General features: G+C 41.1%; 36 protein-coding genes (2 of these 36 only partly in view). 25 read left to right on the top strand and 11 right to left on the bottom strand.

Features of this window, described 5'->3' with window-relative positions; genetic code table 11:
* The 6 genes from GSQ84_RS16225 to GSQ84_RS16200 all read left to right on the top strand — a co-directional run.
* Positions 1–90: the 3' end of a hypothetical protein gene (locus GSQ84_RS16225; RefSeq protein ID WP_158798328.1), read on the top strand. The gene continues 156 nt to the left of window position 1, outside the view; 90 of the gene's 246 nt are visible here — the last part of the coding sequence; the start codon falls outside the window, past its left edge; it ends in the stop codon at positions 88–90.
* A gap of 92 nt (positions 91–182) precedes the next feature.
* On the top strand, positions 183–620 hold the full coding sequence (locus GSQ84_RS16220) for an Rrf2 family transcriptional regulator (protein WP_158798327.1): 438 nt from the start codon (positions 183–185) through the stop codon (positions 618–620).
* Positions 621–708: 88 nt separating this feature from the next.
* Positions 709–1,500: a uroporphyrinogen-III C-methyltransferase gene (gene cobA, locus GSQ84_RS16215; protein ID WP_158798326.1), complete on the top strand. Its 792-nt coding sequence runs from the start codon at positions 709–711 to the stop codon at positions 1,498–1,500.
* 140 nt (positions 1,501–1,640) lie between these two features.
* Complete coding sequence (locus GSQ84_RS16210; RefSeq protein ID WP_216848942.1) at positions 1,641–3,593, top strand: tetratricopeptide repeat-containing sensor histidine kinase; 1,953 nt, start codon at positions 1,641–1,643, stop codon at positions 3,591–3,593.
* Positions 3,594–3,649: 56 nt separating this feature from the next.
* Positions 3,650–5,254 carry a S8 family peptidase gene (locus GSQ84_RS16205; RefSeq protein WP_158798324.1) on the top strand — a complete coding sequence of 535 codons (1,605 nt, stop codon included), beginning with the start codon at positions 3,650–3,652 and terminating at the stop codon, positions 5,252–5,254.
* Positions 5,255–5,364: 110 nt separating this feature from the next.
* Positions 5,365–6,300, top strand: coding sequence for a PAS domain S-box protein (locus GSQ84_RS16200; protein WP_158798323.1), 936 nt, complete (start codon positions 5,365–5,367; stop codon positions 6,298–6,300).
* A 24-nt stretch (positions 6,301–6,324) separates the two neighbouring features.
* On the opposite strand, the gene GSQ84_RS16195 is transcribed toward GSQ84_RS16200, so the two are convergent.
* Positions 6,325–8,835, bottom strand: a complete 2,511-nt coding sequence (locus tag GSQ84_RS16195; RefSeq protein WP_158798322.1) for a hypothetical protein — start codon at positions 8,833–8,835, stop codon at positions 6,325–6,327.
* Positions 8,836–9,150: 315 nt separating this feature from the next.
* On the opposite strand from GSQ84_RS16195, the gene GSQ84_RS16190 reads away from it, so the two are divergent.
* Genes GSQ84_RS16190 through GSQ84_RS16180 form a run of 3 tightly spaced genes read left to right on the top strand, consistent with a single transcriptional unit; the run spans position 9,151 to position 24,193 of the window.
* Positions 9,151–21,159: a putative Ig domain-containing protein gene (locus tag GSQ84_RS16190; RefSeq protein ID WP_158798321.1), complete on the top strand. Its 12,009-nt coding sequence runs from the start codon at positions 9,151–9,153 to the stop codon at positions 21,157–21,159.
* A gap of 26 nt (positions 21,160–21,185) precedes the next feature.
* A complete protein-coding gene (locus tag GSQ84_RS16185; protein ID WP_158798320.1) occupies positions 21,186–22,181 on the top strand; it encodes a PorP/SprF family type IX secretion system membrane protein in 996 nt (331 codons plus the stop codon).
* A gap of 8 nt (positions 22,182–22,189) precedes the next feature.
* Positions 22,190–24,193, top strand: a complete 2,004-nt coding sequence (locus GSQ84_RS16180) for an OmpA family protein (RefSeq protein WP_158798319.1) — start codon at positions 22,190–22,192, stop codon at positions 24,191–24,193.
* Between the two features lie 5 nt (positions 24,194–24,198).
* Here the strand turns inward: GSQ84_RS16180 and GSQ84_RS16175 are convergent, their stop codons facing one another.
* Positions 24,199–24,555 carry a response regulator transcription factor gene (locus GSQ84_RS16175; RefSeq protein WP_158798318.1) on the bottom strand — a complete coding sequence of 119 codons (357 nt, stop codon included), beginning with the start codon at positions 24,553–24,555 and terminating at the stop codon, positions 24,199–24,201.
* Positions 24,556–24,643: 88 nt separating this feature from the next.
* Between GSQ84_RS16175 and GSQ84_RS16170 the strand changes: the two genes are divergently transcribed.
* Positions 24,644–24,832 (top strand): hypothetical protein, encoded by a 189-nt coding sequence (locus GSQ84_RS16170; protein WP_158798317.1) that lies wholly within the window; start codon positions 24,644–24,646, stop codon positions 24,830–24,832.
* 344 nt (positions 24,833–25,176) lie between these two features.
* Positions 25,177–25,689, top strand: coding sequence for a GAF domain-containing protein (locus GSQ84_RS16165; RefSeq protein ID WP_158798316.1), 513 nt, complete (start codon positions 25,177–25,179; stop codon positions 25,687–25,689).
* On the opposite strand, the gene GSQ84_RS16160 is transcribed toward GSQ84_RS16165, so the two are convergent.
* Positions 25,686–26,555, bottom strand: a complete 870-nt coding sequence (locus tag GSQ84_RS16160; protein WP_158798315.1) for an N-acetylglucosamine kinase — start codon at positions 26,553–26,555, stop codon at positions 25,686–25,688. The two genes, GSQ84_RS16165 and GSQ84_RS16160, sit on opposite strands and share 4 nt — an antisense overlap.
* A gap of 246 nt (positions 26,556–26,801) precedes the next feature.
* Here GSQ84_RS16160 and GSQ84_RS16155 point away from each other — a divergent pair, with 246 nt between their 5' ends.
* A complete protein-coding gene (locus GSQ84_RS16155; protein ID WP_254070886.1) occupies positions 26,802–28,574 on the top strand; it encodes a M61 family metallopeptidase in 1,773 nt (590 codons plus the stop codon).
* Positions 28,575–28,639: 65 nt separating this feature from the next.
* Here GSQ84_RS16155 and GSQ84_RS16150 read toward each other — a convergent pair whose 3' ends face one another.
* Positions 28,640–29,119 carry a hypothetical protein gene (locus tag GSQ84_RS16150; RefSeq protein WP_174238673.1) on the bottom strand — a complete coding sequence of 160 codons (480 nt, stop codon included), beginning with the start codon at positions 29,117–29,119 and terminating at the stop codon, positions 28,640–28,642.
* 338 nt (positions 29,120–29,457) lie between these two features.
* On the opposite strand from GSQ84_RS16150, the gene GSQ84_RS16145 reads away from it, so the two are divergent.
* The 8 genes from GSQ84_RS16145 to GSQ84_RS16110 all read left to right on the top strand — a co-directional run bounded on the left by GSQ84_RS16145 (position 29,458) and on the right by GSQ84_RS16110 (position 40,316).
* A complete protein-coding gene (locus GSQ84_RS16145; protein ID WP_158798313.1) occupies positions 29,458–31,230 on the top strand; it encodes a long-chain fatty acid--CoA ligase in 1,773 nt (590 codons plus the stop codon).
* A 192-nt stretch (positions 31,231–31,422) separates the two neighbouring features.
* A complete protein-coding gene (locus tag GSQ84_RS16140; protein WP_158798312.1) occupies positions 31,423–32,766 on the top strand; it encodes a DUF6089 family protein in 1,344 nt (447 codons plus the stop codon).
* A 120-nt stretch (positions 32,767–32,886) separates the two neighbouring features.
* Positions 32,887–33,345: a MarR family winged helix-turn-helix transcriptional regulator gene (locus tag GSQ84_RS16135; protein WP_158798311.1), complete on the top strand. Its 459-nt coding sequence runs from the start codon at positions 32,887–32,889 to the stop codon at positions 33,343–33,345.
* Positions 33,326–35,731, top strand: coding sequence for a 3-hydroxyacyl-CoA dehydrogenase/enoyl-CoA hydratase family protein (locus GSQ84_RS16130; RefSeq protein WP_158798310.1), 2,406 nt, complete (start codon positions 33,326–33,328; stop codon positions 35,729–35,731). Before GSQ84_RS16135 ends, GSQ84_RS16130 begins: the two co-directional genes overlap by 20 nt.
* Positions 35,732–35,784: 53 nt before the next feature.
* Complete coding sequence (locus tag GSQ84_RS16125; protein ID WP_158798309.1) at positions 35,785–36,963, top strand: acetyl-CoA C-acyltransferase; 1,179 nt, start codon at positions 35,785–35,787, stop codon at positions 36,961–36,963.
* Positions 36,964–36,975: 12 nt separating this feature from the next.
* Complete coding sequence (locus GSQ84_RS16120) at positions 36,976–38,766, top strand: acyl-CoA dehydrogenase family protein (RefSeq protein WP_158798308.1); 1,791 nt, start codon at positions 36,976–36,978, stop codon at positions 38,764–38,766.
* A 111-nt stretch (positions 38,767–38,877) separates the two neighbouring features.
* Positions 38,878–39,405 (top strand): FKBP-type peptidyl-prolyl cis-trans isomerase, encoded by a 528-nt coding sequence (locus tag GSQ84_RS16115; protein ID WP_158798307.1) that lies wholly within the window; start codon positions 38,878–38,880, stop codon positions 39,403–39,405.
* 2 nt (positions 39,406–39,407) lie between these two features.
* Complete coding sequence (locus GSQ84_RS16110; RefSeq protein ID WP_158798306.1) at positions 39,408–40,316, top strand: FKBP-type peptidyl-prolyl cis-trans isomerase; 909 nt, start codon at positions 39,408–39,410, stop codon at positions 40,314–40,316.
* Between the two features lie 151 nt (positions 40,317–40,467).
* Here the strand turns inward: GSQ84_RS16110 and GSQ84_RS16105 are convergent, their stop codons facing one another.
* Positions 40,468–41,772, bottom strand: coding sequence for a deoxyribodipyrimidine photo-lyase (locus GSQ84_RS16105; RefSeq protein WP_158798305.1), 1,305 nt, complete (start codon positions 41,770–41,772; stop codon positions 40,468–40,470).
* Positions 41,769–42,677, bottom strand: coding sequence for a TIGR01777 family oxidoreductase (locus tag GSQ84_RS16100; protein WP_158798304.1), 909 nt, complete (start codon positions 42,675–42,677; stop codon positions 41,769–41,771). The genes GSQ84_RS16105 and GSQ84_RS16100 overlap by 4 nt, the downstream gene beginning before the upstream one ends.
* A gap of 153 nt (positions 42,678–42,830) precedes the next feature.
* Between GSQ84_RS16100 and GSQ84_RS16095 the strand changes: the two genes are divergently transcribed.
* The 5 genes from GSQ84_RS16095 to GSQ84_RS16075 all read left to right on the top strand — a co-directional run bounded on the left by GSQ84_RS16095 (position 42,831) and on the right by GSQ84_RS16075 (position 50,206).
* On the top strand, positions 42,831–44,102 hold the full coding sequence (locus tag GSQ84_RS16095; protein ID WP_158798303.1) for a DASH family cryptochrome: 1,272 nt from the start codon (positions 42,831–42,833) through the stop codon (positions 44,100–44,102).
* A 91-nt stretch (positions 44,103–44,193) separates the two neighbouring features.
* The gene (locus tag GSQ84_RS16090; protein WP_158798302.1) at positions 44,194–45,072 is read left to right on the top strand and encodes a MerR family transcriptional regulator; all 879 of its coding nucleotides are present in this window, start codon (positions 44,194–44,196) and stop codon (positions 45,070–45,072) included.
* A gap of 54 nt (positions 45,073–45,126) precedes the next feature.
* On the top strand, positions 45,127–47,922 hold the full coding sequence (locus GSQ84_RS16085; RefSeq protein WP_158798301.1) for a 2-oxoglutarate dehydrogenase E1 component: 2,796 nt from the start codon (positions 45,127–45,129) through the stop codon (positions 47,920–47,922).
* A gap of 19 nt (positions 47,923–47,941) precedes the next feature.
* Entirely contained in the window at positions 47,942–49,174 is a 1,233-nt protein-coding gene (gene odhB, locus GSQ84_RS16080) for a 2-oxoglutarate dehydrogenase complex dihydrolipoyllysine-residue succinyltransferase (protein WP_158798300.1), read from the top strand.
* Positions 49,175–49,312: 138 nt separating this feature from the next.
* Positions 49,313–50,206: a hypothetical protein gene (locus GSQ84_RS16075; protein WP_174238672.1), complete on the top strand. Its 894-nt coding sequence runs from the start codon at positions 49,313–49,315 to the stop codon at positions 50,204–50,206.
* A gap of 85 nt (positions 50,207–50,291) precedes the next feature.
* Here GSQ84_RS16075 and GSQ84_RS16070 read toward each other — a convergent pair whose 3' ends face one another.
* The 5 genes from GSQ84_RS16070 to GSQ84_RS16050 form a co-directional block, all read right to left on the bottom strand.
* Complete coding sequence (locus tag GSQ84_RS16070; RefSeq protein WP_158798299.1) at positions 50,292–50,810, bottom strand: DUF1735 domain-containing protein; 519 nt, start codon at positions 50,808–50,810, stop codon at positions 50,292–50,294.
* Positions 50,811–50,828: 18 nt separating this feature from the next.
* On the bottom strand, positions 50,829–52,328 hold the full coding sequence (locus GSQ84_RS16065; protein ID WP_158798298.1) for a SusD/RagB family nutrient-binding outer membrane lipoprotein: 1,500 nt from the start codon (positions 52,326–52,328) through the stop codon (positions 50,829–50,831).
* 146 nt (positions 52,329–52,474) lie between these two features.
* The gene (locus tag GSQ84_RS16060; RefSeq protein WP_158798297.1) at positions 52,475–55,732 is read right to left on the bottom strand and encodes a SusC/RagA family TonB-linked outer membrane protein; all 3,258 of its coding nucleotides are present in this window, start codon (positions 55,730–55,732) and stop codon (positions 52,475–52,477) included.
* A 532-nt stretch (positions 55,733–56,264) separates the two neighbouring features.
* Complete coding sequence (locus GSQ84_RS16055; RefSeq protein ID WP_158798296.1) at positions 56,265–56,990, bottom strand: head GIN domain-containing protein; 726 nt, start codon at positions 56,988–56,990, stop codon at positions 56,265–56,267.
* A gap of 58 nt (positions 56,991–57,048) precedes the next feature.
* On the bottom strand, positions 57,049–57,671 hold the final stretch of the coding sequence (locus GSQ84_RS16050) for a M1 family metallopeptidase (RefSeq protein ID WP_158798295.1). Its footprint extends 1,036 nt past the window's final position; the window shows 623 of its 1,659 coding nt (coding positions 1,037–1,659); its start codon lies off the right edge, out of view; its stop codon occupies positions 57,049–57,051.

Raw genomic sequence — 57,671 nt, 5'->3', positions numbered from 1 at the left:
AAGCTGGTGGCATTGCTGGCTATTGTAAAGAATGATGATGCTATCCATGCAGAGGTACCTGATAATTTCTTAGCCGATTTTATCAAATAAGATCTTTTACAGGATCTAAAAGTTATAAGATTTGACCAGTAAATATTTAGGATTTATCAATACCTAAATCTTTTCTTAGCTTTGTGCTTAATATGTTGTCTAAGAAAACAAAATATGCCATTAAAGCACTGGTGGCTTTGGGCAAAAACGTAGAAAATCCTCCTATGCAAATCGTGCGATTAGCAGAACAGGAGATGATTCCCAGGAAATTTCTGGAACAGATTTTACTTGACCTGCGTAATGCGGGTTATCTGTACAGTAAAAAGGGGGCAGGCGGAGGTTATAGCCTGAATAAAAATGCGGCAGATATTTATCTGACCGATATTCTCAGGATCACTGACGGACCGATTGCCATGGTTCCTTGTGCGAGTATCAAATTTTATCGTAAATGTGATGAATGCCATGATGAAAAGACCTGTGGTATCAGAAAAACATTTATTGATGTAAGGGATGCCACGCTGGAAGTGCTTTCAAAGACTTCAGTGGCTGATGTAATCGCACGTGAAAACCTGGATGAGATTATCAATTAAAATTATTTTAAAATAAAGACTACTATTTCGATAGACTTTTATATATTTGTATTGTTATACAATTATATAAACCTTTAAATAGTCGGTTATGATTTTAAATAAAATAAAAAGCAGCATACAGGAGCCCCGTATTACCTTAGTTGGAGCTGGACCTGGTGATCCTGATTTAATTAGTTTAAAAGGTGTAAAGGCACTGAACACAGCCGATGTGGTACTTTATGATGCCCTGGTTAATGGAGCGCTGCTCAATCATGCCCCGGAGCATGCCATCAAAATATTTGTAGGAAAACAATCTGATGATGAATCATTCTCTCAGGATGCTGTAAATAAATTAATGATTGATTATGCGCTGAACTACGGACATGTGGTTCGTTTGAAAAGTGGTGATCCATTTGTCTTCGCCCGCGGCTTTGAAGAAATAAATTTTGCAGATTCTTATAATATCCAAACAGAGATTGTTCCGGGTATATCTAGTGCTACCGGAGTACCGGGATTACATAAAATACCAATGATCTATGGTGACCTGAGTGAAAGTTTCTGGGTTCTTTCAGGAACAAATGCAAAAGGTGAAATTTCTGCTGATCTTAGGGGTGCGGCGAAATCGAATGCAACGATAGTTGTATTAATGGGGATTGAAAAGATCTCGGAAATTGCAGCCATTTTTAAATCAGAAGGAAAAGAAAGATTGCCTGTTGCAGTGATAGAAAACGGTTCAACCCATGAGGAGAATATTATTGTAGGCATTGTAGATACCATAGCTGAATTGATTGAGGATCATGAAATTACGTCACCTGCCCTGCTTGTTTTTGGAAATGTGGTTTCTGTTCATCCTGCTTTTGACAGGATCAGGGATTTTTATGCGGTATTAGCTGAAGGGTAATTTTCGAAATAAAAAAAACAGGTTTATATCAGGATATGAATTAAAGCCAGGAGGAAATTCCTGGCTTTTTTAATTTATAGTTACGTTAAAACATTACCTTAGTGGGCCGCTCATGATGTAGCAAAGACCAAAGTATGCTCTTGTTCCGAACACTATTTTCTGTTATTCTGGTATTCAGTTTTTTGGCGCTGTACAGTTCGCCTGGTGTGCAGCATATTCAACCTCATTTCAGTATTCCCTATTACGAGAAACTGATCATTCATTACCGGTATGATAAGCCGGATTCTGCACTGTTTTTTGTTGGGTTAGGATTGAAACTCGCTAAAAAAAACAATGATCAGGAAGGATTAGCCAGAATGCTTAATCAGCTGGGAATGATGGAAGATAATGCTGCAAAATCTGAATTTTCAAGAATGAAATACCTGAAAGCGTTGGGCATCTATCAGTTATTGAACAACAAAAAAGGAATTATTGAGGAAAATATAAGATTGGGTTCTGTAGAGCATGCGGTTGGTAATTATGACAGGGCAATCGGCTACTTTTTATATGCGTTAAAGCTCAGTGAAAAAACCGGAGACCAGTTCGGTATTATGGAGTCATACGTTTACTTAGGTCGCGTGTATGCTACTCAGCATAATTTAAATAAAGCCCTTATTTATTATCACAAAGCTGAAGCCATTAGCGGGTCTTTACCTTTTTCAAGTGTAAAACTCAACCTGTATGCTGATCTGGGATTAGCTTATGATGAAAAAGGCGATCTGGCAAAAGCAACTTCCTATTATGAAAAAGGAATTGCGCAAAGTAACTTTCCTGAAATGATGGGTCTAAATATTTCGCTGACCAATGGCCTGGCGGCAGTTTATGCAAAATCTGGCGCTACCGGAAAGGCTATTGAGCTGGAACAAGGGGCCCTGCAAAAATCAAGGAAGATCAAGAACGTGATACGTGAATTTGTAAGTTTGAATGCGCTGGCAGAAAGCTACAAACCCATAAACCCTGGTATTTCTTTGACCTATTTTCAGGAGGCCCTGGCTTTGGCGAGAAGTAAAAAAGCTAATAAACAGTTGTTGGATATCTTGTCAAAGATAGCAACCCTACAGGCTGATCAGGGAAATTTCGAAGCGGCTTATCTGGCCAAATCACAGCAGTATAGTATCGCCGATAGTGTTTATTTTAAAGAGATGTCTTTGAAGATCGCTAATCTGCAGGCACAGTATGAACTCAATCAAACGCATGGTAAAATCCAGGAACTCAAATTTATCAATAGCAGGCAGGTGCTGGGGCAGAAAGTTATGCTGGGAATTACGGCCGGAAGTGTAGCCTTGTTATTGGGTTTGGGTTTTTATTTTTTTAAGATGAGAAACCTGAACCGGTTGCTGAATAAATCTAATGCAGACCTGGTGGAATCCAGTCAGGTAAAGGATAAGTTGTTTTCTGTTGTCGGCCACGATCTGAGAGGCCCTCTCGCCTCCGTAATCAATATGATCGATATGATCAACAGGGGCTGGCTTACCGAAGAAGAGCGAACGCTAATGATGGGGAAGCTGGCTGTTCAGTGTAATGCTTCGATGGAAACGCTTAATCTGTTGTTGAGCTGGGGACAAATGCAGCTGAAGGGAATAATGATTAACCAGGTGAATCTGTTGCCGAAAACTATTATTAACAGGAACATATCCCTGCTTGCAGATGCAGCTGCACAAAAATCAATAACCGTAGAAAAAAATATCGCAGCCAACCTGCGGGTGTTTTGTGATGCAGACCATTTAGACTTTCTGATCAGGAATATATTATCCAATGCGATTAAGTTTACCCCTTTGGAAGGACATATACTGATCTCCATCAGCCAATATGCTGATCAGGAGGTTCTTTTTTCGGTAAAGGATAATGGAGTAGGCATTGAGCCCGAAAGGCAAAGTTCTATTTTTAGTGCCAATGTGATAAGCACTGTAGGAACAAATAACGAAAAAGGAACAAGCCTGGGCCTGGTGATGTGTAAAGAGTTCATTGTGGCCAATGAAGGAAAGATCTGGATGGAAAGCAAAGCGGGGGAGGGGTCAGAATTCTTTTTTACACTGAAAGGAAAATATGAATAATCAACAACTATTTTTTAATAATAACGTTTGAAAACTAATAAATTAACTAACAAAATATGAATAGAGTAAAAAATAAAATTGCATTAAGGGGGATATTAAGTTTCATTTTTATCGCGTGCCTTGGGTTAAGTTCTTTTGCACAAAAGGCCAACTGGCAGAATCTTGATTTGAAAACGGATACGGTGTTTGGGATCAGCACTGAAAAAGCATATGCAGAATTGTTAAAGGGTAAAAAATCAACTCCTGTTCTGGTAGGCGTTTTAGACGGGGGTGTAGATGTTAATCATGAAGATCTGAAAAGTGTGATATGGTTGAACAAAAAAGAGAAACCTGGTAACGGTAAAGATGACGACAAAAATGGATATGTAGATGATATACATGGATGGAACTTCTTAGGCTCGGCCAAGGGTTCGGTAAATCATGAAGCATTAGAGCTAACCCGTATTTTGCGCAGGGATAAGGACAGGTTTGCCAATGTGACTGCTGCAACGGTAAAACCGGCAGATTCAGCTGATTATACACAATACCTGAGGGCACAGGCAGATTTCGATAAACAAACTGCAGAGGCTAAAAATGCTGTAGAAAATATTGGCGGTCTGAAAAATGTTTTAGATGCAATGGTTAAAAAAATGGGTAAGGAAAAACCAGAGTTGGTTGATTTTCAAAATTATAAAACCGAAACCGATCTGGAAGAACGCTTAAAGAAGATTATGGTTTCACAGTTGCAGCACAGCACTTATGAAAACTTCTATGAGTCTCAGATCGTGAAAGGTCTGGACCACTATAACGACCAGCTGAAATATAATTTGAATCTGGATTTTGATCCAAGACCAGAGCTGGTTGGAGATAATTATGCGGATGATCAGCAAAGGGATTATGGAAATAATGATGTAACTGGCCCGGATGCAAGTCATGGAACCCATGTATCGGGAATTATAGCTGCAGACCGTACCAATAATTTGGGTATCAAAGGTGTTGCCGATAATGTAATGATCATGAGCGTACGCAGCGTACCTGATGGTGATGAACGTGATAAGGATGTTGCAAATGCTATTCGTTATGCAGTAGCAAATGGCGCAAAAGTATTGAATATGAGTTTTGGAAAAGCTTATTCATGGGATAAAAAAGCAGTGGACGAAGCAGTTAAGTATGCGATGTCTAAAGATGTATTGCTGGTTCAGGCGGCGGGTAATGACAATCAAAATATTGATCAGTCGAAAAATTTCCCTAATCGTCAGTACCTTGACGGAGGTGTTGCATCTTCTTATATTGTAGTGGGTGCTTCCGGGCCCACAGACGACAAAACTTTGAAGGCAAGTTTTTCTAATTATGGCAAAACAGCGGTAGATGTATTTGCCCCTGGTGTACAAATTTATTCTACCGTACCGGGATCTAAATATGAAGCTTATGATGGTACCAGTATGGCCTCACCGGTAGTAGTGGGACTGGCGGCACTGATCAGATCATACTATCCAAAATTAACTGCTGTACAGGTCAAAGAGATCATTTTAAAGTCGGTTGTTAAAGTTAATCACAATGTAGATGTGGAACTTGACGAAGAAGGTACAAATTCTAAATCTGTACCTTTTGCTGACCTTTGCGTTACAGGTGGTATTGTAAATGCTTATAATGCATTGAAAATGGCTGCTGAATACAAATAAAAAAGCCTCATCGTAATTTTTATAAAAAAGCAAGCCTTTCCGTAAGAAAGGCTTGCTTTTTTATAAAAATTACTGATATTACCTACCTTAAAAATAACCTGCTGGTACGAATGACTGCTCTCGATGACCTTTTTCAATTCTCTCCTGTTCCCATGTGGGTTTACGATGCTAAAACCTTTAATTTTTTAGCCGTAAATCAAGAAGCTGTCAAGACTTATGGTTACTCCAGACATGAATTTTTAATCATGAGCGCACTGATGCTCCAGCCTGAAGCTGATTACAATAAAGAGCATGTTCAGCATATCAAAAAGAATGGGGAAGTTATCCTGGTAAGCATCAACAGCAATACTATTGAGTACGAAGGCACCTCTGCCGTACTGGTTGCTGCTGCGGATATTACCTCAAGGGTAAAAGCTGAACAGGAAGCTGAAGATCGTTACAATATTATCTCTAAGGCAACCAGCGATACGGTATGGGACTGGGACCTGAAAACTAATAAAATTGTATGGAATAAAGGTATAAAGGGCATATTTGGCTACAAAAATTTGTTAGATAATACCACAACAGACAGTTGGTGGGAGATGAGGGTTCATCCGGATGACAGGGAAAGGATAACCGGAAACATTAAAAAACATGTCCGTGATAAAGTAGAGCGATGGCAGGAAGAATACCGTTTCTGCTGTGCTGACGATTCTTATAAATACGTACAGGACAGAAGATTTATGGTTTTCGATGAAAACGGTATTTCTACACGTATCATTGGCAGTATACAGGATATCTCTAAACGTAAAGAAGAAGAGCAATTATCCAGGCTGCAGGCATCTTTACATTTACAAGAAATTGAAGCACAAAACAAAAAGTTCAAAGAAATTGCCTGGATACAATCACACCTGGTCCGCGCACCTTTAGCCAGGGTAATGGGACTGGTTGATCTGCTGAGAAATTTCGTTCCCGGCGACAATAAGGACGAAATTTTGCTTCACCTGGTCAATTCTGCTAAAGAGCTGGACGCTATCATCATTAATATTGCAGATAAAACTCCTTAAAGCAGGATCAGTACTGATCTATTGTTAAAATAATTGTCTGGAAACCTGATGTTCATCCAATAAACACAGCATCTCATACTTATACTCATTCATCAGATCGTAATTTTCCAGTTCCATATAAATCTTAATCAGCAGGCTAAACATCGGTAAGGCACTCAATACTACTTTGTTTCTTTTGAAAAGGACCAGGCATTCCTGTGCATGGTCAATGGCAATCTCATATTCTTTTCTGTTATAGGCTTGCTGCGCCTGCAGCATCATAATCAGGGATTCGAGATATTTAGTGAGCTGCGAATGATTTGTGCTGACTAAATGACGGGTGATTTTTTCAATCTGATCTGCTTTTTTTCCAGGAAAGACCCTGGAAACAAATATGCCGTGTAAAGCTAATGCATAGAGTGTGAGGTTATTTCTTTTCAGAAATTCTTTTGGGTGATGCGTCACCATACTTTGAATGATCTGGTTGCCAGAACGGCTGTCGCCGGAAAAAGTATTCACCAGGATCATCAGTACAAAGGAAATTCCTGTACTGGCACTCATTGGATGGCTGGAGTGAATATCAAATGGATTTTCTCCATTTTTAAATTGTTCTATCTGCTGAAGCAGTTCTGAATGTACGGGCGGTTTAGCACTAATCTTCGCATACATGATTTCCAGTGCCTGAACTGGGCTGATAATCCATTTATGGTTATCCAGTGTACGTAATTTATCAATAGATTTTTTAATCCCTTCTTTATTCAGTCTGATCACTTCCAAAATACCCAGTATAGAGTGATAAATAAGCAGGTGTTCATCATTTTTTGCAATATCAATCAGGGCAAGTACTGCTTCATTGTAACAGGAATCGATAAAATCAAAATTGAGTAATTTAGAGATGATGATCTCATGGAATTTATCTTCCTCCAGTATCCTGATAATATCTGTATTAAATTTTGATCTGTATTTAATTTCTTCTGCAATGAACAGGATCAGGTAATTGGTTTCAAAGCTGCTCAGATTTAATTTGAAGAAGGCTTTGAGGGAATGGAAATTCCCTGTTTTAATTAAAAACCGGGTTGCCCACTGCAATAGCTGGAACCTGACCTGGTTGTAGTCGTACTCTGTATTGATATAGTTGAAAAAATCTTTATTTACCTGAAGATGAAATTTCTCCAGTATTTCCACAAAGAGAAAGTATTCAAACATATGGGGGTGCAGGAAGCGCACAAACTCTTTTGGATGTGAATTTTCTGATCGTTTTTCCTCCATTAAGATGCCATCCGCAAGTAATTCCATGTAAGCATTTCTGAAAGCCGAAAGTTCTGCGATCAGGGAGTCTTTGGGCACAGAATTGGAGTGCTTACCATAGCCGGTAAGCTGTATGACTTTTTTTAGAAATAGGATTTTTTCTGTGTAATAGTTAGACCGGTATATTTTTTCCTGGATGAACCGGGAAACGAGTTCGTAAAATGTAATATTGGTATAATAATTAAAATCAGGATCTTCTTCTTTCAGCTGATAGTAAAGCTGAATATGGAAGGGAAATTTAAGCTGCGACTTTAGTCGCGGGTTAATCTCTTTTTTATCCAGATAATTGATTCTGGAAATAATGATATCTACTTCTTTTTCGGAAAGGGGAGGAACATTTGACAATTCATGGAGGTTGAAGTAATTTCCAGGGAACCACTTGGATTTCAGAAAAGAGGAATGGCGCATTCGTTCATAAAACCTTGTCCAGGTAGTTGAGCGCATGCTCAGGATCAGTTTTATATTTTTGTAATCTTCCAGTGAACAGATCAGGTTGATGATATTATCAAATAAAAGGGTCTTTTCTTCTTTCCTTAAAACGAGCTCTGCAAAGCCATCTATGATGATGATGAATTTACCTCCATGTATAGACTGAAGGGTATTAATATATTCCAGCGTATTTTCTTTAGGATCTATCTGCAGCTGAATTTTAAGCTGTTCCTCCAGGTTGAAACTATTGACTTCTGAATTGAAAAAATTGTAAGCTTTAATAAATAATACACCCGAATTTTCATAGGTAGCATCAGGTCTGTAAAATAAATTTTCTGTTAAATGACTCAGCAGAATTGTTTTTCCGTAACCGGGCTGTGAAACGAGACTGGTGAAAATATAATCACCATTGTAGAAATCATCAAAGTCGTGCTCTGCGAATTTCCGGCCGATGGTCATTTCATAAGGAATGCCGGAGCGGTTCCTGATGGTTTTCAGCGTAAAATGAGTAATCTTATCGGCCTTTTCTTTTAGTATTTCCCATTCATCAGCCAGCTCATCGGTGTCTGCGCTATCCTCCGGACCGATACCAGCAAAATCAACATATTCAGCAAGAGTGGTTAAAGTGAACGTGGAAAATTTATGTTTAACTACGGCAAAGCCGAATAATCTTTTAATTGTTGTTTCACTTACATTTTTATTTAAATGCCGGCTGATCTCGATCGAAATTCTCTTACAATCTGCAGGGGTAATGAATCTGATGCCACATTTTGACAGAATCAGGCTTTTGAGTTCATTGAGCCGGGTATTGTATTCCATGGTTCGGTAAGTCAGTTGGTAAATAATAGCTAATCGGTGCCGATTTGGAACCAATATACACATATACGTGCTAAGTGAACAGAAAGGTTTCAAATAAAAACATTAAAAATTTTAAGTCTGAATAGGGTAACGCCTTCTATTGGTCACTAAACCCTTATAGCGTATATTTTCTGCAAGAGAAAAAAGAAAGTGAACAAAATGAATGAAATCGGGGCTGATTTCCTTTTGGTGTAATGAATGATTTGAACGCTTAAATAGCTGTCTGCTATACTTAAAATTGCCGTAAATATTGCTGTAAACTCTAACGCGCCCTGTATGAAATGGATTTCTACTCCTAAAGAATTTAAAAACTACCTTTACTTACTTGTTCTCATAACTCTAACGTTATTTAAGCTGCCATCGTATGGTCAGACTAAAAATTATGCTACTGTTACTCCATCTACAGGAGCAATAGCTTACTATAACGTACTTGGAGTTGCTAACCAGCAGGCCACGCCCAATGCGGGTTCGGTAACCAACCCTGGGAATGCCAGCGCCAATCCGTCGGTTAGTCCGGCAGTGCTGTCTGCAAATTATCTCAATGTTCTTGGATTGGTGAGCGCAGAGGGAGAGGCCTACATTGAGTTAAAGTATGCAGCTCCTGTCGCGGCCGGCAAAACTACTTATGTACGTTTTGATCAGCCTACCATTACAGGAATAAGCCTGGACCTGCTAAATACTATTGGGGGCCTTACAGGGCTTTTTAAAAATAACCTGGTAGAAGTTGATGCCTATACAGGGGCTTCAGCAGGTGTGGATGGTACAATGATCCCTGCCGCAAATGTAACTACTACTATAGTAAGGGATGCTGCAGGGCTCAATTACTTTGCCGTAACCTCTTCAAGTGCATATAATGCGGTAAGGGTACGATTGAGGTTCAAAAGCAATCTTTTAGGCCTGGCATTAGGTTCTGCTATTAATATGAATGTGTATACCGCATTTAATGTAAACACAGATAATTGCGGAACTTCTATTTTTACAGATCTTGGTGCATCGTCTAATTTAAATGTTTCATTAACCTCACTGGTTACCAATCCCGAACGTGCGATAGATGGTAATACAGCAACTTTCTCACAGATACAACCCGGACTGATTGGTTTGGGTTCTTCAGTTTCACAAACAATTTATCTGAATGGCCTTTCTGGTGCAGGCGACGTTGCGAAAGTATATCTTTCACAGCCTGGCACAGTATTAAGTGTTAATGTTTTACAAACAGTTACTTTACAGGCATACAATGGAAGTACGCCTGTGGGGGGCGTACAGGCTGCAAGTGGATTGCTCAATTTGCAATTACTCAGCTTAACAAACAATAATCCGGTACCCGTCTTTTTTACTCCCGGGGCACCATTTGACAGGATAAAGATTTCCATTGACAATACACTGTCTGTTGGGGGGAATATTCTTTCCGGTGGATTGAACATAAACGAAGTACAGCGTACAGTAACGGCTCCTATCCTTGCCGGAAAAACAAACGGCGCTTTAAGCATTTGCGGTGGAAGCACGCTTACACTTTCCGCTTTAAGCTCAAATCCGGCTTATACTTATAACTTTTATAAAAAAACAAATAATGTAACTACGCAGGTTGCCGCGGCAACAGCAAGCACCTATACAGAAACAGGGCTGGCTGCCGGTACCTATACCTATTATATATCGGCACAGAAATCTGGCTGTGCGGGTGAATCTGACAGGGACAGTGTGTTAGTCACTGTTAATCCTACCCTTGTATTTGCTGCTACTACATTAACTAATGGCTCAGCAGGTAAAATTTATTCCAAACAAATTACACCGGCAAGCGGCGGTATCCCAGGTTATACTTATGGGCTGGCAGCCGGAAGTGTCCTGCCTGGCGGATTAACTATATCCCCTGCGGGTTTAATCAGCGGAACGCCTTCTGCAGCTGGTACGTTTAATTTCAACCTGACAGCTACTGATAGTTTTGGTTGTATAAAAACTGCCAGTTATACTTTCATTATAACAGCGACCCTGACATTGCCAACGGCCGTTTTACCTATTGGTACAGTAGGGACGGCTTATCCTTCAACATCGCTTCCTGCGCCTACAGGTGGAAGTACACCATATACTTATGCTGCGGTAAATATGCCCGCAGGCTTAGTACTAGATCCGGCTACTGGTCAGATCACGGGAACACCTACAGTTTCAGGAACTTTTGTTGTGCCGGTAACAGTAACCGATGCAGATGGAAACACCGTAACCTCTAATTTCACGATTATCGTTAGAGATCCGCTGGCTTTACCATCCGCTACACTATCGGCAGGAACTACAGGTGTTGTTTATCCAACACAGATTATTCCTTCGGCCACGGGGGGAAGCGGAGTTTATACGTATACCGCAACCAACCTGCCTCCGGGCTTAACCTTTAATCCTGTTACCAGGGAAGTTACAGGGACACCTTCACAATCCGGTACTTTTACTTTTCCTGTAAATGTGAGCGACAGTGAAGGCCGCACGGCTTCTTCAAATTATACCATTGTAGTTAAAGATCCGCTGCTGCTTGGTACTATAACCCTGCCTAATGGTACAGTGGGCGTAAATTATCCTGCGCAAACTATTCCGGCGGCAACAGGAGGCACGGGTCCTTATACCTATGCAGCAACCAATGTTCCCCCGGGTTTAACTTTTGATCCCGTTACCCGGCAGATCAGTGGAACACCTACGCAGTCAGGAACGTTTACGATCTCTGTAACCGTAACTGATAGTAATGGCACTTCTACAACTCTACCTTATACATTAACCGTAAATGGAACGCTGGCACTTGGACAAGCCACTTTACCTGATGGAACAGTAGGTACTGCTTATACTTCACCTGCTTTACCTGGAGTAACAGGGGGAACTAGTCCATACACTTATACAATGGCTAATCTGCCAGCGGGTTTAACTTTTAATCCGGCTACGAGAGTAATCTCAGGAACACCAGCTGTTGGCGGTAGTTTCACTTTAACTATGACCGCAACTGACAGCGGAGGGCTAAGTACCAGTACAGATTATACGCTGAATGTGAATGTAGGTGATCCTGCTGTTGCAGGAATGACCATCTGCAGTGGCAACGCTGCTACCTTAAGTGTGTCAAATCCTGTAAATGGGGTGACTTATAATTTCTATTCTGCTACTGGTAATACGCCATTGTTTACCGGCGCCAATTATACTACGGCAGTATTAACCCAAACTTCTACCTTTTATGTTCAGGCTGTTTCTGGAACTGCTGTTAGTAACCGTGTTGCGGTTACCGTAACGGTAAACCCCTCACCAGATACACCGACCGTAATTACTAATAATGCAACCATCAGCAGTGGACAAACTGCAACCTTACAGGCAACTGCTGCTTCAGGTTCTACTATTGAATGGTATGCCGCAGCAACAGGTGGCGTTGCCTTGACAACCGGTGGCAGCTTCACTACTCCAGCACTGACCGTAAGCACTACCTATTATGCAGCAACAGTTAACACTACAGGTTGCCCTAGTTTAACCAGGGTGCCTGTATTGGTAAATGTGCTGGGCGTTGCAGCTAATCCTAATTGTAATGCCGCTGCAACACAGCAAAGCGGCATTACTGGCCTGTTATGCGTAGGTTGTAGCATACAAAATCCTGGAAATTCTACTGATGCAGATCCTGCTAATTTTACTCAGATCAGGTTAACTGTTGGTGTAGGAGCTACCGGCTTTCAGACTTTAATTTTCCAAAGACCTGGTGCGGCTACAGATAGTATCCGCCTGGATTTGGAAACGCCTACAGGTTTAGCAGACCTCTCTGCTCTCGGCGGTATCACCATCAATATTATGAATGGTAATACAATCGTAGGAAGTTATGCAGTAACCAATTCACTGGTAGGCCTTAGTTTATTATCTGGTAACAGGTTTAAAGCTACGGTTCTGGCAGGTGCTGCCTATGATAGGGTACAGGTAAGCCTTAATCCACTGGTTACGGCTATCAGCAGTTTGAATATTTATGGCGCACAGGTTATTTTACCTAATCCTACACTGCTTTCTAAAAACCAGACCATATGTTCTGGATCTACAGCAAGTTTAAGCGCCACTGCCCAGGGAGGCACAACTTTAACCTGGTATAGCAGTGCAACAGGCGGAAGTGTGCTGGCTACAGGAGGCACCTATACCACGCCTGCACTTACTGCCACCGCTATCTATTTTATCGAAGTAAGCAGCAATGGTTGCGCCAATCCAACGCGTGTTGCAGATACCGTAACTGTTACACCGGTTGTAGCCTTGCCGGTACTAGCTACAGTAGCTCCTGTTTGTTCGGGCTCTGCAGCAGTGCTGACGGTGGATCATCCCGTGGCAGGAATAACTTATAAATGGTATGCTGATGCAGTTGGTGGTACAGCTTTAGCTACCGATCCCGTTTTCACTACACCAGTACTAACGGCCAATGCAACTTATTATTTAGAAGCTTCAAATGGAAATTGTGTCGCTGCCAGTCGTGTAGCAGCAAATATCGTGGTTAATCCACGTCCCGTATTGCCTCAGATCTCTGCGTCTGCCACTACGGTAAACCAGGGACAAACGGTTAGCCTTACAGGAACTTCAACTGATAACAATGTTGTCTTTAATTGGTATACGACTATTGATGGTACTACACCTGTATTTACAGGGCCAACTTATGTAACACCGCCGCTTACGGCAACAACAACTTTTTACCTGGAGGCTGCTTCAACCGTTACAGGATGTACTGCTCCAATGAGAGTGCAGCAAACGATTACCGTAAACGGAAGCGGCAGCCCGGTACCAGTTATATGTGAAACCCCGGTTAGCCAGACTAACGGCATTGCCGGAACACTTTCTATTTTGGCCAGGGTAGATAACCCAACACTAGCGATAGATGGGGATCAGCAAACCGGATCTACCCTTTCAATTCCGGTAGGAATTAATGCTTCTGTATTTCAGAAGGTTAATTTTACAGGTTTATCAAATGTTGGAGATACAGTACGTGTGTTATTAACTTCTCCAAATCAGTTGTTATCTCTTTCAGTACTTTCCGGAGTAATGTTAACTACTTATCAGGGGGCAACAAGTAATAATGATGGCACAGCAGTCAATAATTCGCTCATTAATCTTCAATTATTAAACGGAGGCGCGCAGGCCCTGATCAGTCTGGTTCCAACAGCTCAATTTGACGGACTGGAAGTAAGACTAAATTCAGGAATAGTGGGTGCCTTATCTGCTATCAACTTTAATTATGCAAGAAGAATAACTACCGCTCCGGTTGTGGCAGCAGATTCAGTAACTACCTGTACCAATACTACGGCTACTTTAACGGTGACCAATCCACAGCCCGGAATAACTTACAAATGGTATGACGCAGCGGGAGTATATCAGGGTAACGACGGGGCAACCTTTGTTACGCCTGTGGTTACTGCATCAACGAAATTCTTTGTTGAAGCCAACAGGAACGGATGCGGTGGTTCAAGAACTGTGGTAAAAGTGGGTGTTGTTCCTGCACCTCTGGTTCCTGCACTGCTTTCCCCAACAGAACAAACCTGTCAGAATGCTAACCTCGTGCTGAAAGTACAAAATCCGCAAACGGGAGTTACTTATCAATGGTATAACGGTAGTACCGCTATTACAGGTGCGACCACGTCAACATTAAGCGTTACCAATATACAGGCAAGTGCTGTATATGCTGTTGAAGCAATCAATAGCTGCGGTGCTGTGTCTGCAAGAGCAACCGTTACTGTGACCGTTGGTTCATTAACCGCACCTGTGCTGACACCTTCATCAGTTGCCATTAATTCTGGTGAGCAGACAGTGCTGACTGCAAGCTCATCTACGTCTGATTTAACCTATACCTGGTATAGTGATGCCGCATTAACCAATGTTGTATCTACACCAACAAATGGTATAAACGGAACTTTTGTTACACCAGCATTAAGTGCTACCACTAGCTATTATGTTACGGCACAGAGCAGTGCTGTGAATGGATGTTTATCTCCTGCGGCTACGGTAACGGTTACGGTAACCACGCCACCGGATCAGGGCACCGTTCCTTGTGAGCCGGCTATTAGTCAGTCGATACGTACCGGAGGTACAGTTTCATTATCAACTGTTAGTAATCCAGGATTTGCTGTAGACAACGAGATTGCGACCGGATCTTCTTTATTTATTCCATTTGGCGTAAATAGTTTTGTAGCTCAAAAAGTAAACTTCAACGGCGTGTCGCTGGTAGGGGATATGGTTAAACTGGGGATTTCTTCTCCGGCAGGGCTACTTTCACTGAATGTAGCTTCAAGTATTACGGTAACAACCTATAATGGTACAACCAGCAATAATGATGAAATGCCTATCAGCAGCTCCGGAATTAACCTGGTGTTGCTCCCTGGAGGACAAAGTGCAACTATCCAATTTACACCCGGACAAACATTTGACGGTGTTGAACTTAAACTCAACTCTGGATTGGCTGGGGCATTAACAGGTGTAAACTTTAATTATGCACAGCGAATTTTGCTGGCACCATCTGTATCGTCTGCTGCTGTAACTGTTTGTGCAGGCAGCTCGGCTACTCTTGCTGTATCCAATCCAGCAGCCGGCATTACTTACAACTGGTATCAGGGTACTACCCTGGCGGCCACCGCTGCAAATAGCTTTGCAACGCCAACCACTTTAATAGCCGGCACCTATAATTATTTTGTCTCTGCTAACCGTAACGGCTGTGAAAGTGCAAAAACACCAGTTGTATTAACAGTGACTGCTACTGCTCCTCCGGCTGTTCCGAGTGCAGATAATCCGCTTTCTACTTGTTTAAATACACCGGTCACCCTGCATGTAGACCAGATGACAGATGTTACTTATAACTGGTATGATGCTTTAACCGGTGGAAATCTGCTGGCTGCAAATACTAATGCGCTGACTACACCTGCAGGTTTAGCAGTAGGTACTACTGATTTTTATGTAGAAGCAGTAAACAGCAATTCTTGTGCAAGTCAGGCTCCGAGAACAAAAGTATCGATTACGATTAATCCGGCTGCTACGACCGGCGATCTGTCGGTAGCTGGTGCAGCCGCATCATTCTGTGCGGGATCAAATGTGAGTTTAACTGCCAGCAGTACTACAGTAACCAACCCTGTATTTACCTGGTATGCTGATGCGGCATTAGCCAATCCGGTATTTACCGGGGCAACTTTTAACCTGACTTCAATAACAGCAGGTGCTACGTATTATGTTACAGTACATGGCGATAACAAATGTGAAAATACAGCTGGTAACGCTTTACCGGTTAGTATACAGGTAAATCCTCCGGCAGTAGCTGCTGATATTACAGTTAGTGGTATACCTGCCAGTTTATGTGCCGGAACTGCTGTTACTTTAACTGCCAGCAGTACTACTGTAACTAATCCTGTATTTACCTGGTACAGCGATGCTGCCTTAACCAATGCAGTATTTACAGGTGTTACGTTTGCTACTCCACCTTTAACAGGGAATACAAATTATTATGTAACTGTACAGGGAGCTAACAGATGTCCGAACACACCTGCTAATGCCAAAGTGATTTTACTGAATGTGAACCCTCCGGCTACAGCTGCAGATATCAATGTGAACGGTATACCACCTACGGTATGTTCAGGATCGGGAGTGAGCTTAACAGCCAGCAGTACAACAGTTACTAATCCGGTATTTACATGGTATACGGATGCTGCACTAAGCAACGCTGTTTTTACAGGTGCTGTATTTAATACGCCGGCATTGACTGCAAATACAACCTATTATGTAACGGTACATGGCGATAATAAATGTGAGAATACAGCTGGTAATGCAAGTATTGTTGCCTTAAATATTAATCCTGCGGTGAGCTTCACCGGTGGGGCACTGGCCAATGGAATCGTACCTCTTCCTTATGTTGCACAATTAGGTGCCGCGACAGGAGGTACTCCGGGATATACTTATGTGGTTGCTTCGGGAAATACGGCACCTGCCGGATTGAACTTATCATCAGGAGGCCTGCTGTCAGGAATACCAACTATTGCTGGCAATTATACATTTGCAGTCACTGCATCAGACAGCAAAGGATGTAATGCAACAGCTACTTTCACGGTGAGTATCGGCAGTATAGGTATCATCACCTTACCGCCGGCAACCGTGCCTGATGGAGTTGTGGGTACTGTATATACTACGCAGACCTTACCTGCGGCGGTAGGTGGAACCGGCCCATATACGTATGTGGCTACGGGTGTACTGCCTCCGGGATTAACTTTTGATCCAACAACAAGACAGGTTAGCGGAACACCAACGCTGGGTGGTACATTTACATTCACTGTAACGGTAACCGATGCGAACGGCTTAACCGCTGCAACAAATTATATGATCAACGTTACGGTTCCTGCCCCTGCAGTTGCAGGTGTGGCAACCTGTCCGGGAAGTAGCGCAACCTTAACCGTATCTAATCCGGTAACGGGAGTAACCTATAATTGGTATGCTTCGGCTTCAGGAGGAGCGATCCTTACCAGCGGCACCAGCTTCCAGACCCCGGCGATCATTGCAGCAACTACTTATTATGCAGAAGGAGTTTCGGGAACAGCTTTCAGCAGCAGAACAGCTGCAGCTGTAACACTTAAACCAAATGCAAATGCTGCTGATATTACCGTTTCTGGTGTGCCATCTGTTGTTTGTTCAGGATCAGGTGTGACTTTAACTGCCAGCAGCACTACAGTTACTAACCCGGTATTTACGTGGTATAATGATGCTGCTTTAAGTAATGCCGTATTCACCGGAGTTGTATTTACTATTCCTTCGCTTACTGCAAATGCTACTTATTATGTAACGGTACAGGGTGATAATAAATGTGAAAACATTGCCGGCACGGCGAACATAGTTACGCTAAGTGTAAATCCTGCAATGAGCTTTACCGGTACTACATTAAACAATGCAACAGTATCTACTGCTTATAACGCACAGCTGAATGCTGCAACAGGAGGTACACCAGGTTATACTTATGTAGCTGCTTCTGGCAGTACCCTGCCTGCAGGTTTAACCTTGTCGTCAACAGGTTTACTTTCAGGAACACCAACCGTTGCAGGCAATTATAGCTTTGCAGTAACGGCCACTGATAGTAAAGGCTGTAATGCCACAGCTACATTTACTTTAAATGTGAGCAGCACCGGCGTAATTAGCCTGCCACCCGCTACTTTGCCTGATGGTATTGTAGGTACAGTATATGTAACTCAAACCTTACCAGCAGCGGTTGGCGGAACAGGGCCTTATACTTATGTGGCTACAGGATTGCCTCCGGGCTTAATCTTTGATCCGGTAACCCGTCAGATCAGCGGAACACCAACGCTTGGCGGTACTTTTACTGTAAATGAAACTGTAACCGATGCTAACGGATTAACAACCAGCACAAATTATGTGGTTAACGTTACCGTTCCTGCTCCGGCAGTTGCTGGTGCGGTGACCTGCTCTGGAACTCCTGTAACTTTAACCGTATCAAATCCGGTAGCGGGAGTAACGTACAATTGGTATGCGGCAGCTTCCGGAGGCAACGCCCTCTCTACAGGAACTACCTTCCAGACACCAGTCATCACTGCAAGTACTACTTATTATGCGGAAGGAGTTTCAGGTACGGCAAGCAGTACCCGCACACCGGTTACTGTAACCTTAAAACCTAACGCAACTGCCGCCGATATTACTGTTGCGGGCATTCCGGCCAGTATCTGTTCAGGATCAGGCGTAACGTTAACCGCCAGCAGCAGTACGGTGAATAACCCTATATTTACCTGGTATACTGATCCTGCTTTAACTAATGCAGTATTTACAGGTGCCATTTATACTATCCCCGCGCTAAACGCCAGTACAAATTATTATGTGAGTGTAAGTGGAGATAACAAATGTACAAATGCATCTGGTACAGGTTACAATGTTGTGTTATCTGTCAATCCTGCAATCAGTTATGCTGGTACAGCATTAAATAATGCCAGTACATCCAGTACTTATTCTGCGTCTGTCAATACAGCAACAGGAGGAACACCAGCATATACTTACACACTTGCTTCGGGAAGTACTTTACCAGCTGGTTTGTCTCTATCAGCAGGAGGAATAATTTCTGGAACACCAGGCACAACAGGAAATTATACTTTCTCTGTAACAGCTACAGACAGCAAAGGCTGTAATGCAACGGCTACCTTTACCGTAACCGTTGGCACTGCTCCTAATCCGCTAAACCTGCCGCCGGCTACGTTGCCTGATGGTAGTGTTGGTTCCGTATATGCTACGCAAACATTACCTGCTGCAACTGGAGGAACAGGCCCTTATACTTATATAGCTACAGGACTTCCTCCAGGATTAGCTTTTGATCCTGCAACCCGTCAGATCAGCGGAACACCAACGCTTGGCGGAACCTTTACTGTACAGGAAACAGTTACCGATGCTAATGGTGTAACAGCTACAGCAAGTTATGTGATTAATGTTACTGTTCCGGGACCAGCGGTTGCAGGGGCAACAAGCTGTTCAGGCACTCCTGTTACCTTAACGGTATCAAATCCGGTAGCGGGTGTAACATACAACTGGTATGCTGCGGCTTCTGGCGGAACGGCCCTGGCTACAGGTACCAGCTTCCAAACCCCTGTCATTACAGCAACTACTACTTATTATGCTGAAGGGATTTCAGGTACGGCAGTCAGTACCAGAACACCGGTTACTGTAACCGTAAAACCTAATGCCACGTCGGCTGATATAACTGTTGCGGGTATACCTAACAGCATTTGCTCAGGATCGGGTGTTACCCTCACTGCCGGCAGTACAACTGTTGTTAACCCGGTATTTACCTGGTTTACTGATGCTGCATTAACTAATGCCGTATTTACGGGGGCAGTGTATAACATCCCTGCTTTAACTGCCAGCACAAACTATTATGTGAGCGTAAGCGGTGACAACAAATGTGCAAATGTATCTGGTTCGGGTTACGTTGTTGCCCTGGCCGTGAATCCTGCCCTGAGCTTTACCGGTAACTCTTTAAGTGCTACTATAGGTAGTGCTTATACGGTACAGCTTGATCCTGCAACAGGCGGTACTCCTGGTTATACTTATGGTCTCGCCTCGGGAAGTAGCCTGCCTGCAGATTTAACCTTATCTGCTTCGGGAGTAATTTCAGGAACACCTGCGGTAGCCGGCGTTTATACTTTCTCTGTTATTGCTATAGATAGTAAAGGCTGTTCTGCAACAGGCACCTTCTCTATCAGTATAGGAACAGTAGCTCCGACAGCAATAAGCCTGCCTCCGGCTGTCTTGCCTGATGGGGTGATTGGCTCGGTGTATGTTCCTCAAACACTGCCAGCGGCAGTCGGCGGAACAGGCCCTTTCACTTATGCAGCCAATGGTTTGCCTCCTGGATTAACTTTTGATCCTTCAACAAGGCAGATCAACGGTACACCTACACTTGGCGGTACTTTCCCTGTAACCGTTACGGTAACGGATGCAAATGGTTCAACAGCCACAGGCACTTATGTAATTAACGTTACTGTACCGGCACCGGCAATTGCCAATGCAGCGAGCTGCAGCGGAAGCAGTGCAGTATTAACCGTATCGAACCCTGTAACTGGTGTAACTTATAACTGGTATGCCTCCCCATCAGGGGGAAGTATCCTGTTTAGTGGTACTTCTTTTGAAACTCCGGTAATCAACAGTACTACCGCTTATTATGCTGAAGGAACTTCGGGTACTGCGGTGAGCAGCAGAACCGCTGTAAATGTAGTGATCTCACCTGTTCTGGCAGCTCCGGTAGTGACATCTCCGGCAAGCACCTTTACGAGTATCACCTTTACCTGGGCAGCTGTTCCCGGAGCCAGCAGTTATGAAGTATCTACTGATGGAGGCAACACATGGCAAAACCCTAGTTCAGGTACGTCAGGTACTACCCATCTGGTTTCCGGATTGCAGAAAAATGAAAGTGTAACCCTGATGGTGAGAGCCAAAGGAGCTACTGACTGTCAAACCAGCAGTGCGGGAAGTTTCACCGGAAAAGCTGATAATCATGGCGGTGGTGATGAGGCGGGTAAAGCAGTCTTTATCCCGAACACATTTACCCCTAACGGCGATGGTAACAACGATATCTTCTATGTATACGGAAATTCAATTGCCAGTATGAAAATGAGGATATACGACCAGTGGGGCCATTTAATTTACCAGGCATCACAAATTCAGAACGGATGGGATGGAACCTACAGGGGCACTTTACAGCCAAATGGCGTATATGTTTATGTGATAGACCTGATCATGACAGACGGCACCAAAACATTGAAAAAAGGAACAGTAACACTTTTAAGATAATACCATTAACCTGACAAATAAATAATATGAAGAAACTTCTAAAGATCATCAGTTTGAGCTTGTTGTGTATGTTCGCAACTTCCAGGGTTAATGCACAGATAGACCCGCACTTCTCACAATATTATGCTAATCCGCTATGGCTTAACCCTGCGCTGACCGGCGTGATGGACGGGGACTACAGGGTGAATGTAAATGCTAAGCAGCAATGGAGTTCTATCTCCAACGCTTACCTGACCACCGGTGCCTCATTTGATGTGGCACCTACAAAAAACCTTGCTTTTGGAGCAATGATCCTTAATCAAAGCGCGGGTGCTGTGAGCTATAACTATCTCAATGCCCTTGCCTCTGCTGCCTATCGGATCAGGTTTGGCAGTGCAGGTCTGAATATGATCAACTTTGGGATCCAGGCCGGGATTTTAAACAAAAGTTTTGACCCTACTAAAGTAACTACAGGCAGTCAGTTTAATGGCGATACTGGTTTTGGTGGCGGACTTCCAGTCAATGAGACATTTACCTCTTCCAATACGCTGGTGCCGGATGTTAATTTCGGGGTAATGTATTTTGACGGAAACGGAGACAAAACGGTCAACACATTTCTTGGCGTGAGCGCCAATCACCTGACCAGGCCGATTGACCGTTTTGTGGGTGATGATGTCAGGATACCGATCAGGCTTTCTGTACATGGCGGGGCCCGGATTAAGATCAGTGACGCATTGGATATTACACCAAACGGCTTGTATATGAGACAGGGTACAGCCAGGGAAACATCCCTGGGTGCTTATGCCAACTACTTTATTAACCGTGAAACGGACCTGATGTTTGGTTCCAACTACAGGAAGGATGATGCGGCTATTGCTTACTTCGGCGTACATATAAAAAATATAGCCATTGGGGTGAGCTATGACTTTAATACCTCTAACCTGAGCCGTGCCACAGGTAGTCAGGGCGGGTTAGAATTATCAGTTTCTTTTACCAGCCGCAGAGGTATTTCAGGTCCTAATTTTTACTGTCCACGATTATAATATACCCTATGAAAGCGCTTAAAATATTGCTGATGATGTGCCTGTTTACTCCGTTGGTCCAGGCTCAGTATGTATCTAATAATAAAAAAATTGCAGACGTTTATTTCCAGAATAAGGAATATTACGCGGCTGCGGAATATTATAAAAAATCTTTACAGATCACTAATGACAGTATTGGTTTTGTAGTACCCTATGCATTTGATAAGTCCGGTAAAAAAGAAACCACTAAACGTTCGGATTATGAATATTGTGTTTATCAACTGGCAACTTCACTCCGGTTATATAAGGACTTCAGGGCAGCAGAAGCGTGGTACGCACTGGCCAGAAATTTCAGCGATCCGAAGTATTCCTTAAGTTCTTTTTTTTATGGAGAGTGCCTGCGGTCCAATCAGAAATTCCTGGATGCAATTGTTTCCTTTAAGTATTTCCTGAACAAGGATAAATCGGGTGATCTCTATGCGGAGAAAGCAAAAACAGAGATCGCTTCCTGTAATTTTGCCCTGTATGAAATGCGTTATCCAAGGCTGTATAAGTTTAGCAAGATCTTTAACCAGATCAACTCAAAAGGATCTAATTATACACCGTTCCTGATCAATGACAATTTCTATTTTACATCGTCGAGACCTGTTCCGGTAGGTAAGGGGTCGGGGGTATATGTAGATAAAAAGAATAAGTCAAAAGTAATACAAAAGGAAAACCCATTTATCAATGCGATCTATGAAGCATCCGGCAATCCGCAGGAAGAAGGCACAACGGTAAAAAGGGTAGGCGTAGTAGAGAAGGGGCGAGAATTTGCAGCCCCTGCATTTAATCCAAATGGTAAGGTCATGTATTTAACCAGCTGGACGGCTAAAGGAACCAGGAAGATCTATGAGGTGAACATCGCTGAAGGAAACGGGGCTACCTGGTCTGCACCCAAAGAACTGGGTACAGAAGTAAACGTAGAAGGTTTCAATTCAATGCAGCCTTTTATTACCAAAGATGGGAAATACCTTGTTTTTTCTTCCGACCGTCCTGGCGGACTGGGGAAATATGATCTTTGGTATTGTTTACTGCGGTCCGACGGGTCGATGGGGAATGCTGTCAATATGGGAAAGCTGATCAATACAAAAGAGGACGAAGAAGCCCCTTATTACAATAGTAAAACAAAGAAACTATTATACAGCAGTGCGGGGAAAGTAGGTTTGGGAGGCCTGGATTTCTATGAAAGCAATGGTGATTTTGCAGGCTGGTCTGAACCCAGGAACCTTGGCTATCCTTTCAATTCATCAAAGGATGATGTTTATTTTACGCCAATGGATGACAATGACACGGAAGGATATATTAGTTCTGACAGGGAATCTGTTTGCTGCCTGGAAATTTTTTATGCCAAAAAACAATTTATTACTGTGGAGGGTACTGTACTGGACTGTCAAACGGGAATGCCTTTATCCGGCGCAGCCGTAACGATGATAGATTCTCTTCAACAAATGAGGGTAATAGCCGGACATGACGGGAAATACAGGTTCAGGATCAATTCTAACCGTGGCTTCAGGTTAGTTGCAGAGAAACAAAGCTATCTCAAAAAAGGTATCAATTACTCTTATGATGAATTGGCCAAAATAGATACTTTGGTTAATCCCAGGTTATGTCTAACTGCCTATGAGATCAATAAACCGATTGTGCTGAAAGATATTTTATATGATTTTAACAGTGCGGACCTGAATCCAGGATCAACCGCCACATTGGATCAGTTATATAAATTATTGGCTGATAACCCCTCTATGGAAGTTGAACTCAGTGCACACACGGATAACATTGGAAAAAAGACTTACAATCTTGATTTATCAGAACGAAGGGCTAAGTCTTGTGTAGATTACCTGATGATGAAAGGGATAGCTGCTGCAAGAATGACCAGTAAGGGTTATGGCTTTAGTAAACCTGTTGCACCTAATCAATTTCCTAATGGAGAAGATAATTTTCTGGGCCGTCAGCAAAACAGGAGGACAGAATTTAAGATCACTAAAATGTAGCATTGCTAAATCAGGTTTTTAATCTTCTTTAGCATCTCTGCCATTTGGAATGGTTTTTCCAGGTAATCATCTGTGGGTAAATGACTCCTCCTGATGTAATCCTCGGAAAAACCACCGGAAGTCAGAATAACCGGCAAATGAGCGGTGCTTTCCCTGGTACGGATCTCTTTAAATATGGCTCTGCCGTCCATTCCATCCAGTCTGATATCCATCAGTATCAAATTGGGTTTAAATTCATCTATAATTTTGAAAATTGGTCTTCCTGTCATCAGCGGGAAGACTTTATATTTATTCTCTTCTAAAACTAACTGGATGACCTCCAGTAAATCCGGATCGTCTTCAACTACAAGTATTCTATTCATTGATTTAAAAAACTGTGCTGAACAACTTTGATGCCATGAAATGGCGGAAAGAATCGATACTTTTGTTTCTTTTATTATAATCAATCTTATGCAGTTAGACGATCAGATCAAAGCAATAGCTAATACCCTACTTCCCAGTTTTATACCTAAAGATAGTAAGGAATCAAATTTGTCTTTTCATTTTACCCTGCCTCCCGATTCCAGCTACAAAGTTTTTTTTGAAAAAGATGCCCAATCAAAATGGCAGTTTATTCGTTTCGAAGAGGCAGTGCGTTAATGATGCCGGGCAGGAATGTATTAAAAAGCAGAAACCAGTACAGCAGAAACATTAGATAGTTCCCCATTCATGCTCATTCAAGGTTTTACAATTATCATAGGGGAATTGTGCAGGAAATAGAGGAACGTTTTACCCAATATTGGTTTTTATGTGTAAGGACACATACAGTGGTGCAAACTGGAAGATATTAAGCTTATCAAAACGGTTGGATACTAATACGATACAGCGAAGCCTTATATGAGCTATTCCTGTATGGTGTATGATTTTTATTTTAACGTTTTAAAGGGGTATAGAAATTGTATAATTCTGTTCAAGCATTTATAAACTATAATTATTGCAATACTTTGGAGAATACATTTGGAAGGAATATAATTCCGCAGGATGAAGAGGCACGTTTAAAGAACCTTAAAGAGTATAAGATTCTGTATACTAAATCGGAGCCAATTTTTGATCAGCTGGCAGCTGTTGCCGCTACAATGTTTAAGGTACCACTGGCTATGATCAACTTTGTTGATAAAGACCTGGTTTGGACGAAGGCCAATCAGGAGGGAGAAAATGGCGGTGAAGTGGAAAGAGGAAGCAGTTTATGCTCCCTGGCTATTTTAAAAGATAGTGTTACTGTTTTTGAGAATATATTGACAGAACCTTTTTTGTTAACTAACCCCATGGTGGCAGGTGAATACGGACTCAGGTTTTATGCCGGAGCACCAATTACTACAGCCGAAGGCTTTAATATTGGCGTAGTCTGCGTAGCAGATACCGTAGCACGTCAATTTACCAGTGAGGATCAGTTAAACCTGGAATCCCTGGCTAAGCTGATACAGCAGGAAATACAAAAAAGGATAAATATAGCTTAAGAAATGGGGGAATTAATTGTAATTCCCTCTTTTTTTAAAATGTAGTTAAAAATTCCTTCAATAGGTTTTTGAAGGATTTTTCCTACATGGATGCCGTTATTTTCACATACGTATTTGAGGATATCCTGATAATAAAATGCAATTGAACCCACAAAGTGGCAGTCGATTATTTTATAATCTTTAAAGTCTTTAATGTTAGTATCAATAAATTCCTGAAAGCCGTCAACCAGTACTTTGTAAATGAAAGGATGGTCTCTGCGCTCATACATAAAACGGCTAAAACTGGCAAGATAGGTATTGGGCAATACTTTCTGGTATACGTTGGTGATGATCGTTTCTTTATCGGCATCAAATTGCGCTGTAAATTCTAAGCGCAGGTCTTCGGGCATTTGCTGATACAGATAGGAGGTGATCATTTTTCTTCCGAAAAATGTTCCTGAGCCTTCATCACCGAGTATGTAACCTAAGCCATAGTTACTGTCGTAAGTCATTGACCCATCCCAGTAAGAAACATTGGAGCCTGTACCCAAAATACAGACCAGTCCTTTTTCATCCCCGCAGGTGGCATAACCTGAACCAATCAAATCGTTCTCTACACTAATGTATGCGTTTGAAAAAAACAGGGATAAACCGTTTGAAATAATTTCATGTTTGTCTGGTGAAGAGCAGCCCGCGCCATAAAAATAGATCTCTTTCACATCTGTCGCAAATTCTTCCAGCATTTGTACTTTAGACAGCACTTTGTGTATATCCTGCGCGTTTAAGAAGTATGGATTAATACCCTGAGTATGAAAACTAATTGTTTTTCCTGAGTGATATCCTAACCAATCTGTCTTCGTCGACCCGCTGTCTGCTACTAAAATCATACACAAAAGTAATCATCTTCCTGAATAATTGTTAGCTTAAGATGCTTAAAACTTGATTTTTATCATTGTTTAAAAAACAATCCTGCTTTTTAAGCCTGAATATAGAGATTCAATATTTTTATTCAAGTCTGTTGACAAGATCGAGAGGATATTGTTGACAATGCATGATATTTTAATTGTGCATCCGGCTATTTTTTTAGATTTGCGGCTAGTAATAACTGTATTATGTGTAATAAGAGATCGTTTTTGGGGTTAGTTTTAATCCTGATTTGGAGTATAAGGGCACAAGCCGGACTAAAAATTGATTTTGAAGTTTCTTTTAAAGAGCCCCAGGCGCATTATGTAGAAGTGCAGATGAATATTTCTGGTCTGGCTAAAGACTATATTGATGTTAAAATGCCGGTATGGGCACCAGGGTCTTACCTGATCCGTGAGTTTTCTAAAAATGTTGAGGGTTTTGCAGCGGCAGATGGAGTGCATGTACTTTCATTTCAAAAACTTAAGAAGAATACCTGGCGTGTGTATAAGGGGAACAGCAGTTCTATACAGTTAAAATATAGGGTGTATGCTTTTGAAGTTTCCGTTCGTACCCCATTTATAGATGGCAGTCATGCTTTTTTATCGCCTACGGGAATTTTTATGTATCCGGATAAAGGATTATCACTGGAAAGCACCGTGAAAATAATTCCATTTGCCGGGTGGAGTAAAGTCTCCACCGGATTAAAAGCTATACCGGGAAAGGATTTCACCTATGTCGCTAAAAACTTTGATATTTTATATGACAGCCCGATTGAGGTAGGTAATCAGGAAGTCATTCGATTTAATGCCGCAGGGGTGAAACATGAAGTAGCGATGTATGGCGGTGGAAACTATGATGCGGAAAAGCTGAAGCTGGATATGGCCAGGATCATTGAGCAGCTAACGGCAATTTATGGAGAAAACCCGAATGAGAATTATACCTTCATTGTTCATAATTTATCAAGGGGAGGGGGTGGACTGGAACATTCCAATTCTGCTGTACTAGGTGTAGGCAGAGATACTTATGGGAGTGAGGAGGGGTATAAAGGATTTTTGAGTTTAGTGGCACATGAGTATCATCATTTATGGAATGTGAAACGTTTGCGTCCCATTGCACTGGGCCCATTTGATTATGAAAATGAAAATTATACAACTGATCTCTGGATTGCTGAGGGATTTACTGCCTATTATGAGAATAAGATCATGCTGCGCGCGGGCTTTTTGAGTCCTGATGAATATTTGTCTACCCTTATCAATGCGCTTTCTGCCGTAATGAATACCCCGGGCGCAAAAGTACAGTCTATGGCGGAAGCCAGTTTTGATGCCTGGATAAAATATTACAGGCCGAATGAAAATTCAAATAATTCAAGTGTATCCTATTATAATAAAGGTGAGATAGCAGGAATGCTGATGGACCTGGAAATTTCACATGCAACAGGTGGTACCCGGAGCCTGGATGATGTAATGAAAGCGATGTATACACAATGTAAGCTGACAGGAAAAGGCTATAGCGATGAAGAGTTCAAGGCTATGGCAGAGAAAATCAGTGGAATTAGTTTTACTGATTTCTGGGCAAAATATGTAGATGGCACCGCTACTGTTGAATACGCTAAATATTTTGGTTATGCAGGTATAAAGGTGGTGGATGCCAATGAAGGTAAAAGTATCCCTTACCTGGGGCTGGCAAGCAGAAAAACTGATGGGCACATTTACATTATTGCTGTTTCCCGCAATTCCAGTGCCTGGGTAGATGGACTCAATGTAGGGGATGAAGTGATCAGTATTGGTGATTTACCGGCAGAGGCACCGGTAGAAAGAATGGCTGCGCTACTGAGTAAAAAAGTAGGTGATGTCATTTCCGTAAAAATCAAAAGGGATGAATCAGAAATGGTTATAAAGGTGACCATAAAGGCTAATCCAAACGTGAAACTCGAACCTTCGATGGATACCCCGCCGAGTGAGATTCAGAAAAAGATATTAAGAAAGTGGATGGGGATTTAAGCCTGCAGGTTAATAAAAAAGGCGCAGGATTTAACCTGCGCCTTTTTTTATTAAAGTATGTTTTGTTAGAAAGTGAAACGAACTGATAGCCCTAAACCTGAAGCATCAAAATTTGAATCTGGTGATAACTGTATGGCTGGTTTCCAGTCCAGCGAGATATTAATAGGTGCATCTGCAAATTTATAATCCAGACCTAAAACGCCGTCAACAGAGAGATAGAGATCTGTATTGTCTGTATAGATGTATTTTGCCGAACCTATACTTCCACCAACTCCATAGTACCAGTTTAAGCCGGGCGCATTGGTAATAGGATTGTAGATCTCATACAGGCCGGTTACCCTGAAATATCTGTAACCGTCATGGGACCTGAAGTTGGCGATCAGGTCCAGCATTTTATTTTCTCCAAGCGTAGTTTTAAAAGTAACCCCGTTAGCTTCACCAAAACGTCCGCCGATAGCATTGTCATAGCCTTGTGCTTTTGAAGACGTTTGTATCGCAAAAGCCGCGATAATTGTTAAACAAAGTATAGTAAATACTTTTTTCATATGATTATTTGTTTGTTAGTGATTATGAAGCAATTATAAGCCTTTCATTAATGTATATGTGATAAGCTTATACTAGTTTCATAGTAATTGGATAAGATTAATTATAAATTTCGGTTGAACAATTATTATGCCGTTTGAGTTTTTGTTGATGTTTTTTGTAGAAAAATTAAGGCTTTTATAAATAATTAGCAAAAATGGGCCTTTGTCAATCGTAATTGTGTATAAGACAAATTCGCTTTGCGCAGAAAAATAATTTGTTAGATTTGGAATATGCTATTTCATCCGTAACTAATTTTGTTATAAATTAGAAAAGCAATTATAATTAAATAACCAAGTATATGCCAGTAACTGTCACAAGAGTATTTGATCTCCTCAAATATAATCTGGAGAAGTTTCCAAAAGATAACCTGCTCAATAGCAAGGTAAATGGAGTGTGGGAAAAGTACAGTACTCAAAAGCTTTCTGATACTGCAGACTCCCTGAGCAGAAGTTTTATTGGTTTGGGAATAACTAAAGGCTCTAAAATAGCTGTAATGTCTCATAACAGGCCGGAGTGGAATGTTACAGATTTTGCGATCACGCAGATCGGTGCACTGCAGGTGCCGCTCTATCCTACCTTAGCCGAGCATGATATTAAATTTATTCTGGAGAACGCAGAAGTAAGTATCATATTTTTGGCGGATGAAATCCTGTATAAAAAAGTAAAGGCAGTAACCGAAGCAGCTCATCTTTCTGTTAAACTCTATACCTTTGATCAGGTGGAAGGGGCGATCAACTGGATGGCCCTGGTTGATGCAGGTGCTGGTCTGGAAAGTATTGATCTGGATCCATATCGTGACGCGGTTATGCCCGAAGATACACTAACACTGATCTATACCTCCGGTACTACAGGTACGCCAAAAGGCGTCATGCTGACGCACAATAACCTGGTTCAGAATTTTAAAAATTCTGCTGCAGTGGTACCACATGATATCAAGAAAGCGGTGAGTTTTTTGCCGCTGTCGCATATTTTTGAGCGGATGCTGTTTTACCTGTACCTCTATAGCGATGTATCTGTTTATTATGCAGAGAGTATGGATACGATAGTAGCTGATATCCAGTTTGTAAAACCTAATATTTTTTGTACTGTTCCAAGGTTACTGGAGAAAGTTTATGATAAGATCATGGAAAGGGGAAAAGCGCTTACAGGTATAAAAAGAAATATTTTCTTTTGGTCGGTAGCTTTGGGAGAGAAATATGAAATTCAAAGCAGCTGGTTTTACCGTTTACAGTTAGGAATTGCCAGTAAGCTGGTCTTTCAAAAGTGGAGAGAGGCACTTGGTGGGGATATCCTTGCTATCATTTCAGGCGGAGCTGCATTAAATCCACGTTTAAACCGGATATTCCGGGCAGCAGGGATACCTGTCTATGAAGGGTATGGTTTAACTGAGACTTCTCCGGTCATTGCTACGAATCACCCGGGTGAAACTATGTTCGGAACAGTAGGGGCGGCGATTAATGGGGTGGAGATTAAGATTGCCGAAGATGGAGAAGTACTGACAAGGGGACATCATGTCATGAAAGGGTATTATAAAAGAGACGACCTTACGGCAGAAACAATAGATGCCGGCGGATGGTTTCATACCGGGGATATTGGCGAGTTGATACAGGGGAAATTTCTGAAAATTACAGACCGGAAGAAAGAGATCTTTAAAACAGCAGGCGGTAAATATGTTGCTCCGCAGCTATTGGAAAATAAATATAAGGAATCGGTATTAATTGAACAGATCATGGTGCTGGGGGAAAATCGCAAATTTCCATCGGCATTGATTGTGCCTAATTTCACCGCACTAAAAGCCTGGTGCGAAAAGAAAGAAATTAGCTATTCTACTAATGAAGAGATGATTAAAAATCCTCTGGTTCTCGAAAAGTATCATCAGGAGATTGCCCGTGGTTCAGTAGAATTCGGTAAATGGGAACAGGTGAAACGTTTTGTTTTACTCACTAAAGAATGGAATATTGAAGATGGTGAATTATCTCCTAAGCTGAGCCTCAAAAGAAAAGTAATCCTGGAAAAAAATATGGCCCTGATAGAAAGGTTGTACAAGGAAGCAGAAGATTATAAAGCTTAGGGAATATAGTAGCTAAACCACACAAATAGATGTATTTGATTTTAAGCAATCAGATCCTTTTTTTTTGATTGTTTAAAGGTACAATTTATGGGTTAAAATAGGAACAGAAGGTATTTATATGATATATAATCCTTTTGGTACAAATATTGCTCGGTAAGGAAAATGGAACTAAATTTTTATTAAACCCATATTATGAAACACAAATTATTCAAAAGCTTGCCGGTAGCAATAGCGGCACTATTTATTGGAGGAGCTGCAAATGCACAGACAACACCAATGAGTACAACTACACCTGCTGAGCAGTTCAGTACCTGGTCTTTCGGCGTAAATGCAGGAATTCTTTCTCCAATATCTCCTCTGGGAGGTAAGAATGATTTTTCTGATTGGAAATCGGACTTCGGATATGGTGTATATATTAAAAAACAATTCACTTCATACTTCTCCCTGAGATTAGATGGAATCAGAGGAACGTTAAAAGCTGACAATTCTTCTGCTTACAAAAGTGGTTTTACGCCTAATGATGGAAACAATACTGCTTTCAAAACTAAATTAAACTATGCTGCCAGTTTAAATGCAGAGGTGAATCTTTTTAACATCGATATGTTTAAAAAACAGAACATCCTGCAATTGTATGTAACAGGTGGTGCTGGTTTATCTGGTTACAAACCAACAGTTACTGCTGCTAATGGAACAGTAAGTGATTTTGGTGGTGGTAAAGACATCAGTGAATTAGTTATTCCTGTTGGAATTGGTGCTAAAGTTAAATTGTCTGAAAAAATCAATCTGGATTTAGGATGGTCAGTTTATTTTGTTGATGGTGATAACCTTGATGGTACTTACCGTAATGGAAATAGTGACAAATTCAACTATGCACATGCAGGTTTAGAATTTGCTTTGGGTAAAGGAAAACAATTAGCTTTCAGCAACCCGGTAGCTGCTACTTATGAAGAAGCGTTACAAGCTAAAGCATTAGCAGGTTCATTGAAAAGTGATTTAGATCAGCAAAAAGCTGAAAATGCTAAATTGAGATCTGATATGGATGATCTGTTGAAAGATTCAGACGGTGACGGTGTTGCAGATAAATTGGATAAATGTCCTGGTACTCCTGCAAATACTGTAGTTGACGGATCTGGATGTCCATTAGTAGTTCCTGCTCCTGTAACTAACGAAAAAGTAATCATTACTGAAGAAGATCGTCGTGTAGTTAGAGAAGCGATTAGAAACTTAGAATTTGATTTAGGTAAAGCTACAATCAGAGCTCACTCTTTCCCTACATTGGATCGCGTAGCAAACTTATTGTCTACTAAAAATATCAGTCTGAAATTAGCTGGTCACACAGATAACACAGGTTCAAAAGATCTGAACATGAGATTATCTAAAGCCAGAGCTGAGTCGATCAAAGCTTACCTGGTTAGTAAAGGTGCAAATGGATCAAGAATTGAAGCTACAGGTTATGGTATGAATCAACCAATTGCAAGTAACAAAACTGCAGCTGGACGTCAGAAAAACAGACGTGTAGAATTTACTATCTACTAGTCTTAAAACAACACTTAAAAGAGCCGCCGGATTCAGTTCCGGCGGCTCTTTTTTTTTGCTTTTTTTTACTTGCATCGGCAGAATATATTAATTAGCTTTGTTATGCAAGCATAGTAATTAATGAAACAACAGGAGACTATAGATTATTTATTAAAGGTGACCTGGCAGAATGTTGCCAATACGTATAATCAGGTTGCCTCTGGTTTTGGAATTACACAAGCCATTGGTTATGTGCTGATTAATATTGATAAAGACGGGACTGCCGTATCGCAGCTTGCCGGCTTACTGGGCGTAAAAGCAACCAGCTTGTCCAGAATGCTGAGTAATATGGAAGAATCAGGATTGATTTACCGGGAGGCGGCATCCGGAGATAAAAGATCGGTAAAGGTATTCCTTACCGATTACGGACGGGAAAAGCGACAGCTGGCAAAAGCGGTGGTAAGGTCGTTTAATGAATACCTGGGTAATAACCTGACCATACAGGAGAAGAACCATTTGGTTAACGGTTTACAGAAATTAAATAAACTCACTTTAGCGTATACAGTAAGTACAGAAAACAATGAACAAAAAGATAAATAAAGTAGCGGTTTTGGGCTCTGGTATCATGGGTTCACGCATTGCTTGTCACTTTGCGAATATAGGTGTAGAAGTATTGTTGTTAGATATAGCGTCCAAAGAGCTTCTTCCCGAAGAAACAGCGAAAGGGTTAACTGCTGATCATCCTGCAGTAAAAAACCGTATTGTAAATGCGGCTTTGCAAAATGCCATTAAAACTAATCCTTCACCGGTATATACCAAAGAGGTAGTAAACAGGATTGCCACAGGTAATTTTGAAGATGACATGCCAAAGATTGCAGGTGTCGACTGGATCATTGAGGTGGTAGTAGAGAACCTGGATATCAAGAAAAAGGTATTCAAACAGGTTGAACAGTTTCGTAAAGCCGGAACACTGGTCACTTCTAATACTTCCGGTATTCCTATCCACCTGATGGCAGAGGGAAGAAGCGAAGATTTTAAAGCCTGTTTCTGCGGAACACACTTTTTTAACCCTCCACGTTACCTGCGTTTGCTGGAAATTATTCCAACACCAGATACAAAACCGGAAATTGTAGATTTTCTCCTGTTCTATGGAGATAAGTTCCTGGGTAAAACTACTGTTTTATGTAAAGATACTCCTGCCTTTATTGCTAATAGGGTGGGCGTTTATGCAATCATGGCATTGTTGCACCTGGTTGAAAAGTTAGACCTTACGGTAGAGGAGGTAGATAAGTTTACGGGCCCTGCTCTGGGAAGGCCTAAATCTGCAACTTTCCGAACCTCTGACGTGGTTGGTTTAGATACCATGATCAAAGTAGCCAAAGGATTATATGATAATGTTCCCAATGATAAAGCCCATGATTTATTCCAGCTTCCCGGATATGTGGTGAAGATGGAAGAAAACAAATGGCTGGGCGATAAAACTAAACAGGGTTTCTATAAAAAAATAAAAACTGCGGAAGGTAAAACTGAAATACTGGCGCTTGATTTAAAAACACTGGAATACCGTCCGCAGGAAAAAGTGAAGTCGGCTACGCTCGATCTGACCAAGTCTATTGAAAATGTTAAAGACCGGATGAAGGTTTTTGCAGCTGGCAAGGATAAAGCTGCTGAAGTTTTCAGGTCTTCTTCATTTGGACTATTTGAGTATGTATCTGACCGTATTCCTGAGATTTCTGATGAATTGTACAGAATTGATGATGCCATGCGTGCCGGTTTTGGATGGGACCTTGGTCCTTTTGAAATCTGGGATGCTGTAGGTATAACAGAATCGCTGGAAGGCATGAAAAAGTATGGACATGAAGCTGCCGGATGGGTACATGATATGCTTGCTGCCGGCCATACGTCCTTTTATAAAGTAGAAGATGGGATTAAAAAGTATTATGATATTCCTTCCAAAAGTTATCAATCATTGCCAGGTGCAGATGAGTTTATTATCCTGGACAATATCCGCGGCAATAAAACCATCTGGAAAAACTCCGGGGCTTCTATTATTGATCTGGGTGATGGAATCCTGAATGTTGAGTTCCATTCCAAGATGAATACTATTGGTGGAGACACACTACAGGCAATTAATAAGGCGATCGATCTTGCAGAGAAAGATTACAGAGGTCTGGTTATTGGAAATGACGGAGCTAATTTTTCTGCAGGGGCCAATGTAGGGATGATCTTTATGATGGCAGTGGAACAGGATTGGGATGAGTTAAACATGGCGGTCAGGGCATTTCAGAATACATCTATGCGGATCAGGTATTCTTCTATTCCGGTAGTGGTGGCTCCTCATAACCTTGCTTTAGGCGGTGGATGTGAGTTTAGCCTCCATGCTGATCATGTACAGCTGAATGCCGAAACTTATATGGGGCTGGTAGAGTTTGGGGTAGGCCTTATCCCCGGCGGCGGCGGGAGTAAAGAGTTTGCTTTACGTGCTTCGGATGAGTATAAAGCCGATCAGATTGTTCAAAATGTATTAAAAGACCGTTTTCTTACGGTAGCCATGGCAAAAGTATCCACTTCTGCAGCCGAGGCATTTGAGCTGGGCTATTTGCAAAAAGATAAATATGCAATCTCTATAAACAGGAGCAGGCTGATTGCCGACGCAAAAGCCAAAGCCATTGAACTGGCAGATGCCGGTTATACCCAGCCGGTACGGAGAAAAGATATCAGGGTATTGGGTAAACAAGGCCTGGGAATTGTATATGCAGGGGCCAATACGATGTTTTCAGGACATTACATTTCGGAACATGATAAAAAAATCTCAGAGAAACTGGGTTACGTCATGTGCGGCGGAGATCTGTCTTCTCCTACTGAAGTTACAGAACAGTATTTGCTGGATCTGGAGAGAGAAGTTTTTCTATCGCTTTGCGGGGAAAGAAAAACACTGGAACGTATTCAGAGTATTGTAACTAAAGGTAAACCCCTCCGTAATTAACCGGCAGGATTTAAATTCAAATATAAAATCAACAGGCTTAAAATAGAATTAACATGCAGGAAGCATATATCATAGCAGGATTACGTACCGCAGTAGGCAAAGCACCGCGCGGGGTATTTCGTTTTACCAGGGCTGATGACCTGGCTGCTGAAGTGATCAGACAATTGGTAGCCTCGGTTCCCAATCTGGATAAAGAACAAATAGATGATGTGATTGTAGGCAATGCTACGCCGGAAGCGGAGCAGGGATTAAATATAGGACGTATGGTTTCCCTGATGGGACTGGATACAGATAAAGTACCGGGCGTAACAGTGAACAGGTATTGTGCCTCAGGCCTGGATACCATAGCTACTGCGGTGGCTAAGATCAGGAGCGGAATGGCCGACTGTATCATTGCCGGAGGAGTAGAGGTGATGTCGGGCATGCCTTTTGGCGGCTGGAAAGTAGTGCCCAATGCCGAAGTAGCCCGGAAGAACCCGGACTGGTACTGGGGAATGGGACTTACCGGCGAAGCTGTAGCCAGGGAATACAAGATCAGCCGGGAAGACCAGGATGAGTTTGCTTTTAATTCCCATATGAAAGCTATTGAGGCAATAAAGAATGGCCATCTTAAGGCAGGTGTTGCTCCGATAACCGTGACAGAGAATTACCTGGACGGCCAGATGAAAAAGAAAACGCGAACTTATGTAGTAGATACAGATGAAGGGCCGCGTGCGGATACTACACTGGATAAACTGGCTAAGCTAAAGCCTGTTTTTGCGGCTGATGGCTGTGTCACTGCCGGAAATTCTTCCCAGACCTCGGATGGGGCAGCTTTTGTATTGGTGGTATCTGAAAGTAAATTAAAGGAATTGGGTGTAGACCCGATTGCCAGGCTTGTGGGATATGGATTGGTTGGCGTACCGCCAAGGATTATGGGTATCGGACCGATTAATGCGATCCCGCTGGCTCTGAAAAGAGCTGGTCTGAAGCTGGAACAGTTAGACCTGATTGAATTAAATGAGGCTTTTGCATCACAGTCACTGGCAGTGATCAGAACACTTGGGCTCGATACGGAAAAACTGAACGTGAATGGAGGTGCTATTTCATTGGGCCACCCGCTTGGATGTACAGGAGCAAAACTTTCTGTGCAGCTGTTCAATGAGCTCAAACGCCGCCAGGGCAAATATGGAATGGTCACTATGTGTGTTGGAAGCGGGCAGGGTGCTGCCGGAATTTTTGAAATGCTTTAATCTGCTAAAAATATGGAAACTACAGACAAAACAACAGTAAAGGGTGGAGAGTTCCTGATTAAGGAAACCGCTTTTCAGGATGTATTTATTCCTGAAGAATTTGACGAAGAACAACAGATGATTGCACAGACCTGCCGGGATTTCCTGGCTTCGGAGGTGTATCCAAATCTGGATCGTATAGATAAACTGGAAGAAGGGTTAATGCCTTCATTGCTCACTAAAGCAGGAGAACTGGGTATCCTTGGGGTTTCCATCCCTGAAGCCTATGGTGGCTTTGGCAAGAATTTTAATACTTCTATGCTGGTTGCCGATGTTATTGGTGCCGGTCATTCTTTTGCCGTAGCACTTTCTGCACATACCGGCATTGGAACTTTACCTATCTTGTATTATGGTAGTGAAGCACAAAAAGAAAAATATGTGCCTAAACTGGGAACAGGAGAATGGAAGGCTTCTTATTGTTTGACTGAGCCTAATTCAGGGTCAGATGCGAACTCGGGCAAAACTAAGGCTAAATTATCAGAAGACGGTAAACACTATGTGATTACCGGACAAAAGATGTGGATTACCAATGGTGGTTTTGCAGATATTTTTATTGTGTTTGCTAAAATTGATGACGATAAAAACCTGACCGCATTTATCGTAGAGCGTGATTTTGGGGGGATATCAATGAATCCTGAAGAACATAAAATGGGAATTAAAGGTTCTTCCACGCGCCAAGTGTTTTTCAACGATTGCCCGGTACCGGTAGAAAATATGCTTTCGGAGCGGGAAAACGGGTTTAAAATTGCGGTGAATATTTTAAATATCGGAAGGATTAAACTGGCTGCAGCTGCTATTGGCGCTTCAAGAAGTGTAATCAATACTGCCGTTAATTATTCCAATGAGCGGATCCAGTTTGAGCGTCCGATTTCAAAATATGGTGCTATACGTTATAAATTGGCAGAAATGGCCACAAAAGTATATGCTGTAGAATCAGCAAATTACCGTGCGGGGCAAAATATTGATGATGCTTACGATGCGCTGGTTGCAGGTGGAATGGATCAGAGTAAAGCCAAACTAAAGTCTACAGAACAATTTGCCGTAGAGTGCGCTATACTTAAGGTATGGGGTTCAGAAGTATTGGATTACGTGGTTGACGAGGGTGTTCAAATCTATGGAGGGATGGGCTTTTCTGCCGATGCCCCTATGGACAGGGCTTACCGGGATGCCAGGATCAATAGAATATTTGAAGGAACAAATGAAATCAACAGGCTGTTAACTGTTGATATGATGTTAAAAAGGGCAATGAAGGGTGAGCTGGACCTGATGACACCTGCTACTGCCGTAGCTGCAGAATTGATGTCTATTCCTGATTTTGGTGAAGAAGACGATACTTTATTTGCCGCGGAAAAGAAGATTATTCAAAACCTGAAAAAAGCCACGCTGATGGTTGCCGGGGCTGCGGTACAGAAGCTAATGATGAGCTTATCTAAAGAGCAGGAGATCCTGATGAACATTGCAGATATGGCCAGTTATGTATATGTCGCAGAGTCTGTTTTGTTAAGAACGGAAAAGCTGGTGAGTATTAAAGGTGCCGGGGCTTGTGAAGGCCAGCTGAATATGATGAAGATCTATTTTGTGGAGGCTGTTGATGCTCTTCAAAAAGCAGGTAAAGAAGCGTTATGGGCTTTCGCAGAAGGAGATGAGCAACGCATGATGCTGGTAGGATTGAAGCGTTTTACAAAAATGGACGCTTTTAATGTAAAAGATGCGCGTCAGAAAGTAGCACAGCAGCTGATCGCAGCCAATAAATATTGCTTCTAATAGCGGTTTTATTTTCAACCAGTGCTGTTATTTACCTGACAGCGCTGGTCGAATTTGTTAAAATTGGTTAAATATTGTGCCATAGCCAATAAAAGACTATTTTTGTGCAATATGTCAAATAGCAAAATTCTATTATTGTTTATTTTGGTTGTCTGTTTTTTTGTCGCCTGTGAAAAAACACCGGTTTACGACAAGGCAACGCAACTGAAAATTGACGATGATATTATTGCGAAATATTTAAAAGATAATAACCTTACTTTCACTAAAACTGCTCAGGGCTTATATTATCAGATTATAAATCAGAATGATACAGGTACTAAAATAATTGCATTGAGCGACTCTCTCAGGATACATTATGTGGAAAGATTGCTGTTGAACCAGAGATTTTTAGATTCCACTATCAGCAATGTAGATACTACCTTATTTCAGCTCAAAGATGCTATTCAAGGATGGGAATTAGGTATTCCTTTGATCAGAGCCGGCGGTCGCATCCGTTTAATTGTACCCTCACCACTGGCTTACCAGAACAGGCAGATTGATTCTTTATTAATTCCTAATTCTATTTTAGATTTTGATATCAGGTTGATCTCTGCCATAGATTCTACACAATTCAAACCAATAAAAAAACCAACAAATTAATAATGCTTAAAAAGTTATCAGGATTTGCCCTTGCCCTAATCGGCATCACTGCCTTTTTCACGAGTTCATGTACGAAGTCGTATGAAGGAATTAATAGTGTAGATTCCACAAAAATCTCGACCTATATTAAACAAAATAATTTGACCAGCATGGTGGAAGATTCTGCTAAAACCGGTTATTATTACCAGATCGTTTCTCCGGGAACGGGGAAAACTTTTGTGAATTCAGATTCTGTGCTGTACAATTACAGCATTAAGGGCTTGGACAATGGAACGCTTTACCTGGACAATCGTCCGAATGGTAATTATAATTCTTTTGTTGGCTATACCTACAATATTGCTTATCAGAGTGTTTCTTATCCTATATTAGCAGTAAGGGATGTGATGAACAAATTGAAACCGGGCGGGGTTGCCAGGATACTAGTTCCTTCTTATCAGGCTTTTGGTAAAAATGGAGTAGGAAGTATTCCTGGAAATGAAAATATAGATTTAACAATTACAGTATATCCTGAAACTAATCAGGCTTTGTTGGATGATAGGCTCATACGTGAATATGTTGCTGCTAAAGGTTTAACGATGACAAAAGATCCTTCGGGAGTTTATTATAACGTGGCTAAACCCGGAAGCGGCACTTATCCGATTACGGATAATTCAACGATTTATGTCAAATATACTGGGATGACAAGAGATGGACTTGTTGTAGATAGTGATACTACAGGTAATACTTCTTTTACACTTGGTTCAGGTGGCCTGAAGGGTTGGACGGATGTTCTTCCTGGTAAGGTTCAAAGGGATGGTGTTATTCGTATGATTCTTCCTTCTGGTCTTGGTTATGGAACAACTACCAGCGGGCTTATCAATCCGAATGAGATCATAGATTACAACTTTACTATTGTGAGCGTTTTACAATAAGTCAGGCATGTTAAAGAAAGGGATTTCTCCCTGTTAAAAGCATATCCAATTATCTTTGGATATGCTTTTTGTTTTAATCACAGTTTCTCTGGTTTGAATAGAGAAGATCTGTCAGTTAGTCAGGTAAATAAAGGAAATTTGTATTTACTTGTTAACTGTTTAGTGCTTCTTTAAATACCTTGAGGATTCTATCCCTGGCGAAAGTATGCTCTACGATTGGTTGAGTATGCTGTGGGTGTTTATATTCTGGCGCCCATTTGTAGATGTATTTATTTTCGGGGTCAAACTTCTTAGCCTGAAGTTCAGGGTTAAATACCCTGAAGTAGGGGGCCGCATCATTACCGCATCCACATGCCCACTGCCAGCCGCCTACATTACTGGCCATTTCATAATCCAGTAATTTTTCCGCAAAATAAGCTTCGCCCCATCGCCAGTCAATTAGCAGGTGTTTGGTTAAGAAGCTACCTACAATCATCCTTACGCGGTTGTGCATATAGCCTGTCTGGTTTAGCTGGTTCATCCCTGCATCGACAATAGGATAGCCGGTTTTGCCATTTTTCCAGGCTTCAAAATCTTTTTCATTATTGATCCATCGGATATTATCGTAGGCGGGTTTAAATGATTGTGTGGTGATCTGAGGGAAATGAGATAAAATCATCATATAAAAATCCCTCCAGGCCAATTCTGAGAGCCATTTATCCGCTTTTGCTGAAATGGCTTTTGCTGCAGCCTCGCGGATACTTACTGTGCCAAATCTAAAGTGCAATCCTATGTGTGTGGTCGCGTCATCAAAAGGGAAGTCCCTTCTTTCTTCGTAAGCTGCCAGTTTACGCTCAAAATTTGCTGAAGGGAAGTTCTGATCTGATTTTTCAAATCCTAATGATGATAATTTAGGGAAGGCAAAAGGTTTGGTTTGAAATAAGTTACTAAGATATTTTTCTACAGGATAGGCTTTGAGGTAGAAGTCGTTCAGTTTTTTATGCCACTGGCGGAAATAGGGCGTAAAAACGGTATATGGTTTTCCATCAGCCTTAGTGATTTCATCTTTTTCGAAGATCACCTGGTCTTTATAGGTTTTGAAAGAAATGGTTTCAGTACGCAGAAATTCTGATAAGGAATCATCCCGTTCCAGGGCATATGGCTCATAATCGTGGTTTGTATAGACTTCCTTTACCGCATAAGTTTCAATAATCTCTGGCCATACTTCCTCAGGGGTACCATATTTGATGAGCAGGGAAGAACCTTTTTGCTGCAGTTCTTTCTCCATTTGCTGCAGCTGCTGGTAGATAAAGGTAACCCTTGCATCTTTTTTGTCATTCAGATCGTCCAGGATTTTCCGGTCGAATATAAAAAGCAGCAGAACAGGCAATTCCCCTTTTAAGGCGTGATACAGTGCAGCGTGATCGTTTAATCTCAAATCCCTTCGTAACCAGCAAATGTTGATGTTTTTTTTCATACGCTGTAAATATCTGCTAAAGCATCTTCAACATAAATATATTTAAAAATAAATCCGGTATCGAGCAATTTTTGTGCGGAGGTATTGGTACTATTCAATACAATGACGCTCATTTCTCCGAGAATTAGTTTCATGACTTTTTCTGGTATGCTAAAAGGCCATACGGGCCGGTGCAACTGCTTTGCTATGGCTTTTGTGATTGTTTTATTGGTTACAGGAAATGGTGCGCAGGCATTATATACGCCGCTCATATGCTGATCTGCCAATGCCTGAAGATAAATCTGAGTCATATCTCTATAATGAACCCAGGGTACCCATTGTTTTCCTGTTCCGAGTGGCGCACCTACCAATAACTGTATCGGTTTTGCCATTTGGGGTAGCGCACCATCATTTTTGCTGAGCACCACACCGGTTCTTAATTTTACTACCCTTAATCCCAGCATTTCGCCCTGATTTACCGCTTTTTCCCAGGCTACACAGCAGTCAGCAAGGAAATCTTTCCCGACAGGACTTTCTTCTGTTAGTATTTCATCCCCGCGGTTCCCATAAATACCTACTGCAGCAGCAGAGATAAAATGCTTCACCTGGTTTTTATGCCCGGCTAGAGTTTTGAACAATAACCCGGCTGATAAAACCCTGCTATCGATAATTTCCTTTTTTCGCTTTTCTGACCATTTTTCACTGGCGATGCTTTCACCGGCAAGATGTATAATGGAATCTACCCCATTCAGACAGTTAATATCAATTTCCTGTTTATAAACGTCCCATAAGAAAACATTTACCTGATTGATCTGTTCGTGTTTTCTGGAGAGAATAGAAACCCGATCGCCTTGTTTTAAAAGGGCCTGAATTAATTCTTTGCCTAACATGCCTGTGGCACCTGTGATTAAAATATGCTGGTTCATTTATTCATAAACCCTAAATAACCTATTTTAGTTTTAATATCCTTTTTTGGATAAACATTTGTTTCGGTTATGTAAATATTGCTTTGTTGATTAGTTGTTGGTAAAAAAATGCTATATTTTTGATGTTTATCTGAATAATTTAGTTTTAATTGAATGAAATCGAAGAAAATACTAGTCTGGTTCAGAAATGATCTTCGTTTACACGACAATGAGATGTTGGTAGAGGCGATCGCTAAGTCGGACAGTATCCTGCCTGTTTATTTTTTTGATCCCAGCCATTTTGAGTATACGGAAGAGGGAAAAATAAACGCAGAAAATAATAGCGTTCAGTTCTTAATACAAAGTGTGGCTGCGTTACGTAATTCCCTTCAGCGCATTGGCGGAAATCTGTTAATTATTAATGGCAGTCCTGAAGATCGTATGCCCGCCCTGGTAGAGCAGTATGAAATTTCTGAAGTTTATCACCACAGAGAGGTGGCAACTAAAGAAACAACAGTATCATCTAATGTGGAAGATCTGTTATGGAAACTAAGGATCAACCTGAAACATTTTATCGGTCATACTTTATACAATAAAGAGGACCTTCCTTTTCCTATTAAAGATATTCCTGATGTTTTTGCGCAGTTTAAAAAGAAAACAGAGCGCGATGCCATCGTAAAAGGCTGTTTCTTATCCCCGGAGACAATTAATCTGGTCGATATTGAAGACTGGGGTGAATTTCCGGACCACTCTTCATTGATTTCACCCGATCTGATTGGTGGGGAAGAAGAAGGGATCAGGCATTTGAATGGATTATTTGAAGAAGGCGCAGAGATATATGCCAGACATAACAGCAGAGCAGCAAATGCTGATAAATATGTTTTTTCTTCAAAACTATCACCCTGGCTTGCTTTAGGTTGTTTGTCGCCGAGGAAAGTATATTGGGCAGTAAAGAATGCAGAGCGAAAATTTGGCACAAATCCTAATTTTACCCATCTGATTCTGGGTTTACTCTGGCGGGATTATTTTAGATTCATGTTTAAAAAACATCATGTCAATTTCTTTACAGATATGATAAGCGATGTTCAGCATTCGCTGAGCGCAGAGGCTTATGATCATCAGCTAAAACAATGGAAAGACGGAAATACCGGACATCGTTTGGTAGATCAGCATATGGCTGAACTCAATCAATCTGGTTTTATTTCTCATGCAAGCCGTTTGCTGGTTGCTACTTTCCTGGTTCACGTAGCAAAACTGAACTGGATAGACGGAGCAATTTATTTTGAGCAGAAATTAATTGACTATTCTCCCGCGAGTAACTGGGGCAATTGGGCCAATGTAGCCAATGGCGGTAAAGATCCACGTTTTAAAAATGCATTCGATCTGGATAAACACATTAAACTGCTTGACCAGGAAATTTATGATCCTTCATCAGCCTCTGCATAAGGTAGTTTAAGAAAAAAAATATTGTTTTTTATAGAGTTGAACAGAGAGGTATTTAAGAACAATTTTGTTTAACTATTGTTGTCAGATTAACGTGAAGAAATTTTCAATCAGTGATATCGAAAACTTGATAGGTATAAAAGCACATACCATCAGGGCATGGGAGGCAAGGTATAATCTGGTACCTCCTAAAAGAACGCCTACCAATATCAGGTTTTATGATGAAGATGATTTGAAGCTGCTGTTGAATATTGTAACGCTGAATGAAAAGGGCTATAAGATCAGCCGGATCGCGAAGATGGACAAAAAGCAGATTGCCGATTTGGTTTTACAGTTTCAGGCCGATTGGAATAACGATACTGTACAGGTTCTTCATTTGTCTGACGCCATACTCAAATACGATGAAATTGCATTCTCAGAAATACTTTCAGGTTGTATCGAGGAGATGGGATTGATTAAAACAATGGACCTGGTGCTTTTTCCGCTGATGAAAAAAACGGGGATGTTATGGCAAACCGGTGCTATTGATCCATCACATGAACATTTTGCTTCCAATCTGATCAGGGATAAGTTGATTGTAGAGATCGATAAGGTGGTGAAACCGGTGAAAGATAAGCCTAAAAGATTTTTGTTGTTTCTTCCTGAAATGGAAATGCATGAGACTGGCCTTCTTTTTGCACGTTACCTATTGAAGAAATGCGGGATGGATACACTTTACCTGGGGCAGGAAATTCCTTATGCCGACGTTAAAAAAGTAGTTACGGCTTATCGGCCTGATTATGCCTTTGTGGTCTTAACGTCGCTTAATCTGGGGAAGGATATCAATAAAATAATTACCAAAGTAATGGATCATCTGGATATTCCCTTATTGGTTGCCGGTAGTTTAATCTCGGAATTCGATATATTGGTTCATAATCAGCTTAAGCCGCTTAAAAACGTTTGCGATATCGTTGATTTTCTTGAAGAATTATAACTGTTTTTAAAGGTAAAATCCTAATTTTGCCGTACTTATATCAACTCATACACAATGGATAATTTATCTTATCTCAACGGCGCAAATGCCGAATACATCGATTCCATCTATCAAACTTATAAACAAGATGCAAATGCAGTTGAATTCGGCTGGCAGAAATTTTTTGAAGGATTTGATTTTGGAAGAGGAGCGGATGCTGGCGCAGTCAGCGAAGTGACCCCTGAACAATTTTTAAAAGAAGTCAATGTTTTAAACCTTATCAACGGATATCGTCAGCGCGGGCATCTTTTTACACATACTAACCCTGTAAGGGAGAGACGCCATCATTTACCCACTCTTGATATTGAGAATTTTGGACTGAGTGCGGCTGATCTGGATACTGTTTTTAATTCCGGCGTTGAACTGGGCATTGGTGCGGCAAAACTAAGTGATATTGTTGCTTTCCTGACCAAAACCTATTGCAGGTCTATCGGTGCGGAGTACAAATTTGTGCGTACGCCTGAGGTTTTAAGCTGGATTGAAAATAAAATGGAGAGTGTGCAGAATACACCAAATTTCTCCATTGAGGAAAAAAGAAGAATCCTGAAAAAATTAAACGAGGCAGTTAGTTTTGAGAACTTTTTAGGCACCAAGTTTCTTGGACAGAAGCGCTTTTCATTAGAAGGTGCTGAAGCTTTAATTCCGGCGCTGGATTCAGTGATCGAAAAAGGCTCTAATATGGGGATTGAAGAATTTGTAATTGGTATGGCGCACAGGGGACGTTTAAACGTTCTGGCCAATATCATGCAAAAAACCTATAAAGATATTTTTGCTGAATTTGAAGGTAAAGGTTATAGTGCAGAATCTCCTTTCGGTGGTGATGTGAAGTATCACCTCGGTTACTCTACAGATGTAACCACTAACGAAGGGAAAAATGTTCACCTGAGCCTTTGTCCTAATCCATCCCACCTGGAAACAGTAAATGGTGTGGTTGAAGGAATGACACGTTCAAAGATCGACTTTAAATACGGAGGTGATGATTCACGTATCGCACCGATCCTTATCCATGGTGACGCTTCTGTTGCTGGTCAGGGTATTGTATATGAAGTGATCCAGATGGCTGGTTTGGATGGTTATAAAACCGGTGGAACTATTCACCTGGTGATCAATAACCAGATTGGATTTACCACAAATTATAAAGACGGACGTACCAGTACTTATTGTACTGATATTGCTAAAGTTACCCTTTCTCCTGTGTTCCATGTGAACGGGGATGATGTAGAGGCTTTGGTATATGCCATCAACCTGGCTATGGAATACCGTCAGAAATATAAAAATGATGTATTCATTGATATCCTGTGTTACCGCAGATTTGGACATAATGAGGCAGATGAGCCTAAGTTTACTCAGCCTTTATTGTATAAACTGATTGAGCAGCATGCTAATCCAAGGGATATTTATATTAAACAGCTGATTGGAGAAGGTAAACTGGAAGCCAGTCTGGCCAAAGAAATGGAAGCTGAGTTTCGCGGAATTTTACAGGAACGGTTGAATGAAGCGAAAGAGCTGACCTCTACTTATCAGGCAGTGAAATTTGCCGGTGCCTGGTCTGATATGCGTATTGCCAGTGCAGAAGATTTTGTGGTTTCACCTGATACATCCGTTAAGAAAAGTACGCTGCTGGAGATAGCAAAACGAATCAGCACTTTGCCAGCAGATAAAAAGTTCTTCAAGAAGATTGAGAAGTTGTTTGCCGACCGTAATAAGATGGCTACTGAAACACATGTTTTTGATTGGGCAATGGGCGAGCAATTGGCGTATGCAACTATACTGACTGAAGGCAAGAGAGTTCGCCTGAGTGGTCAGGATGTAGAACGTGGTACTTTTTCTCACCGTCATGCTGTGTTAACCCTGGAAGATTCTGAAGAGGAATATATCCCGTTAGCAAATCTTTCAGATCAGCAGGCTCCTTTTGATATTTATAATTCTCATTTATCTGAATATGGTGTTTTAGGTTTTGAGTACGGTTATGCAATGGCCAATCCAAATGCATTAACTATTTGGGAAGCACAGTTTGGTGATTTCTTTAATGGTGCACAGATTGTGGTTGACCAGTATATTGCCAGTGCTGAAACTAAATGGCAGCGTGAAAACGGATTAGTGATGTTATTACCACATGGTTATGAAGGCCAGGGACCCGAACATTCATCTGCAAGGATTGAGCGTTTTATGGAACTATGTGCTGATTACAATATGCAGGTAACCAATTGTTCTACTCCAGCTAACTTTTTCCATGCCATCCGCCGTCAGTTTAAACGTGATTTCAGAAAGCCATTAATCGTTTTTACTCCTAAAAGCTTGTTGCGTCATCCAATGTGTGTTTCACCACTGGAAGATTTTACTGAAGGTAAATTCAAAGAAGTGATTGATGATGCCAATGTGAAAGCGAATGAAGTAAACAGGGTGCTTTTCTGCAGTGGCAAGATCTATTATGAATTGCTGGAAAAACAACAGCGTGAGCAGATCAAAAATGTAGCAATCGTTCGTGTAGAACAGTTGTATCCTACGCCGCTGGCGCAGATGGAGACTGTTTACAAAGGCTATAAAAATGCTAAGGAAGCCATCTGGGTTCAGGAAGAACCTGAGAATATGGGAGCATGGCCTTACCTGCTGCGTAAAACAAGAAAAACGGTATTTGCAGCTATTGAAGTAATTTCAAGAAAAGAAAGTAGCAGTACTGCATCTGGTTTTGCTAAACAGCATGCAGATCAGCAGGCTTATATTCTGGCTAAGGCTTTCGAAACGTCTGTTTCGGAAACAGACAAGAAAATAGCTAAGAAATCAGTGAATAAAGTATATAACGTAGATTAGAAAATATAATACATCAATTATGAGTCTAGAAATAAAAGTTCCACCAGTAGGAGAGTCAATTACCGAAGTTGTTTTGTCGCAATGGCTAAAGCACGACGGTGATACAGTGGAAATGGATGAAGTAATAGCGGAACTGGAATCTGATAAAGCAACTTTTGAGTTAACCGCTGAGAAAGCCGGAACTTTAAAAACTATAGCAAATGAAGGTGATACTTTAGCTATAGGAGCAGTAGTTTGTAGTATTGAAGAAGGCGGAGCTGCCGCCCCAATAGTAGCAGCGGCACCTGTTGAAGAGAAAGCGCTCGTTGCAGCGGATAAACAGGCTGCCCCGGTAGCTGAAAAATCTGGTGACAGCTATGCAACAGGAACCCCTTCACCTGCAGCAGGAAAGATTTTAGCAGAAAAAGGCGTTGATGCCGGAACTGTTAAAGGATCTGGCGTTGATGGAAGGATTACTAAAGAGGATGCACTGAATGCTGCTAAACCAGCAGCAGCCCCTGCTCCTGCATCAAAACCAGCAGTAACGGCTGCCCCGGTTGCAGTTGCTGGTGCAAGAAATGAACGCAGGGAAAAAATGTCTCCATTGCGCAAAACAGTGGCTAAACGTTTAGTGGCCGTTAAAAATGAAACAGCAATGTTAACCACGTTTAACGAGGTGAACATGAAACCGATCATGGACCTGCGCGGAAAATATAAAGATCAGTTTAAGGAAAAATATGGTGTAGGCTTAGGCTTCATGAGTTTCTTTACAAAAGCTGTTTGCGAAGCAATGAAAGATTTCCCGGCCGTTAATGCGCGTATTGATGGTGATGCGGTAATTTTTAATGATTTTGTTGATATTTCTATTGCAGTTTCTGCACCTAAAGGATTGGTAGTGCCAATCATTAGAAACGCGGAAAGCATGACCCTTGCCCAGATCGAGAAATCGGTAATTGAACTGGCTACTAAAGCACGTGACAGCAAATTGACTATTGAAGAGATGACCGGCGGAACGTTTACAATTACTAATGGTGGTGTATTTGGCTCCATGATGTCAACCCCGATCATTAATGCTCCGCAGTCTGCAATTTTAGGTATGCACAATATCATTGAGCGTCCTATTGCAGAGAAAGGCGAAGTAGTTATTCGTCCGATGATGTACCTGGCCTTGTCTTATGATCACCGTATCATCGATGGCAGAGAGTCTGTTGGCTTTTTGGTAAGGGTAAAACAATTACTGGAAGATCCAGCCCGTCTATTATTAGGGGTATAGTATAAAAAAATAAATGGGAAAAGCCTGTTGATTATTCAACAGGCTTTTTTTATGACATTTGTATTAAATGTAGATTAAAATTCTTAATATTCAATTATTGTTTTAACATATTTTAACGGTTATTCGTATGTTTGTTTTGTGAAAAAACGTTACATATTGGTGCTGTTACTCTTTGTTGGTCAAAAGATTAAAGCACAAGAAAATACAAATATGCCAGATGGCGATGTAGTTATCGGCAAGAGCCTCTTCTCTAATGAAGTTAAGCGGGATTTCTCCAGAAAAGGGGATTTTTATGTTCACTGGGGATATAATCACTCTTACTATGATAAGAGTGATATCAATTTTAAAGGGCCTGGTTATGACTTCACTTTAAAAAGTGTGGTTGCACATGACAGACAATCTCCATTGGCCTGGAATTATTTGAATCCCGGACTGATCACTGAACCCCAATATAATCTTCGTGTAGGCTATTTTATTAAAGATAATTACAGTGTTTCCATAGGATGGGACCACATGAAATATGTAGTGGATATTCCTCAAAGTATAGCCACTTATGGTACTATAGGTTCTGAGATCTCTACTCCTTCTGTTCCTACAGGAAGTTTTGCGGGCACTTATAACGGACAAAAGCTTAACTGGACCAGCGATCAGTTACGTTATGAGCATACGGATGGATTTAATTATCTGAATGCGCAAATTGAACGTTATGATGATATCTGGGTAGCACCTTCGCATGAAACTTCGCTGACCCTTGAAACAGGTATAGGTGGTGGGCCAATGATCCCAAGAACAGATGCACATTTGTTTGATCAGGGACGTAATAACCACTGGAATGTTGCTGGTTTCGGCGTGTCGGCTGAAATGGGGTTGAAATTCTATGTCAGTAAACACCTTTATTTCCAGAATACAACGAAGGTTGGATACGTTAACTTAAAAAATGTACATACCACAGGAAGAGATAATATAGATAAAGCCAGCCAGAAGATCAATTTTGTAGAAAACCTATTTGCTATAGGATACGAGTTTAAATAAATCAGCATGCTTGCATGTAATTTTAAAATGTAAAAAAGCCGCCTGACATCTTTTAAGATGAGGCGGCTTTTTACGTTTACCTGGGTTATTTTACAGTAACATGGTAGAGTATGGTATTGTATTGATTGATGACACCTGCATCAGTGCTTATAATTGTTAAAGGAAGGACATCTGTAGTTAGGATCGCACTGGTATTGAAATTTACCGTCACAGAACCGCTAGTTTGATTTGCCGGAACTGTGGCAGTTAGATCAGGAATTGTGTAATTGTTGGTAGACATTAATGTATAAACTGGTAGTCCTGCAGCGGCCTGTGCCGTATTGTAAGCTGTTAATGCTGCCGGATCAACTTTCAGGACAATATGTACTGCTGTAGACAAGGCTTTTGGTACGGAAACATTAACCAGTACGGGATAGGCTGTAAGTGTAGGCGAAGCAGCCAGGCTGATATCATTAAATTCTCCGTGATAAGCCACTGCAGGAAAATCAATAGTTGCACCTGCATCTTTAAAGTCTACGTAGGTTTTGTCTTTTAGACAGGAACTGAAGACAGTCATTGTTAATAAACAAAGAGCGACTGTTTTGATATGATTTTTGTATTTCATCTTTTAATTTTTTAAATTTTATTTAGCCCAAAATATCTTTGAAGAGAATTTATCAATAGTTCCTTCGGCACCAACGTTAGCTGCATTTGTCTGGTATTCGCTGGCAGGGTAATACAAACGGGTAATCTGATTGGGGGCATTTGCTCCCGGATAAACCGATAAGGGAATATCATCAGGATAACCTGTTCTGCGGAATTCGTTAAAAGCTTCCAGTGCGCCATAAGGATTGAGGGCAGCCCATTTTTGCACGATAATTGCTTTTTGTTGCTGAGCAGGTGTTCCTGCTACCGGGAAGGCAATGTTGGGCTGTGTATAATATGCAAGAGCTGCTGCATCAGGGTTGGTAACCAGGAGGTTTTCAAATGAAGCGGTGATACCTGCATTGTATAAGGTTTGTGCATTACCGCTGATCAAGCCTGTGCTTGCTGCCTCAGCTTGCAAAAATAATGCTTCCGGCGCTGACATGATGATAGCATTCATAGTAGGACTTTGTAAAACACCCGGACCTACACGGCTTGGAGTTAATCCGGCAGGAGTGGTAACTGTTGCACCAAATGGATCAGCAACCAGATTTCCTGAAGGATTGACAGCATAAACTTGTTTGGCACGCGGATCATTGTGGTTTAAATAGAAATTCACTCCGTAAGAGTTAGCCATGTAACTGGAATTGTTAGTCTGTGCACTTCCTGACTGTGTGTATCCATAGTTCATCCAAAGCGGGCTTTGTTCACCGCCATTCGCATCGCTATCTAAATAGCCTGGATTAACTGTTGCAGGATTCGTTGAATCCAGGTATCCTATCGCCGAGGTAGCAGCGACAGCACTTTTTAAAATGGCCGCTTTAGCAGTTAAGTTAGATTGTCTGATGGCGATTCTTAATTTCAGGGTGTTGGCAAACTTTAGCCAGTTTTGCATATTGCCACCATACATAATGTCTGATGTGCCTGGATTGGTAGCAGATGCAGGAGCATTCTGAATCATAACCATGGCAGCATCAAGTTGTTTAAGCAGGTCGTCATAGATCGCCGAGCCTTTATCATATTTAGGTGTCAGGCTTGCTGAAAATGCTTCCGTATAAGGAACATCATTATAGTTGTCAACCAGTTGTTCGAAATTAAAGGCAAGCATAATTTTGTCAATGGCGAGGTAATAGGGCTCTGTAGTTGATTTGCCCAATGCATTGTAATTTGATAAATTCAGATAGATCTTAGTCCACATATCAAAATTAGAACTGATAAACGCATATTGAACAAGTTGTAAAGCCCCACCGCCAGGACTATTTGACAGATATCCTATCCAGCAGGCATACATGGTATAACTGGTATAATAGTTTCCGCTGTTTGCTTTTGTATATCCATTGAGCACAGATGCTGTACCTGCTAAAGCTCCGGATAATAAAAGTCCGGGAGTAACAGCAATTGGCAAATTCGGGTTAGTAGACAATTCCAGATAATTCTTCTTGCAACCACTTGAAGTTATGGCGAATACAATGAATAAGACGGATATATATTTTTTCATGTTTTTTTTCATTAGAATATCAATGATTATTTATTTATGGGTGTTGAAACTATCATGATCGTTAACTCTTATTGTTTATTTGAATTCAAGAGCTTACCGGTCCCTTCCTAGCGTGAAGCAGGTTTTGAAAGATCATGATGATTCCATTAAAATGTTACATTAAGATTGGCTCCGAAAATTCTGGTTGGAGGAAGTTGATCCTGATCATTTATACCAACACTGTTGCCTGTGGTACGTGAGTATTCGGGATCTGTCCATGTATTTGTTTTAGGTCTCCACATCAGCAGGTTTCTGCCAAATAAAGCAAAGGATGCCCTTTTAATAAACTTGTACTTTTTAATATAAGAAGACAAATCAAAATTCAGATTGGCTTCACGTAATTTCCAGAATGCTCCGCTCGATACATAAGAACTTGCTGCTAAAGAATATCCACCGGAAGTCCAGAAGCCCAAATTACCATTAGCTACAGCTACGTTTGTGTTTGGGACATATACTCCGGGTGAAGTTTGTATGACCGAATTGGGGAATATAAAACGCGACCGTCCTGCCTGTGTAGAAAGATCCGATACGCCATCTCCTGTGGCAGACTGTAAGCCTTGGTTGAACTCTACATAGTCACCCCTGTATTCTTCCACTAATGTTAGGGTTACAGTTTTGTAGTTCACTGTTTGTGTTAAGCCCATAATATATTTTGGTGTAGTACGACCGAGGTCTACCAAAGAGGGATTTAAAGTCGTAGCGCCAGTTTTTGCATCAACTACCGGCCGTCCCTGTGGATCACGGATGATATCTGTTCCATATAAGGAAGGGAAAGACTGACCTACCACTGCAGCGGTGTATACGTTAGAGTAGCCGCCTGGAAGAACAACTGAAGATAATCCGTTAGTGAGTGAAATCACTTTTGAATCCTGAATAGCAAGGTTACCAGCCAGATTTAAACTCACTCCGTTTTTTGTTACCGGCAGCACCTGGAAATCAGCCTTAAATTCATAACCTGTATTTTGTACTTCTCCGATGTTTACCAAAGTAGTGCTGTAACCAGTTGATGCTGATGTAGAAATAGGGATAGTTTGGTTAGTTGTGTGGCTATTGTAGTAGGTGGCACTTAAATTTATCCTATTGTTGAAGAACCCAAGATCCGCACCAAACTCTAACTCTTTACTCAATTCAGGTTTAAGGTTAGCGTTGTTTAGTGTAGTACTCAGGCCTAATGCAGCTGAACTTCCGTAAGGAAAACCTGGGGCAGCAGTATAGGTATTATTAATGCTATAAGGACTGCTGGTTACTGAGCCCACCTGGCTGTAACTTGCCCTTAATTTACCGAAGGATATAACTTTACTGTCTTTTAAAGATGATACAGCCTGGGTAAAGATGAACGATCCTTTTACTGATGGATAGAAGAATGACCGGTTAGCAGCAGAAAGTCTCGAATCATGGTCATTACGAAGTGTACCTTCTAAAAAAGCATAATCTTTATAACCAATATTTCCATCAGCATAATAATCTACCTGTCTTATTTTTCCTTCCTGCGTACTTGTAGCTGGCACCCCAACAATACTTCCGACGTTGTAAAAACCATCTATCAGTAAACTTGTACTGTTATTCTGAATGTATTTGTAATTCTCCTGCCAAATTGTATTTCCTAATAACAGGTTTGTTTTGAAATCATCGAAAAAAGTTCTGTGAAAATTCATGACGATGTCCTGTTGTGTACGGGCATAACCCTGAGGACCTGCTAAAGCTGACCCATCGGCATTGAGTGAAGAAATGGAACCATCACCTGTTTGAGTGATATTTTGTACCTGGCCAGGAACGGTTGACTTTCCATAACTTGAGGCAATTGTGCCGCCTTCGTGTGTTGGGTCGCTTATGGCATATGCACTATAATTTACCTGTGAACGTGTAAATTGCTGATTCGCTGTGCCTGAGTTATTTGATAGGCGATAAGACACATTAAACCAGTCGGTTGGAGTTAACGTTCCGTTGATGTTGCCGTTGAATGTATTGGATACTGTATTATATCTCGAATTGTCAACAATCCAGTAGGGGTTAATTGCATAAGAATTGTAATAGGTATTCACATCACTGAAAGGAGCATTGATATTCTTGTAGCTTGTTAGCGGTACCCAGGATGGTGTATTTAGTAAAGTAGAATATAAAGTACTTCCTCCATCCAGGCTATTGCTTGTGTAACTATGGCCATAAGTACTGGTATTTTGCTGGGTAAAACCTGCGTTGAAGTCTGCTTTAAAGATTCCTGACGATTTGGTTCCCCCAACCCTGATTGCCGTTCTGTTGTACTTGTCATTGAGTACTACGCCTGTTCTGTCCAATCTGTTTGCAGATAAGTTGAAACTGTTATCGGCATCACCAGAAGCGTAGCTAAGATTGTTTTGTTCAGCAAAGCCTGTTTGAAAGAATGCCTTGCGCTGATCTTTTGCCTGATCTGCATATGGTACAGTTTGAACAGTGCCATCTTGCAGAGGTATACCCAATTGTGTCGGTGCGCCAGTATAGGCCGGCCCGTAAGATTGATTTTCATAAACAACAGGGGCGGTAATAAAGCCTGTTACCGGATCTACATAGGTAGACTGGCTTTCACCTCCATAACTTCCAAACTCATGTTGTAATTTAGGAAAGTACGAAATATTCTCCATCTGAAAATTCTGTGAATAAGTAATAGTAGGGGTTACGCTGCCACTGCCTTTTTTTGTAGTAATTACCAATGCACCATTGGATGCCTCAGAACCATAGAGGGCCGCGGCACCAGCTCCATTGAGGACGTTCACACTTTCAATATCGTCGGGACTAATAGTGTTTACCGCATCTGGCGAGATAGGTACACCATTCAGAACTACCAGTGCATAGTTGTTTCCCGTAATATGGCGACTTCCGCGTAAGGTAAAGCGGGTAGTGGGATTAATCCCGTTATTGACTGTGTTTACTACTAGTCCGGCTACCTTTGCTGTTAAGCCATTGGTAAAATTAGTTGGATGACTTTCTGTTAAACTTTTGCTATCAATGTTGGTAGCTGCAAAGCCTAGTTCCTTTGCCTGACGTTTAATGCCAAGCGCACCAGTTATCACCACTTCTCCCAACTGATGGCTATCAGGGATTAATAATACATTTAAGCTGGTCATTCCGCTGACTGGAATCTCCTGTGGTAAATAACCAATGTAGGTAAAGGTTAATGTTTTGTTTTTTGATGGTACAGCGATAGTAAATTTACCATTTTCTCCTGTTACTGCGCCAATTGTTGTGCCCGTTACCCTTACACTTACACCCGGGATAGGCTGGCCATCATCTTTTCCTTTAACAGTTCCTGTTAAGGTTGTGTTTTGCGCATACAGGCTTGTTCCGAAGAAAAGCAACAGGCACATGGTTAATTGTAGAATTCTTTTCACCCTAATGATTTTTGATTTAAATAATTATTCAAATTAATTTTACTCATTCATTGTTAATTTAATATTAACTAATGACATCTTGTTTAACTAAGTTTTAAATATGAATATTTTATTTATTCAAATCCAAATTTCTGTGAGATATTCCTGAATATTGATGTTCTACTCTAAATTGCTTTAATATTGTTGATTTAACGATTTATCTAAGTTAAATTCTGCTTATTTTCAATATCTCCTAGTTTATATTTCAGATATACTAAAATTCGTTGATGAATATTTTGGTAAATATTTTTTTAATTTTTATCATTAAAATATTTTAATTTAATTTTAATATGATTTTTTTATTAAAAACATGTTAATTCTGGTGTTTGTATATGTTTTTTGTATCTTTTTTGTTATTTTGTTGCTTTATTATATTATTTAGGTATTTTTTTTCTCCTGAAATATCGGCATAGTAAATCCTGCTGCTAAAAGTTAACTGCAAAAAAAAGCGTCTTATTAGTTTATAAGACGCTTTTTTATATGAGATACTGAATTATAATTTTGAAATGCTGCCAGAGCCGATAATGGTTTTCTTAACCACTGCATTACCACTGTAACGAATGCTACCCGAACCACTGATCACGGCTTCCAGTTTTTGATCGGCATGGATATATACATCGGCCGAACCGCTGATTTGCACACTTACCTGATCAACTGAAAAATTCTTGCCCTGGAAATTTCCAGAACCGCTTAAGGTAAGATTTGAGTCGCCTGCTTTACCTTTAAGAGCTAATGTTCCTGAACCACTGACTACCCCGGTGAATGACTTTACATTAGCTATCGCTGTCATGCTTCCTGATCCGCTAAGGGTGGTTACCAGTTCTGACGAACTATTAATTGCGTTTAGTGTTTCTAAACTTCCTGATCCACTCATGGTTAAAGAAGTAATTCTTCTTGCGGTAATATAAACAGTTACCGTAGATCTATTGTATTTTCTTGACCAGTCGTTCCATTTCGTTTTAGGTTTAATCGTCAGTATACCTTTCTCTACTTCTGTAGTTAAATCCGCAATTGCAGCCTGGTCTCCCTCCATTCGGATAGATTCTTTACTGCCCATGGTAACCTTTATGAGTAAGGGTCCGCCTGCGGCAATGCCCTTAAATTCACCTATAGTCCTTTCCTGACGGAGGTTCATTTTCCTTAATACAGGATTGCGGGCGTTAGCACCAAAGCTGAATGTTAATGCAGTTAGCAGTAGCAACATGTTCAATTTTCTCATCGTGTTATTTTTTTATAAGGCGTTAGTTAATTTGATTAGTTGCATGAATTTAAAAATATTATTCTCCCTTCTTCAAAAAAACATAAAAATTTGGATCTACTTTAAAGTTGGTATCATTGATGTCTGTTACATTAACTTCTTTCCACTGCGCAGTAGGATAGATCAATTTAAAAACATCTGGTTGAAGTGTTACCTTAACCGGCATGTCAAAGCCTTGCACACTAGCCGTCCAGCGGTAGAAAAGCTTCCCGTTAGTGACATGATATTCGAGTACCGGAACCTGCACGGTTCTTAAATATTGGTCGAATATCTTATTCAGTTTTAAACCGCTTTCTTTGGATATATAATTTTCAATCTGTGCTGAGGTAACTGTTTGATGATAAAATGTTTTGTTGAGCCCTCTCAATATATTTCTGAATTTCTCATCATTCTGGATAAGCTGTCTGATCGTATGGATCATATTGGCCCCTTTATAATACATATCTCCGGAACCTTCTTTATTCACCCCATAAGTACCGATGATTGGACTGTCATTTCGGATGTTTTTCCTGATGCCTACTACATAGGCTGTACTTGCTTCTTTTCCGTATTGTGATTCGAGAAATAGTGATTCAGAATAGTTGGTGAAACTTTCATGGACCCACATATCGGCGATATCTTTGGCAGTAATGTTGTTTCCAA

Origin of the sequence: Pedobacter sp. L105, from assembly GCF_009765875.1 — a bacterium.
Classification (GTDB): domain Bacteria; phylum Bacteroidota; class Bacteroidia; order Sphingobacteriales; family Sphingobacteriaceae; genus Pedobacter.
Note: the sequence above shows the minus strand (reverse complement) of the source record. Positions and strands in the feature narration are given on the sequence as shown.

Bases quoted from the DNA above. Each gene is read 5' to 3' on its own strand.
- GSQ84_RS16085 (WP_158798301.1), top strand. From the start codon at position 45,127: ATGGATAATTTATCTTATCTCAACGGCGCAAATGCCGAATACATCGAT.
- GSQ84_RS16055 (WP_158798296.1), bottom strand. From the start codon at position 56,990: ATGAGAAAATTGAACATGTTGCTACTGCTAACTGCATTAACATTCAGC.
- GSQ84_RS16160 (WP_158798315.1), bottom strand. From the start codon at position 26,555: ATGATTTTAGTAGCAGACAGCGGGTCGACGAAGACAGATTGGTTAGGA.
- GSQ84_RS16095 (WP_158798303.1), top strand. From the start codon at position 42,831: ATGAAATCGAAGAAAATACTAGTCTGGTTCAGAAATGATCTTCGTTTA.
- GSQ84_RS16120 (WP_158798308.1), top strand. From the start codon at position 36,976: ATGGAAACTACAGACAAAACAACAGTAAAGGGTGGAGAGTTCCTGATT.
- GSQ84_RS16200 (WP_158798323.1), top strand. From the start codon at position 5,365: ATGACTGCTCTCGATGACCTTTTTCAATTCTCTCCTGTTCCCATGTGG.
- GSQ84_RS16110 (WP_158798306.1), top strand. From the start codon at position 39,408: ATGCTTAAAAAGTTATCAGGATTTGCCCTTGCCCTAATCGGCATCACT.
- GSQ84_RS16065 (WP_158798298.1), bottom strand. From the start codon at position 52,328: ATGAAAAAATATATATCCGTCTTATTCATTGTATTCGCCATAACTTCA.
- GSQ84_RS16070 (WP_158798299.1), bottom strand. From the start codon at position 50,810: ATGAAATACAAAAATCATATCAAAACAGTCGCTCTTTGTTTATTAACA.
- GSQ84_RS16180 (WP_158798319.1), top strand. From the start codon at position 22,190: ATGAAAGCGCTTAAAATATTGCTGATGATGTGCCTGTTTACTCCGTTG.
- odhB (WP_158798300.1), top strand. From the start codon at position 47,942: ATGAGTCTAGAAATAAAAGTTCCACCAGTAGGAGAGTCAATTACCGAA.
- GSQ84_RS16175 (WP_158798318.1), bottom strand. From the start codon at position 24,555: ATGAATAGAATACTTGTAGTTGAAGACGATCCGGATTTACTGGAGGTC.
- GSQ84_RS16125 (WP_158798309.1), top strand. From the start codon at position 35,785: ATGCAGGAAGCATATATCATAGCAGGATTACGTACCGCAGTAGGCAAA.
- GSQ84_RS16105 (WP_158798305.1), bottom strand. From the start codon at position 41,772: ATGAAAAAAAACATCAACATTTGCTGGTTACGAAGGGATTTGAGATTA.
- GSQ84_RS16220 (WP_158798327.1), top strand. From the start codon at position 183: ATGTTGTCTAAGAAAACAAAATATGCCATTAAAGCACTGGTGGCTTTG.
- GSQ84_RS16150 (WP_174238673.1), bottom strand. From the start codon at position 29,119: ATGAAAAAAGTATTTACTATACTTTGTTTAACAATTATCGCGGCTTTT.
- GSQ84_RS16205 (WP_158798324.1), top strand. From the start codon at position 3,650: ATGAATAGAGTAAAAAATAAAATTGCATTAAGGGGGATATTAAGTTTC.
- GSQ84_RS16145 (WP_158798313.1), top strand. From the start codon at position 29,458: ATGCCAGTAACTGTCACAAGAGTATTTGATCTCCTCAAATATAATCTG.
- GSQ84_RS16185 (WP_158798320.1), top strand. From the start codon at position 21,186: ATGAAGAAACTTCTAAAGATCATCAGTTTGAGCTTGTTGTGTATGTTC.
- GSQ84_RS16195 (WP_158798322.1), bottom strand. From the start codon at position 8,835: ATGGAATACAATACCCGGCTCAATGAACTCAAAAGCCTGATTCTGTCA.
- GSQ84_RS16130 (WP_158798310.1), top strand. From the start codon at position 33,326: ATGAACAAAAAGATAAATAAAGTAGCGGTTTTGGGCTCTGGTATCATG.
- GSQ84_RS16170 (WP_158798317.1), top strand. From the start codon at position 24,644: ATGCAGTTAGACGATCAGATCAAAGCAATAGCTAATACCCTACTTCCC.
- GSQ84_RS16115 (WP_158798307.1), top strand. From the start codon at position 38,878: ATGTCAAATAGCAAAATTCTATTATTGTTTATTTTGGTTGTCTGTTTT.
- GSQ84_RS16140 (WP_158798312.1), top strand. From the start codon at position 31,423: ATGAAACACAAATTATTCAAAAGCTTGCCGGTAGCAATAGCGGCACTA.
- cobA (WP_158798326.1), top strand. From the start codon at position 709: ATGATTTTAAATAAAATAAAAAGCAGCATACAGGAGCCCCGTATTACC.
- GSQ84_RS16135 (WP_158798311.1), top strand. From the start codon at position 32,887: ATGAAACAACAGGAGACTATAGATTATTTATTAAAGGTGACCTGGCAG.
- GSQ84_RS16190 (WP_158798321.1), top strand. From the start codon at position 9,151: ATGAAATGGATTTCTACTCCTAAAGAATTTAAAAACTACCTTTACTTA.
- GSQ84_RS16100 (WP_158798304.1), bottom strand. From the start codon at position 42,677: ATGAACCAGCATATTTTAATCACAGGTGCCACAGGCATGTTAGGCAAA.